57 protein-coding genes, 1 tRNA gene, 1 pseudogene and 1 riboswitch (1 of these 60 running past the window's edge) are annotated in these 57,671 nt (G+C 45.2%); of the genes and pseudogenes, 49 read left to right on the top strand and 10 right to left on the bottom strand.

The genetic code is table 11. The annotated features are described in order from the left end of the window. From D081_RS10580 to D081_RS10570, 3 genes are all read left to right on the top strand, one after another. Nucleotides 1-366, top strand: partial view of a TonB-dependent receptor gene (locus tag D081_RS10580; RefSeq protein ID WP_085024145.1) — the 3' end only. It extends 1,674 nt beyond the left edge of the window; 366 of the gene's 2,040 nt are visible here — the last part of the coding sequence; its start codon lies off the left edge, out of view; it ends in the stop codon at nt 364-366. A gap of 45 nt (nt 367-411) precedes the next feature. Next, on the top strand, nt 412-1,329 hold the full coding sequence (locus D081_RS10575; protein ID WP_085024144.1) for a YitT family protein: 918 nt from the start codon (nt 412-414) through the stop codon (nt 1,327-1,329). Nucleotides 1,330-1,405: 76 nt separating this feature from the next. Then, the gene (locus D081_RS10570; protein ID WP_085024143.1) at nt 1,406-1,816 is read left to right on the top strand and encodes an amino acid-binding protein; all 411 of its coding nucleotides are present in this window, start codon (nt 1,406-1,408) and stop codon (nt 1,814-1,816) included. Nucleotides 1,817-1,890: 74 nt separating this feature from the next. Here the strand turns inward: D081_RS10570 and D081_RS10565 are convergent, their stop codons facing one another. Continuing rightward, complete coding sequence (locus D081_RS10565; protein ID WP_085024142.1) at nt 1,891-2,811, bottom strand: hypothetical protein; 921 nt, start codon at nt 2,809-2,811, stop codon at nt 1,891-1,893. Between the two features lie 209 nt (nt 2,812-3,020). On the opposite strand from D081_RS10565, the gene D081_RS10560 reads away from it, so the two are divergent. Continuing rightward, nucleotides 3,021-4,166 (top strand): glycerate kinase, encoded by a 1,146-nt coding sequence (locus tag D081_RS10560; protein ID WP_085024141.1) that lies wholly within the window; start codon nt 3,021-3,023, stop codon nt 4,164-4,166. A 30-nt stretch (nt 4,167-4,196) separates the two neighbouring features. Beyond that, nucleotides 4,197-5,414 (top strand): MalY/PatB family protein, encoded by a 1,218-nt coding sequence (locus tag D081_RS10555; protein WP_085024140.1) that lies wholly within the window; start codon nt 4,197-4,199, stop codon nt 5,412-5,414. 31 nt (nt 5,415-5,445) lie between these two features. Here the strand turns inward: D081_RS10555 and D081_RS10550 are convergent, their stop codons facing one another. Together D081_RS10550 and D081_RS10545 are read right to left on the bottom strand one after the other, a co-directional pair. Next, a complete protein-coding gene (locus D081_RS10550; protein ID WP_085024139.1) occupies nt 5,446-6,006 on the bottom strand; it encodes a class I SAM-dependent methyltransferase in 561 nt (186 codons plus the stop codon). Nucleotides 6,007-6,068: 62 nt separating this feature from the next. Beyond that, on the bottom strand, nt 6,069-7,103 hold the full coding sequence (locus D081_RS10545) for a 3-deoxy-7-phosphoheptulonate synthase (RefSeq protein ID WP_085024161.1): 1,035 nt from the start codon (nt 7,101-7,103) through the stop codon (nt 6,069-6,071). Nucleotides 7,104-7,331: 228 nt separating this feature from the next. Beyond that, nucleotides 7,332-7,416: riboswitch (ZMP/ZTP riboswitch) on the top strand. Nucleotides 7,417-7,502: 86 nt separating this feature from the next. Between D081_RS10545 and D081_RS10540 the strand changes: the two genes are divergently transcribed. The 3 genes from D081_RS10540 to D081_RS10530 all read left to right on the top strand — a co-directional run bounded on the left by D081_RS10540 (nt 7,503) and on the right by D081_RS10530 (nt 12,540). After that, nucleotides 7,503-8,711 (top strand): OFA family MFS transporter, encoded by a 1,209-nt coding sequence (locus tag D081_RS10540; RefSeq protein ID WP_085024138.1) that lies wholly within the window; start codon nt 7,503-7,505, stop codon nt 8,709-8,711. A gap of 114 nt (nt 8,712-8,825) precedes the next feature. After that, a complete protein-coding gene (locus D081_RS10535) occupies nt 8,826-11,633 on the top strand; it encodes a transporter substrate-binding domain-containing protein (RefSeq protein ID WP_158087653.1) in 2,808 nt (935 codons plus the stop codon). Nucleotides 11,634-11,721: 88 nt separating this feature from the next. Next, nucleotides 11,722-12,540: a dioxygenase gene (locus tag D081_RS10530; RefSeq protein ID WP_085024136.1), complete on the top strand. Its 819-nt coding sequence runs from the start codon at nt 11,722-11,724 to the stop codon at nt 12,538-12,540. Between the two features lie 70 nt (nt 12,541-12,610). Here D081_RS10530 and D081_RS10525 read toward each other — a convergent pair whose 3' ends face one another. After that, nucleotides 12,611-13,366 carry a zinc-ribbon domain-containing protein gene (locus tag D081_RS10525; protein ID WP_085024135.1) on the bottom strand — a complete coding sequence of 252 codons (756 nt, stop codon included), beginning with the start codon at nt 13,364-13,366 and terminating at the stop codon, nt 12,611-12,613. A gap of 351 nt (nt 13,367-13,717) precedes the next feature. On the opposite strand from D081_RS10525, the gene D081_RS10520 reads away from it, so the two are divergent. The 20 genes from D081_RS10520 (at nt 13,718) to D081_RS13040 (ending at nt 31,008) form a co-directional block, all read left to right on the top strand. Further along, nucleotides 13,718-13,990: a hypothetical protein gene (locus tag D081_RS10520; RefSeq protein WP_085024134.1), complete on the top strand. Its 273-nt coding sequence runs from the start codon at nt 13,718-13,720 to the stop codon at nt 13,988-13,990. Further along, entirely contained in the window at nt 13,974-14,252 is a 279-nt protein-coding gene (locus D081_RS13115; protein ID WP_085024133.1) for a DUF4160 domain-containing protein, read from the top strand. Before D081_RS10520 ends, D081_RS13115 begins: the two co-directional genes overlap by 17 nt. 138 nt (nt 14,253-14,390) lie before the next feature. Next, nucleotides 14,391-14,717 carry a cytochrome C biogenesis protein gene (locus tag D081_RS10510; protein ID WP_085024132.1) on the top strand — a complete coding sequence of 109 codons (327 nt, stop codon included), beginning with the start codon at nt 14,391-14,393 and terminating at the stop codon, nt 14,715-14,717. A gap of 1 nt (nt 14,718) precedes the next feature. Next, nucleotides 14,719-14,931, top strand: a complete 213-nt coding sequence (locus D081_RS10505) for a DUF2905 domain-containing protein (protein WP_198941992.1) — start codon at nt 14,719-14,721, stop codon at nt 14,929-14,931. Nucleotides 14,932-15,260: 329 nt separating this feature from the next. After that, nucleotides 15,261-16,331, top strand: a complete 1,071-nt coding sequence (locus D081_RS10500; protein ID WP_085024131.1) for a Crp/Fnr family transcriptional regulator — start codon at nt 15,261-15,263, stop codon at nt 16,329-16,331. A 60-nt stretch (nt 16,332-16,391) separates the two neighbouring features. Then, complete coding sequence (locus D081_RS10495) at nt 16,392-17,297, top strand: YitT family protein (RefSeq protein WP_085024130.1); 906 nt, start codon at nt 16,392-16,394, stop codon at nt 17,295-17,297. A 132-nt stretch (nt 17,298-17,429) separates the two neighbouring features. After that, nucleotides 17,430-17,738, top strand: a complete 309-nt coding sequence (locus tag D081_RS10490; RefSeq protein WP_085024129.1) for a helix-turn-helix transcriptional regulator — start codon at nt 17,430-17,432, stop codon at nt 17,736-17,738. Between the two features lie 3 nt (nt 17,739-17,741). Continuing rightward, entirely contained in the window at nt 17,742-17,945 is a 204-nt protein-coding gene (locus tag D081_RS10485; RefSeq protein ID WP_085024128.1) for a 4Fe-4S binding protein, read from the top strand. Beyond that, complete coding sequence (locus D081_RS10480) at nt 17,942-18,523, top strand: hypothetical protein (RefSeq protein WP_085024127.1); 582 nt, start codon at nt 17,942-17,944, stop codon at nt 18,521-18,523. The genes D081_RS10485 and D081_RS10480 overlap by 4 nt, the downstream gene beginning before the upstream one ends. An 88-nt stretch (nt 18,524-18,611) precedes the next feature. Continuing rightward, nucleotides 18,612-20,297 (top strand): FAD-dependent oxidoreductase, encoded by a 1,686-nt coding sequence (locus D081_RS10475; protein ID WP_085024126.1) that lies wholly within the window; start codon nt 18,612-18,614, stop codon nt 20,295-20,297. Between the two features lie 88 nt (nt 20,298-20,385). Further along, entirely contained in the window at nt 20,386-20,616 is a 231-nt protein-coding gene (locus tag D081_RS10470) for a hypothetical protein (protein ID WP_085024125.1), read from the top strand. A 286-nt stretch (nt 20,617-20,902) separates the two neighbouring features. Beyond that, nucleotides 20,903-22,150, top strand: coding sequence for a hypothetical protein (locus tag D081_RS12970; protein WP_085024124.1), 1,248 nt, complete (start codon nt 20,903-20,905; stop codon nt 22,148-22,150). Between the two features lie 18 nt (nt 22,151-22,168). Beyond that, nucleotides 22,169-22,858, top strand: a complete 690-nt coding sequence (locus tag D081_RS10460; protein WP_085024123.1) for a hypothetical protein — start codon at nt 22,169-22,171, stop codon at nt 22,856-22,858. Between the two features lie 4 nt (nt 22,859-22,862). Next, nucleotides 22,863-25,001: a DEAD/DEAH box helicase family protein gene (locus D081_RS10455; RefSeq protein WP_085024122.1), complete on the top strand. Its 2,139-nt coding sequence runs from the start codon at nt 22,863-22,865 to the stop codon at nt 24,999-25,001. Beyond that, entirely contained in the window at nt 24,998-25,168 is a 171-nt protein-coding gene (locus D081_RS12725) for a hypothetical protein (protein WP_158087651.1), read from the top strand. Before D081_RS10455 ends, D081_RS12725 begins: the two co-directional genes overlap by 4 nt. Further along, nucleotides 25,168-27,165 carry an AAA family ATPase gene (locus D081_RS10450; RefSeq protein ID WP_085024121.1) on the top strand — a complete coding sequence of 666 codons (1,998 nt, stop codon included), beginning with the start codon at nt 25,168-25,170 and terminating at the stop codon, nt 27,163-27,165. The genes D081_RS12725 and D081_RS10450 overlap by 1 nt, the downstream gene beginning before the upstream one ends. Then, nucleotides 27,155-27,610, top strand: a complete 456-nt coding sequence (locus D081_RS10445) for a hypothetical protein (RefSeq protein WP_085024120.1) — start codon at nt 27,155-27,157, stop codon at nt 27,608-27,610. The genes D081_RS10450 and D081_RS10445 overlap by 11 nt, the downstream gene beginning before the upstream one ends. Before the next feature lie 807 nt (nt 27,611-28,417). Beyond that, nucleotides 28,418-29,698, top strand: coding sequence for an ATP/GTP-binding protein (locus tag D081_RS10440; protein WP_085024119.1), 1,281 nt, complete (start codon nt 28,418-28,420; stop codon nt 29,696-29,698). Beyond that, nucleotides 29,689-30,336, top strand: a complete 648-nt coding sequence (locus tag D081_RS10435; RefSeq protein WP_085024118.1) for an RloB family protein — start codon at nt 29,689-29,691, stop codon at nt 30,334-30,336. Before D081_RS10440 ends, D081_RS10435 begins: the two co-directional genes overlap by 10 nt. 540 nt (nt 30,337-30,876) lie before the next feature. Then, nucleotides 30,877-31,008, top strand: coding sequence for a hypothetical protein (locus D081_RS13040; protein WP_255375015.1), 132 nt, complete (start codon nt 30,877-30,879; stop codon nt 31,006-31,008). A 90-nt stretch (nt 31,009-31,098) separates the two neighbouring features. Here D081_RS13040 and D081_RS10430 read toward each other — a convergent pair whose 3' ends face one another. Then, nucleotides 31,099-31,488 carry a pyridoxamine 5'-phosphate oxidase family protein gene (locus tag D081_RS10430; protein ID WP_085024117.1) on the bottom strand — a complete coding sequence of 130 codons (390 nt, stop codon included), beginning with the start codon at nt 31,486-31,488 and terminating at the stop codon, nt 31,099-31,101. Between the two features lie 151 nt (nt 31,489-31,639). Here D081_RS10430 and D081_RS10425 point away from each other — a divergent pair, with 151 nt between their 5' ends. The 4 genes from D081_RS10425 to budA are packed head-to-tail and all read left to right on the top strand — an operon-like array spanning nt 31,640 to nt 34,012. Beyond that, nucleotides 31,640-32,077, top strand: a complete 438-nt coding sequence (locus D081_RS10425) for a hypothetical protein (protein ID WP_085024116.1) — start codon at nt 31,640-31,642, stop codon at nt 32,075-32,077. A 23-nt stretch (nt 32,078-32,100) separates the two neighbouring features. Next, nucleotides 32,101-32,643: a cysteine hydrolase family protein gene (locus D081_RS10420; RefSeq protein ID WP_085024115.1), complete on the top strand. Its 543-nt coding sequence runs from the start codon at nt 32,101-32,103 to the stop codon at nt 32,641-32,643. A 42-nt stretch (nt 32,644-32,685) separates the two neighbouring features. Then, nucleotides 32,686-33,153, top strand: coding sequence for a hypothetical protein (locus tag D081_RS10415; protein WP_085024114.1), 468 nt, complete (start codon nt 32,686-32,688; stop codon nt 33,151-33,153). 34 nt (nt 33,154-33,187) lie between these two features. Continuing rightward, a complete protein-coding gene (gene budA, locus D081_RS10410) occupies nt 33,188-34,012 on the top strand; it encodes an acetolactate decarboxylase (RefSeq protein ID WP_085024113.1) in 825 nt (274 codons plus the stop codon). A 96-nt stretch (nt 34,013-34,108) separates the two neighbouring features. Here budA and D081_RS12840 read toward each other — a convergent pair whose 3' ends face one another. The 4 genes from D081_RS12840 to D081_RS10390 form a co-directional block, all read right to left on the bottom strand. Continuing rightward, nucleotides 34,109-35,242 (bottom strand): hypothetical protein, encoded by a 1,134-nt coding sequence (locus D081_RS12840; protein ID WP_085024112.1) that lies wholly within the window; start codon nt 35,240-35,242, stop codon nt 34,109-34,111. A 93-nt stretch (nt 35,243-35,335) separates the two neighbouring features. Next, entirely contained in the window at nt 35,336-36,823 is a 1,488-nt protein-coding gene (locus D081_RS13065; protein ID WP_085024111.1) for a PTS transporter subunit EIIC, read from the bottom strand. 72 nt (nt 36,824-36,895) lie between these two features. Continuing rightward, on the bottom strand, nt 36,896-38,380 hold the full coding sequence (locus D081_RS10395; protein ID WP_143272196.1) for an FAD-dependent oxidoreductase: 1,485 nt from the start codon (nt 38,378-38,380) through the stop codon (nt 36,896-36,898). Between the two features lie 112 nt (nt 38,381-38,492). Further along, entirely contained in the window at nt 38,493-39,038 is a 546-nt protein-coding gene (locus D081_RS10390) for an ECF transporter S component (RefSeq protein ID WP_085024110.1), read from the bottom strand. Nucleotides 39,039-39,249: 211 nt separating this feature from the next. On the opposite strand from D081_RS10390, the gene D081_RS10385 reads away from it, so the two are divergent. From D081_RS10385 to D081_RS10360, 7 genes are all read left to right on the top strand, one after another. Further along, nucleotides 39,250-39,326: transfer RNA gene (locus D081_RS10385), tRNA-Pro, on the top strand. Nucleotides 39,327-39,516: 190 nt separating this feature from the next. Then, nucleotides 39,517-39,963, top strand: a complete 447-nt coding sequence (locus tag D081_RS10380) for a nitroreductase family protein (protein WP_198941991.1) — start codon at nt 39,517-39,519, stop codon at nt 39,961-39,963. A 151-nt stretch (nt 39,964-40,114) separates the two neighbouring features. Further along, a complete protein-coding gene (locus tag D081_RS10375; protein WP_085024109.1) occupies nt 40,115-41,053 on the top strand; it encodes an alpha/beta hydrolase in 939 nt (312 codons plus the stop codon). A gap of 88 nt (nt 41,054-41,141) precedes the next feature. Continuing rightward, a complete protein-coding gene (locus D081_RS12720) occupies nt 41,142-41,297 on the top strand; it encodes a hypothetical protein (RefSeq protein ID WP_158087650.1) in 156 nt (51 codons plus the stop codon). 477 nt (nt 41,298-41,774) lie between these two features. Then, entirely contained in the window at nt 41,775-42,572 is a 798-nt protein-coding gene (locus D081_RS10370) for a hypothetical protein (protein WP_085024108.1), read from the top strand. Between the two features lie 110 nt (nt 42,573-42,682). Beyond that, on the top strand, nt 42,683-44,326 hold the full coding sequence (locus D081_RS10365; RefSeq protein ID WP_085024107.1) for a bifunctional UDP-sugar hydrolase/5'-nucleotidase: 1,644 nt from the start codon (nt 42,683-42,685) through the stop codon (nt 44,324-44,326). Between the two features lie 18 nt (nt 44,327-44,344). Beyond that, nucleotides 44,345-44,917, top strand: a complete 573-nt coding sequence (locus D081_RS10360; RefSeq protein ID WP_085024106.1) for a cob(I)yrinic acid a,c-diamide adenosyltransferase — start codon at nt 44,345-44,347, stop codon at nt 44,915-44,917. A gap of 90 nt (nt 44,918-45,007) precedes the next feature. Here D081_RS10360 and D081_RS10355 read toward each other — a convergent pair whose 3' ends face one another. Then, the gene (locus D081_RS10355; protein ID WP_198941993.1) at nt 45,008-45,988 is read right to left on the bottom strand and encodes a diaminopimelate dehydrogenase; all 981 of its coding nucleotides are present in this window, start codon (nt 45,986-45,988) and stop codon (nt 45,008-45,010) included. Between the two features lie 221 nt (nt 45,989-46,209). On the opposite strand from D081_RS10355, the pseudogene D081_RS13110 reads away from it, so the two are divergent. The 10 genes and pseudogenes from D081_RS13110 (at nt 46,210) to D081_RS10305 (ending at nt 57,343) form a co-directional block, all read left to right on the top strand. Then, a pseudogene (locus D081_RS13110) lies at nt 46,210-48,803 on the top strand (EAL domain-containing protein). 110 nt (nt 48,804-48,913) lie between these two features. Beyond that, on the top strand, nt 48,914-49,081 hold the full coding sequence (locus tag D081_RS12560) for a helix-turn-helix domain-containing protein (protein WP_143272195.1): 168 nt from the start codon (nt 48,914-48,916) through the stop codon (nt 49,079-49,081). 76 nt (nt 49,082-49,157) lie between these two features. Then, complete coding sequence (locus D081_RS10340; protein WP_085024102.1) at nt 49,158-50,138, top strand: DNA-directed RNA polymerase subunit alpha; 981 nt, start codon at nt 49,158-49,160, stop codon at nt 50,136-50,138. Between the two features lie 159 nt (nt 50,139-50,297). Continuing rightward, on the top strand, nt 50,298-51,230 hold the full coding sequence (locus D081_RS10335) for an exonuclease domain-containing protein (RefSeq protein ID WP_085024101.1): 933 nt from the start codon (nt 50,298-50,300) through the stop codon (nt 51,228-51,230). Between the two features lie 20 nt (nt 51,231-51,250). Further along, nucleotides 51,251-51,907 carry an SIMPL domain-containing protein gene (locus tag D081_RS10330; protein ID WP_085024100.1) on the top strand — a complete coding sequence of 219 codons (657 nt, stop codon included), beginning with the start codon at nt 51,251-51,253 and terminating at the stop codon, nt 51,905-51,907. Between the two features lie 121 nt (nt 51,908-52,028). Then, complete coding sequence (locus D081_RS10325; RefSeq protein ID WP_085024099.1) at nt 52,029-53,120, top strand: hypothetical protein; 1,092 nt, start codon at nt 52,029-52,031, stop codon at nt 53,118-53,120. Between the two features lie 203 nt (nt 53,121-53,323). Continuing rightward, on the top strand, nt 53,324-55,156 hold the full coding sequence (iorA, locus tag D081_RS10320; RefSeq protein ID WP_085024098.1) for an indolepyruvate ferredoxin oxidoreductase subunit alpha: 1,833 nt from the start codon (nt 53,324-53,326) through the stop codon (nt 55,154-55,156). Further along, nucleotides 55,149-55,721, top strand: a complete 573-nt coding sequence (locus tag D081_RS10315) for an indolepyruvate oxidoreductase subunit beta (RefSeq protein WP_085024097.1) — start codon at nt 55,149-55,151, stop codon at nt 55,719-55,721. Before iorA ends, D081_RS10315 begins: the two co-directional genes overlap by 8 nt. Before the next feature lie 179 nt (nt 55,722-55,900). Beyond that, nucleotides 55,901-57,136: a phenylacetate--CoA ligase family protein gene (locus D081_RS10310; RefSeq protein WP_085024096.1), complete on the top strand. Its 1,236-nt coding sequence runs from the start codon at nt 55,901-55,903 to the stop codon at nt 57,134-57,136. Between the two features lie 9 nt (nt 57,137-57,145). Continuing rightward, nucleotides 57,146-57,343, top strand: a complete 198-nt coding sequence (locus tag D081_RS10305) for a hypothetical protein (RefSeq protein ID WP_085024095.1) — start codon at nt 57,146-57,148, stop codon at nt 57,341-57,343. Nucleotides 57,344-57,671: the final 328 nt, after the last annotated feature.

The following is a 57,671-nucleotide window of genomic DNA, read 5'->3' as shown; positions in this document are numbered from 1 at the left end:
ACTTCAAAGGATGGGACCAAGAACTATGATAAGGTAGCTTTATCTGACGAGCTGGATTATCGTCCTCGCCACATGCTGTCTTTGGGCTATCAGTTCAAGCGCGACAGCTGGACTGTTCGGTATGATATGAATTATGTGGGCAGCCAGAAGGCCATGTACGGTTATCCGTCAGCAGCTCCAATGGAAACCAAAATTGTGGAGCTGGGAGGCTATGCTGTACACAATATTTCTTTAACAAAAGAGTTTGATAAGCAGACAAGTGCCAACCTGTCGGTGTATAATTTATTCGATAAGGATTATTGCGAAATTTATGGCTACCCAATGCAGGGCCGCACCTACGCCCTGAGCTGTACCTATAATTTCTAAACGGGTAGCTGCAAACGGGGTTTCTACTGGGAGGACAATAACAACATGAGTAACTTTATAAGGAAGCATCACATCAAACGACATATTGGTCGCTATGCTTTGATTATATTGGGGTGCCTGATCGCCAGCGTGGGCATTAATTCGTGTTATGTTCCGGCACATCTGCTGACCGGCGGTGTGACTGGTATTTCCATGATTATGTTGTTTACCTTCGGTTTTCCTCTGGGTGTACAGACCTTTATCTATAACATCCCGCTGCTGGTGGCAGCCTACATTTTCCTGGGTAAACGCTATCTCATGGATGTTATAGTGGGTACCATTGTATTTTCCGCATGCCTGGATCTGACCAAATTCATGAATGACTTTCATCTGGTACCGGATCACATGCTGTCGGCCATTTTTGGCGGTGTGCTGTGTGGTATCGGCTATGGTATTGTGTTCAGAAACAACGGCAGCACCGGCGGCTTTGATATTATCGGTGCCATCGTCAAGAAATTCTATTCCTTCGATATGGGAGCAGTTATTTTTTCCTTTAACTGCCTGCTGATGGTGGGGGGCGGGGCCCTCTTCGGAGTGACCCAGGCCATGTTTACCCTCATAGGCATGTTTGTGTCCGCCAATGTGACGGACAAGGTTATTGCGGGTATCAACCACAGAAAGGCTGTGCTTATTGTTTCCAAAAAGGCCGAGGAAATTGCGGATGGTATTATCTATGAGGTAGGCCGTGGCGTAACCTTTATTCACGGCAAGGGGGCCTATAGCAATGTGGAGCGGGAAATTGTCTTTGTAGTAGTCAAGACCACCCAGATTGCCAAGATTAAGGCCATTGTTGACACCGTGGACCGGGCGGCCTTCATGCTGATTATGTCTGCCAACGAGGTTCTGGGCCGGGGCTTTACCCTGCCGGGTGTGGAATTGGATAAGCTCCGTCAGGGCAGAACACCTGTGGACACTGATGATTAATTGTTTATAATCCGGTTTACAACTTTACCCATTTTTGCTATAGTTATGGATAGAGTTTGTTACGGGAGGTTTTATAATGCTACAACAGATTTCTCTTTTTACCGAGAACAAGGCCGGTGGCCTGTACAAGATTACCTCAGTCCTGGCCAAGTCCAATATAAACATTTATACCATGCTGGCCAATGACAGCGCGGAGTTTGGTATTATCCGCCTGATAGTGGACCAGCCTGACAAGGCCATCAAGGTGCTGCAGGAGGCCGGCTACCAGTGCCGTCTGGACAAGGTTATTGCAGTGACCATGGAGGATGTGCCGGGTTATCTGGATAAGATTTTGGCGGCCGTTGACGGGGCCAACATCGACATCTGCTATCTGTACATTTCCTTTGAGCGTCATTCCGGCAAGCCGGTGGCCGTGTTCAAGACCAACGAGCCGGAGACAGCAACCTTCCTTTTGGGCAAGGGCTTTAAGCTCATTGAAACCTTTTAATACCTATATAAATCCGTTCAAAAACGTCCGACGGGAGAATCTCCTGTCGGACGTTCTTTTTTCCATACTTTATTTTATCGTGAACTGATGGCATCATTCAGCCACTGGCTCATTACCTCACCGGCCAGAATGGAGCTGTCCTTAAAGCTGGCCTTGAAAAGCAATACTGTCCCGTTGGAATGAACCTCACGGACGTAATTCTCCTGCCCCTTTGCCGTGAAGAAGTTAAGGCTTACCATGTCTGCAGGGAAGTCCAATATTACGAAGTCTCCTGTCGGTGTTTCCGCCAAATCCACCATATCGTATTTGACATTGCGGATTAGCTTTTCAACGTATGGGGCGGCGTTAACTTTCTCCGGCTTCACCGGCCGATACTCCGTGGAGCTGATGGTATAATACTCATCCGGTCTGTAGGCGGTCTGGGCCAGATAAATGGCCACGTCGCTGTTATCATATGTCACCGGCGTCAGCCCATTGTTATCCCTGATGAATTCCGTAGGAACCTTGGTATATGACCATTTGGTCAGCTCTTCCCACTGATGGAAGTCCCGCTCCATGGCCTTGTTATCCTCCCGCATATACCGCACGTCGGTAGGATGGCACATGATAAAATAATTGTCCTTCTCGTCCTTGGCAAATACATCTATGCCGGACATATCGTGGCACAGGGAATCCTCCAGCTGGGTCTTGCTTATTTTGGCAATGTCAAACAGCCAGCCGGCCCCTTCGTATTCCTGATGCTGAGCCTTGGCAGCCTCCAAAGAAGCCTTTTCAGACACGGAAAACAGGCTTTCATTTCTATGAGGCTTTGTACTTACTAAAAGCTGATTTTTGAATTCATAAGGAACCATCAGCTTCAGTCCGTCCCGCTGGTAGGTTTTGTCCGCAGTTTTGGCTGCCACCGGCTTCTCCATGCCTGCCATGCACGCGGTCATCATTATTGCCACAAATACTGCCATTGCCGCAGCCCAAAGACGTTTATGTCCTGATTTCATACACATACCTCCATTCTTGCCTACAGTATACTACATAACCAAAATAAAATATCTATTTTTTCGTAACAGAAAAATATATGTCATTAACCCTGGCTTTGACTAAGAAATTACTAGTATAAGCTATTAAAACACCTTTAAGAATGATAAAATATTATCAGTTGAGGTAATTTTTTAATTTAAAAAATGCGGAATGATAGGTGGTGCAGGATATGAATTCAGTAATAGCCATAGATTCCTTTAAAGGAAGTCTGTCATCCTTTGAGGCCGGGAATATTGCGGCCCAGGAGCTACAGAAGCTGTTTCCCGACGGCAGGGTTAGCGTATTTCCCTTGGCTGATGGTGGAGAGGGGACAGTAGATGCCCTGGTGGAAGGGCTGGGAGGCTCTATTGTTGAAACCAAGGTAACGGGGCCTTTGGGAGATAAGGTTTCCAGCCGTTTTGGATATCTGGGGGATAAATCCATGGCCATTATTGAAATGGCTGATGCTGCAGGACTTCCCATGGTACCGAAGGACCGCCGCAATCCTTTATACACAACCACCTACGGCTTGGGAGAGCTGATACAGCAGGCGCTGGACAAGGGCTGCCGGGAATTTATTATCGGTATTGGGGGCAGTGCCACCAATGACGCCGGTCTTGGTATGCTGACAGCTTTGGGAGCCAAGTTTTTCACCGATGGTGGTTCTCCTGCGGGAATTATGGGCAAAGACCTGGCCACTATTGCATCCATGGATTTAAGGGGCCTGGACAAACGCCTTTTTGAAGCCAATATTATGGTAGCCTGTGATGTCAATAATCCCCTTTGCGGAGAAAAAGGCTGCTCCTTTGTATATGGCCCTCAGAAGGGTGCCGATCCCGATACAGTAAAGGCAATGGATAAGGCCATAGAGTGGTTCTCCCAGCTGGCGGAGCAGCAATGTCAGATAAAAGGAGCCACGTTGCCGGGAGCCGGAGCGGCCGGCGGTCTGGGCTACGCTTTTCATGGATTTTTAAAGGCCCACCTAAAGCCTGGAATTCAGCTGGTTCTGGATTCCCTTAATATTAGAGAGGCCCTAAAGGACGCGGATTTGCTTATAACCGGCGAGGGCCGCATGGACTTTCAGACCTCCATGGGCAAGGCCCCATGCGGTGTAGCAGAATTTGCCAAGTCCATAAAACCATCTATTTTGGCTGTAGCCGTCTGCGGCGGAGCCACCAAAGAGGCCGAGGCCGTAAACAACGCCGGCATCGATGCCTATTTTCCAATAATCCACCTGCCTATGACTGTGGAAGAAGCCATGGAGCAGGAAACTGCCCGGACCAATTTGCGGCAGACCATTGCCCAGATAGGCCGGCTTATTAGACATAAAATATAGGGGAAATCAAGGGAGAAGGGGTGTTTCGTGATGAAATATGATTTTAATGAAATCGTGGACCGGCAGGGGACCAATGCCCTTAATACGGATGGCTTCAGGGGATATATATTCCATGCGGGTCCGGAGAAGGTCTTTCCATACAAGGACGAGGAATTTGTCCGGATGTGGGTTGCGGACATGGAATTTGCCACGCCACAGCCTATTATCGACGCTATAAAGGAACGCCTGGACCGGCGAATTTTCGGCTATACTATGATGTTCAATGACGATTACTATAACTCCTTTGCGGGCTGGTGCAGAAAGATGTATGACTGGTCCTTCCCCAAGGAGGAGCTGACCTTTTCCGCTGGCGTTATTCCTGCCCTTTATCAACTGGTGGAGCTGTTGGTGGGGAAGGATGAGAAGCTGATTATCCACACGCCGGCCTATGGCTATTTTCAGCATACTGCCGAATACAATGATGTGGAATATGTAAGGGCGCCTCTTATCAAGGAAAAGGGCAATTTTAAAATAGATTATCCTGAACTGGAGAAAATAGCCGCTGACCCAAAGGTAAAGCTGCTGATTTGGTGCAATCCCCATAATCCATCCGGGCGGGTATGGACTGAGGATGAATTAAAGCAGGTGGCTGAGATAGTGGAGAAAAATGATTTGTGGATCATCTCTGACGAAATCCACTGCGACCTGCTGCGCACCGGTGTAAAGCATATTCCCATGGGGAAGGTTATGCCGGACTATAAGAAGCTCATTACCTGCATGTCTGCCAGCAAGACCTTTAATATGGCGGGTTTGATGTTCTCAGATATCATCATCCGTGACAGAAAGCTGCGCACAGCCTTTAAGGGGCGGGACAAAAATATTGGCATGCTGAATCCATTGTCCATTGCGGCCCATAAAGCGGCCTACGATCATTGCGGTGAATGGCTCACTGAGCTGAAAGCATATCTGGACGATAATTTTGCTTATGTAGATAAATTCCTGAAGGAAAAGCTGCCGGAGGCGGTGTTTACTATTCCCGATGCGACTTATCTGGCCTGGGTGGATATGGGCAAGTGCCTGCCGGGAGTAGACAATCTGCCGGATTTCTTCGCCAACAAGGCCGGGGTGCTTTTGGAAGGTGGGGATGACCTGTTTGTGGGCAACGCCAAGGGATATGTCCGCCTTAATTTGGCTATGCCACGGGCAATTCTGGCAAAGGGGCTGGACAGAATGTATGAGGCCATAAAAAGAGAAAAAGCGGCTGTATAAGCCGCTTTAATTTTTTATGTTACTTTTTCTTTTATTTCACTTTTTCAATTAAATACAGATATGGGGCGGTGGAATCGTGGTTGGTCAGCTGGCATTTTACCACGGAATATTCCTCCTTTGGCAGTTCCTCCAGTAAAATCAGGAGTCGGACGCCTTCCTCCTTGCCAGTAGGGTGGCCAGGGTAAACCATAATGGAAATAACCCCATTTACGGCCAGCTGCTTCATGGCATTTTCCACGGCTTTAATAGTCACCTTTGGCACGGTGGTAATGGAATGGTCTCCTCCTGGGAGATAGCCCAGATTGAATACCACCAGATCCAGCTTGTCCTCAACCACCTGCTCGATATTTTCGTGGGAGTCAAGAACGTAGGTGATTTTGTCCTTGTATGCTTCAGTGGTTTTCTTGGTCTTTAGCATAGCTGTTGGTTGCACGTCAAAGGCATATATATGCGCCTCTGGCTTCATGTGCTGGGCCAGATACAGGGTGTCCTTGCCCGCACCGGACGTGGCATCCACGATTACTTTGGCTGTTTCCAAGGATTTGACCCAGGCCCCCTGGGCAATGGTCAACATATTTACCGCAGTCTGCATAGAATTTACCTCCCCAAATTAAGTATAAATCCTTACTCTAAAGTCACATCATATCTATATAATTACAGCATATCCGCCAAGTCAAGAAGCAGGCGCTCGGTCTTTTCCCAGCCCAGGCAAGGGTCGGTAATGGACTTGCCGTATACGCCGCCGTCCACCTTCTGACAGCCGTCCTCAATATAGCTTTCAATCATGAGGCCCTTGACGATATGGTTGATGTCAGGGTTGAGCTTGCGGGAATGAATAATATCCTTGGCAATACGGATCTGCTCCAGATACTTTTTGCCGGAGTTGGCGTGATTGGTATCCACCACGATGGCCGGATTCTCCAGTCCCCGTTCCTCGTACATTTTGATAACCTGGTTAAGGGTTTCATAGTGGTAGTTTGGCAGGCTGTTGCCGGCGGCATCCACGTAGCCACGTAAAATGGAGTGGGCAAAGGCATTGCCCTTGGTGCGGACCTCCCAGCCACGGAACAGGAATTTCTGGGAATGCTGGGCGGCGGCCACGGAGTTCAGCATAACGGACAGATCACCGCTGGTCGGATTTTTCAGACCTACTGGGATGCCTACACCGCTGGCAATCATGCGGTGAAGCTGGTCCTCACTGGAACGGGCACCTACAGCCGCATAGCAGAGGAGATCGGAGAGATAGCGGAATACCTCAGGATAGAGGATTTCCTCGGCACCGGTGAGGCCGGTTTCCTCAATGACCCGGACATTCAGCTTGCGGATGGCGATAATACCCTCCAGCATATCCTCCTCACCCTCAGGAGATGGCTGGTGGAGCATACCCTTGTAGCCTACACCGATGGTGCGGGGCTTGTTGGTATAAAGCCGTGGCACGATGAAAATCTTGTCCTTTATCTTTTCCTGAAGCTTGGCCAGGCGGGACACATAGTCAACCACAGCATCCTCGTTGTCACTGGAGCAAGGGCCGATAATAAGGGCCAGACGGTTGTCCTCACCGGAAAAAATATTGCGGATGGTAGCGTCACGCTCCAGCTTGATTTCCTTGTATTTTGGCTTTATAGGGTAATCCTCCATCAGACTCTGTGGGGAAGGCAGTACCCGAATGAATTCCATTTCCATGCTCATTATCATCACTCTTTCTCTTGATAATTTATATTGGTTATTTTATTGAATACTTGTTATACACAGTCAATCCGCTTTCTATTGTATCATAATCCCGTGTAAAATGACTAACATATTACAAATTAACAAAAAATATGGAAAATGGCAAATAATAAGGAGCTTTTGTAACAAAAATAATATTTATTGACATGACAATGGCCAGTTGCTATACTGAGCGTGTTGAAAAGTAAATAGGCCGTGCAGGGCTGACGGAATAATGTGGAATTGACCACGTGTACTGCAGGGTTAAGAAGAGCCGACCGTCTGGGCAGAGAGATTTTGTCCGGACGGTTTTTTTATTTGGAAAGGGCCGCCGGGGGGAATCTCTTTTCTGGTTTGTTTTACAGAAAGGATGGTTTAAAGATGCGTAATCGTTGGTTAATCGCCCTGGCTGCTGTGGGAATCCATATTTCCATCGGCAGCGTGTATGCCTGGAGCGTTCTCACCCGGCCTATTATGGAGGCTATGGGCTTCAGTCTGTCAGCAACTACCTGGATTTTCTCCATTGCGATTCTTTTCCTTGGCACCTCGGCAGGCTTTTTGGGCCGGTTTGTGGAAAAGCACGGTCCCAGAAAGAGCGGCTTGATGTCCATGCTGTTTTTTGGCACGGGAATGCTGGGCTCGGCCCTGGCCCTTTATCTCCACAGTCTGCCGCTTTTGTACCTTTTCTATGGAGTGATTGGCGGTATCGGCCTTGGGGTGGGATATATTACTCCGGTGTCAACGCTGGTTAAATATTTCCCGAATCATCGCGGCTTTGCCACCGGCCTGGCCATTATGGGCTTCGGCTTTGCGGCACTTATCGCCGGTCCTACCATGCAGCGGCTGACGGTGGAGTACGGTCTGGTGGAAACCTTCCTGATTCTCGGTGTAGTTTATATGGTAATCATGGGTGCTTCCGCCTTATATCTTAAGCCACCGGTGGCTGAGGAAGGAAGCCGGGAAGCGGTTATGCTGCATCAGGGGGCAACAGCTGCTGAGGCCTTGAAGACCTGGCAGTTCGGTGCCCTGTGGTGGGTGTTCTTTGTGAACATCACCTGCGGTATTGGCCTTTTGGCTGTAGCATCTCCTATGGCCCAGCAGGTTGTGGGCATGGATGCGTCCGGGGCGGCGGCCATGGTGGGCATTATTGGCCTCTTAAACGGTGGCGGACGTATTATTTGGTCCACAATATCTGACTATTTGGGACGGGGCCTTACCTATATGCTGTTCTTTTTCATTGAAGTTGCTGCCTTTTGGATGCTGGCCGGTACCCGTGATGAATTCATGTTCCAGATATTGGTATTTTTGATAATCAGCTGCTATGGCGGTGGGTTTTCCTGCATGCCGGCCTATTTGTCCGATATTTTTGGCACGAGAGAGCTGAGTGCAATCCACGGTCGGGTGCTGACTGCCTGGGGATTGGCCGGAGTAGTGGGGCCTACTATCGTTTCATGGTTCTGGGAGCACACCCACAGCTATACGGATACCCTCATGTTTTTTGCGGGCTGTTTTGTCCTGAACTTCTTTATTGCCGCAGTGCTGAAATTAAAGGGCACCAGGGAGTACACCACGGCTGTACAGGCAGATTAATTATATGTATTAATAATGGGATATAAAAAAGGATTAACTGGGCAAATGTCGAATTAGTACCTATATATTATTTTAGATTTTTTTATGCAACGTCCATAAGGGAGGATGCATATTATGATAAAAAATCGGTCTACGCTGATGCGTCTTATAATGGTGATAGTCATTTGCCTGGTAATGCTTCCGGCCCGGGGGATTCATGCTGATGAAGCTCCGATCAAACGGCAGCCGGTGGATGTGGGTATTGTGGTGCAGCCCGGCATTGCCATGCCTACAGATACAGGGGTGTATTACGGCTTTGATGCAGAATTTATGTACAAGATTGCCCAATATGCCAATCTGAAGGTTATTTATCACCCATATAAAAATAATGTTGAAATGTTTCAGGCCCTGAGGGATGGAGAAATTCAGATGGCATTGGGAATTTCCCCTAATCCGGAGCGCCTGCAGCAGTTTTTGTTTGCCAACAATGGCTTTTTCACCGGCCAGGCCAGTATCCGGGTGCGCAAGGACGATGCGCGGTTCAGTTATGGCAACCCGGCTGAATTTGACGGGAAGCGTATTGGTGTAGTTAAATTATCCATTATGTATGACCGTGCCAAGGAGTGGGCGGAAAAGAGCAACATTCATCCGGAGTTTGTAATATTTGACAGTGACCAGGACATGTATGATGCCATGGACAGCGGTGCGGTGGATGCCATTGTGGCTACAGGCACCAAGTATGCCAACAGCTATCGTGCGTCCTTTAATATTGCCACCAACACCTATTATCCTATTTTTAACAGGAATGAGGTTGCGTTGAAAAATAAAGTGGATGCGGCCATGAACCGTATTCTTTATGAAGACGCCCTGTATCCTGAGAAGCTGTTTGACAAGTATCGTCACTTCCAGGTTCGGGAAGGCCTGCCTCTGTCTGTTGAGGAAAAACAGTATATTGCGGATCATCCCGTTCTCAGGGTAGGTCTGTTGGAAAATCAGCCACCATTTTCGTATATTGACAATGATGGCAATTTCCGTGGAATAACACCGGATTTATATCGCAAAATCGGTCAGGAGCTGAACTGGCAGGTGGAGTTCGTTCCTTTTAAAAATCGGGCGGATATATTAATTGCCATCCACTCAAAGGATATAGATTTGTATGGCGTCACTACCCAGGATATTATTGCCAGCGAGTCCAAGGGGCTGGCCCTGACCAAGACATATTTTACCCTTAACATGGTTTATTTAAGACGCTCTGATGCTGAGACTGTTCACTCGGCGGCATATATCGGCAAAGTGCCGGCCAATGTAGAGAAGATGCTGAAGGAATCCTTCCCGGAGGTAGACTTCCATGGCTACAGCACTTTGGAGGAATGCTATGATGCCATGATGGCCCATCAGGTGGATGCGGTATTCTGCAATATGGCCCAGCTTAACTGGCTGACCATCAAGCGGGGCTCCGGCAGCTTTTTGGTGGAAGGGGTGGACAACCTCTATACAGAGTGCAGCGGTCAGCTGCTGCCGGAAAATTATCTCCTGAATTCTATACTCAGTAAAACTGTAAGTGGAAGCAATATCGATGTTACCAGTATCATCAGCCACAATATTTACACCGGCCAGACCACCATGGATTATCTGCGTTCCATACCAACCAGGCTGGTAGTAATCTTCTTTACGGTGATTCTGTTTATTACCATCATCGTAAGCTATTCCATGTATACAACCCATAAACAAAGGGTACAGGCTGAGCTCAGTGTCAAGCAGGCGGCCCTGGATGCATCAGAACAGGCCCGTCAGGCGGAGAGCAGCTTCCTGTCCACCATGAGCCATGATATGCGTACACCGCTGAATGGCATTTTGGGATACACCAGACTGGCCCGTGGCACCCAAAATCTGGATGAAATCCAGCAGTACCTTGAACGTATTGACAGCTCCAGCAAGCTGATGCTGGCCCTGGTAAACGATGTCCTTGATCTGTCCAAGCTGTCCAGCGGCAAGATGGAGCTTCGTGAGGACAGAATAGTGCCTCGTGAGCTGTTTAACATTATCAAGGATGCCATCACCATGAATGCCAACAATCATCATATTGACTTTAAGGCTGAGATTCATGTGGATGATGATGTGGTGGTTTATGCTGACCGGCTTCGTCTGCAGCAGCTGGCCATGAATCTCCTCAGCAACGCCGTGAAATACACTCAGGCCGGGGGCCATGTGGTATGGGATGTTCATGTGAATGCTGATGGGGATAAGTCTACCCTTGTGGAAATTGTTCAGGATGATGGTATCGGCATGAGCGAGGAATTCCAGCGTCGCATGTTTGATGTATTCAGCCAGGAAAATCGTGAAGAAACTGTAAATACCCGGGGCACCGGTCTGGGGCTTTCACTGGTGCACAAGTTCATTACCATGATGGGCGGTTCCATAGAGGTAGAAAGTAAAGTGGATGAAGGTACTACCTTTATCTTCACTGTTCCGATAAAGACTGTACGGGAGGATGCCAAGGCATTGGCTTTGGAAGGCAAGTACGGAGCAGATTCCGGGGAGGAAATTTCCAAGGAGCTGCTGAAGGATGTGCCTATCCTGCTGGTAGAGGATAATGAAATTAATGCTGAGCTGGCCCAGCTGATGCTGGCTGACTATGGTGCAAATATTATTGACTGGGCCCACGATGGCCAGCAGGCCGTGGATTTCTACAGTGCCAGTGAAAGATCTCATTACAAACTGATTCTTATGGATTTGCGGATGCCGGTTATGGATGGCCTTACAGCCACCAGGACAATCCGTATGCTTCATCGTCCTGACGCAGGCATTGTGCCGATAATTGCCATGTCTGCAGATGCCTATGAGGCGGATATCCGCAACTGCATGGAAGCCGGTATGCAGTGCCACATCAGCAAGCCGGTGGATATCAATAAGCTGATGAAGGCAATAAAAGATGTCCTTTGATTTTTATATAAGAAATTAGCAAATTTTGTGATATTTTAGTGATATAATAAAAGGTAAGCTGAATATATGATTTTCAAGGAGACTTTTTATGGATGATATAAGGATGCCGGTCATTTTTGCAGGACATGGAAGCCCCATGACGGCGCTGGAAATGAATGACATTACCGCAGGGATGCGGGCAGTGGGCGAATCTGTAATCAATATTTTTGGCAAGCCAAAGGCAATACTTTCTATTTCTGCACATTGGTTCACTGAGGGGACCTATGTCCAGAGTGCAGCCCAGCCAAAGCAGGAATACGATTTTCAGGACTTTCCGGAGGAATATTATCAGGTGTCCTATCCTGTTAACGGGTGTGCTGATCTGACCAGCCGGGTGCAGGAGCTTTTGGGGGACAAGGTTTCGATAAATGATGATTGGGGTATCGACCATGGAACCTGGTCTGTTTTGGTGCATATGTTTCCGGCGGCGGATATTCCCGTGGTGCAGCTGTCTGTCAACAAGAGCTTAATTGCCCAGGAATGCTATGATTTAGGTAAGTCCTTGGCACAGCTCAGAAGTGAGGGCTACCTCATTTTGGGCAGCGGCAACGTGGCATACGATCCGGAGAAGGTGGGCTATACTTCTGACAAGATGGCCCGCAGGAACAGAGAGGGCACCCAGGAGGCCATCTCCTTTAACAATTATATTTGCAGGGCTGTGGAATATCACCATGAGGACAGGGCCCTTAATTGGGAAATCGGACCAAATTCCGAATTTGCCGTGCCAACTGTGGACCATTATTGGCCGCTGCTTTATACCATCGGCGCCGCAGACGGTGATGATGGCGTGGCAGTAAACAGGGTATTTTCCATGGGCTCCGTGGCCATGACCATGTTCGCTTTTGGTATGTTCCCAAAACAGGGATAATCCAGATATTATAAAAGGCAGGACCGCCTTATTGGCGGGTCCTGCCTTGTTTTTGTGTTACTTTTTCTTTTTACTCCTGGAAGCCGGTTACTTTGCCATTGGTGGTGTAAATAATGACGTGGCGATATCCTGGATATTCGTAAACATATTGCTTGACCTCGATTCCGTTGGAGACTGCCCGTCCCACACGATATGGGGTGCCAAATACCTTTTGGATTTTCTCTTCCGGGTCACCAATGTAAATGTTATTGGCCCGTTCAGCTTCTTCAGCAGCCTTTCTGGCAGCAGCGGCTTCAGCAGCCCGGCGCTTGGCTTCAGCCTTGCGGGCCAGCATAGCCTTATAGGACTTGTCTACAACCTCCCGGTCCTGACGGATTTCTTTTTCCATGGCACCCAAGTATTCAGGGTCAATCTGGTCAAAGTAATCATGGGCTGTTTCCAGGGATTCATCACTGGCATGGCCATCCTGATATAAATCCATGGCCTTGGCGTACAGCATGAGGATATCGCACTCATGACAGCGGTTTTCCAGTGCATCCAGCTCATCGTAGGCTTTACTCCACTTTTTGTCAGTTATATCATCCAGGGCCTGACTATGAACCTCCCAATGATGCTCTTCCAGCTGGCGCTGGGCCTCCATTTCGGTGTAGGCACTGTAGCCAAAGATGCCCAGTACCAGGACAACCACCAAAGCTATGGAAATCATGAGAATCTTCTTGCCATTATCCTTCTGGGGCGGAATAGGGTCATTTCCTATATAAGTGCCACAGGAAACACAAAAACGGCTTCCCTCCGGCATTTCAGCTCCACATTTGTTACAACGCATATACTTTCACTCCTTGCCTTGTTTTGCGCTTATACAAATGTACCATTATTTTAAGGGTTATGCAATATATATGGAACCTGTGTATTAAAAAAGTATTAAAAAAATGTTATAGGTCTTATGCTTGGCGGGTAAAACAACGATTATATAGTCAAATAAAGCACATACAAGTAGTTATGCTTTACAAAGGGATTGTATAATTACTTCAGTGCGAAACGCGGAGCAGTAATCCCCTTAGAAGATGTTGGGCAGGAAGCAGCATCTTCTAGGGGGATTACCAATTATAGCAATATTAATGTATTGCTGATTATGATATAATTACATTGAAAATATTGCGTGAAAGCAGGTGAGAATATGATTTATCCATTTATGACATTGGAAGATGATACTGAGATTACCCATTCCGAAATGCTTGCCAATGGTGAAGTAAAGGTATATGTTGAGACTCCTGATGAAAAAGATTGTTTTCATAGTATGGTATGTTATCTTCCTGCTTATAGGGTTGAGGATGTAAAGGGCTATTCTGAAGAAGAGGTTGCGAAGCACGTTGACTTTATACGCAAGGCTGCAAATCTTATACTTGAGTTTTCTCAGGAAGGTGGATTTAATAATGCCACAGCTGTTTAAGATTGGTTGTTATTGGGTGTATTTTTGGTCGGATGAAAGTAAACCACTGGAACCGGTTCATGTGCACGTATCTGAAGGCAGGCCGTCGGCTAATGCCACAAAAATATGGATTACCATGTCGGGTAAATGCCTAAAGTGCCACAATAAATCTCATATTACGGATGGTACCTTACGAAACATCATGCGTATGATAGAATTACGTGTAGACTACATTGTTAAGTGTTGGCAAGAAAGATTTGGTGAAGTATCCTTCTATTGCTAGGGGTAAGATAACCGTGTACCAAAAAATAATTCCACTGCAATTTTGCGGTGGAATTCATTATTTAAAATATGCGAAGCATTACTATTTTTATAGAAATTTGCGGAAGTGTTGATACATTTGATACGGTGAGGGATATTGATGGATTGGCTTAAACTGGAGATATTTATACCGGAATCTCACTTGTCGGTGCTGCAGGCTGCGTTGCAGGAGGCGGATGCCGGACATATTGGAAATTATGACAGCTGCCTGTCATATTCCCGTGTAAGGAGCACCTGGAGACCACTTAGTGGTGCGAATCCTTATATCGGAAATGTAGGTGCGGTTAGTGAGGAAGCTGAGCTTAAGGTGGAAGTAAATGTACTGAAAAGCAAGCTGCAGAGCACGCTACGGGCCATCAGACGGGTGCATCCATATGAGGAGCCGGTTATAAATGTTATTCCGCTATATTCGGAAAATGAGGTGTAGTATGAACGATATGGGAAAAATGCTGATATATTTGGGGGTAATTCTTGTTGTAGTGGGTTGTGTAATCCATTTTGGCGGGAAATTTATCCCTTTTGGGAAATTACCGGGCGATATTAATATTGTAGACGAAAACAGCTCCTTTCACTTTCCTGTCGTCACCTGCATTATCATCAGCATACTTTTAAGTGTGATAGCAAACTTGTTTTTTAGGTGAGGCAGCGGGCTGGAGAGACTACTGCTGTTCCGGTATTGTAACTTAAAAACACGAAATCCACTGCTGTTTAGCGGTGGATTTTTTATTTAACTGATGCTTTTAAAATAGGAAAAAGGGGTAAAGGAAAAATATACCGAAATATGCCGAATTATGTTAGAATTATATAGAAAATGTATATGAAAAAAATGGCTTAAAGGCAAAAATACAAGTATTTTAAGGGCGGCTTTGATAATATGGTTAATATACTTACAAATACTAATGTGTTATGCAGGAGAATCCGATAAAATTGTAAAGGAAAGGATTCAATTTTAGAGAAGGAGTCTCTTGCTATGGATATTATTACACCTCCTTCCAAGACGCGGTTCCGAGTGGGCAACGTAAGCAGTACCATGATGGACGAGCTCAGGAAGATATACGGCAATAATATAAAGGATATTGTTACTTTGGATGAGGAGGAGCTGAAGGTCCTGAACGAAAAGGGGCAGCACTCCAGAGCCGCTGTGCAGGCCATTTTCCGGGTTGGCGGGAGAATTGCGCCTGTATCCTATTTGGGCTATCTGCGTGATGAGGTTATGAGCGACTCCTATCTGAGGACCAATTATTATTTTGGCAATGGCAAGCTGTGGCGGATTATTTTGAATTCCAATACCATCCAGCCTGTGTTCAGGGCGGCTGAGGCATTGGGGCCAAATGATCTTATGGACACCATGCACCGCATTGCAGAGGCGGATCGCCGCCGTCCTTTTGACTTGCGTCGGGGCAAGCTCCTGAGGATTTACATTTTCCGCATCAGCAACGAGGAATATATTTTCCTGCTGAGCTGGCCGCTTTTAATAGATAAGCATTGGACCCCTCATAATCTGTTCCACCATCCTATGATAACCTACAGCATAATGGAGGAATTCAGCGTTGCGGAGACGGTTACCATGGAAGGCAACGAGCTGGATTACAATGTGGGGCTGCTTAGCGAAACACCATTGCTCCTTAGCCTGAATAAGACTCAGATCAGGTCACTTCTGGATTCCTGCTGGGTTTCCTCTTATCAGAAGAATGACGTTATCTTGAATGAAAACGTAAATCAGACCGCTTTGCTGGTACTGCTTACAGGCAGGGTCGCCCGGTACAGCAAGGGGGATGATGAGTGGATGAAGCCTCTGGACGAGGTGGAGGAGGGGCAGCTGCTTAATCCTCAGGCCGTCCTAGGTGTGCCGTCCTCATTTTTGCTGGAGGCGTCGGAGGAATGCCAGATTCTGCACATTCCAAGAATGCAGTTCAAGCATCTTTTGCAGAACCACAATGACGTGGGCTGGCAGGCCTTTAAGGCCGTAACCAGGGAGCTGGACCACTATCAGAAGAGCTGGACCAAGGTGCCTGAAGAAGTTAAAAATGAAATAGAATAGCATTAAATCGGGAACTACGAGATGACACTAACTACGCAAAATAAAAATTTTAAATGGGCCATGAAAAACGTCGTGCGTTTATTTCAGATATTATTGGGCTGCCTTGTTGCCGCACTGGGCTTCAATCTGTTCCTTATTCCCGGCCATTTACTGACTGGCGGCATCAGCGGTGTGTCCTTGATTGTTTACTATATAACCGCCTTACCGGTAGGTATCCAGAATCTGGTGTATAATCTGCCAATTTTGTTTCTGGCCTACCGAATTTTTGGCAAGCGTTACTTTATGGATACCATTATCGGTACCGTGGCCTTTTCCATTATTTTGGATATGACGGCCTTCGTTATTGGCTGGAAGGTATGCGCTAATCCCATACTTAACGCCGTTTTTGGTGGTGTGCTGAGCGGCATCGGCTTTGGGCTGGTGTTTAGGGCCAATGCCAATACCGGTGGGCTGGACGTGCTGGGGGCCATTATAAAAAAGTATTATTCCGTGGATATGGGTACGGCGGTGGCAGTGCTGAATTTTGCCATTGTCATGGCCTCGGCCTTCATGTTCGAGCTGGAGGAGGCCCTGTTGTCCATTGTGGGAATATATGCCACGGCGGAGCTTACCAATCGCGTGGCTGCCGGTTTTAACCGGGAGAAATCCATTATCATTATTTCTCCAAAAGCCAAGGAAATATGCGGGGATATTATGTCCCAGGTCCATCGGGGCGTGACATACATAGATGGCCGGGGCGGCATGTCCGAGGCACGCTGTGATGTGCTGTTTACTGTGGTGCGTCTTACCCAGGTGGCCCAGGTGAAGGAAATTGTCGACCAGCATGATCCCCTGGCCTTTATGATTGTATCCGATACCTCGGAGGTAAGCGGTCGGGGCTTTACCATTGAGTGTGAAAGCTACGAGGCGGCCTGCAAAAGGTTGTCATATCCACCGCCTTTGATACAGGCTCCGGAGGAGCAATAATTTAAGTAGAAATGAGCTGAATAAAGCATTTAAAGCCAGATTCCGTGGGGAATCTGGTTTTTCTTTTTGGGAGTATTGACAAACTATATTCAAATATCGTAATATACAAATACAATGTTGGAGGTGGTCAAAATGATTGAAGATATAAAATTATTGGAGGAGCGGGCAGAGCTTTTGAAGGTGATTGCCCATCCTATCCGTTTATGTATTGTGCGGGGCCTTTGGCGCAGTGGCGGCTGCAATGTAACCCACATGCAGTGCTGTCTGGAGGTTCCCCAGTCTACGGTTTCCCAGCATTTAGGAAAGCTCCGTCAGGCCGGGATCATTGAAGGAGAGCGAAACGGTCTGGAGATTTCCTACAGGCTGAAGAATGACCATATAAAGGCGATTTTGGAATGTCTTTTTGGAGACAGCAAGCTGTCCAAAGAGAAGGAGGCTTAAGGAATGGCAAAATTATCACCCCGTCACGCGGTGGTGGACAGGGATATGTGTGTGGCCTGCGGCACCTGCGTGGATGTATGTCCTATGGGGGCAATGAAAATTATACAGGGGGTATATGCCAGTCCTGTGGAGGATAAGTGTGTGGGCTGCGGCATGTGTGCCAAGGAATGTCCCGCCTCGGCCATCAAGGTGGAGGTGAGGTCATGAAGCAGCAGCGTCATTGGTACCATTACCTTTGGATTTGGTCCATCATCTATTTTTCACTGGGTTTTGTTAACATTCTCTTTGCCTGGCTGGGACTTATCAGCTTCTGCCTGCCTCTGATATTTGCTATTGGTGGAGGCAATAAGCTATTTTGCAACCGCTACTGTGATCGGGGGCAGTTCCTGCGGGTAATGGGCAGCCAGGTGGGACTGTCAATGCGACGGGAGATGCCGGACTGGATGAAGGGCAAGGCCTTTCGGTATGGCTTCATGGCATTTTTCTTCGCCATGTTCTTCAATATAATTTACACCTCTTATCTGGTGGGCAGTGAAATCCAGAATCTGCAGGATGTGGTTACCCTCCTTTGGACCTTCCAGCTTCCATGGAATTGGACCTACACTGCCGGTGTCAGCCCTTGGGTGGCCCAGTTTGCCTTTGGGCTTTACAGCCTGATGCTGACCTCCGAGGTCATTGCCATTGTGGCTATGCTGATTTATAAGCCGAGATCCTGGTGCGTATTCTGCCCGATGGGGACTTTGACACAAACCATCTGTAGGGCAAAGGCTTCACCAGAGAGTTAATCATTCTATCGTGATAATTTAAAGTTAATATGGGGTTTAAATAATGTTAAAATAATAGTGTTTTAGTGTTTAAAGGAAGTGCAAGACAATGAGCAAGTATTTAATCGTTGGGGGCGTGGCCGGCGGTGCAACTGCAGCTGCAAGACTTCGCCGTTTGGATGAGCAGGCTGAAATTATAATGTTTGAGCGGGGCGGAGATGTTTCCTTTGCCAACTGCGGTTTGCCTTATTACGTGGGTGGAACCATTGAGTACAGGGATGATCTGCTGGTCATGGACCCAAAGAGCTTTAAAAGTCTTTTCAATGTAGATGTGCGGATTTATAGCGAGGTTGTGTCTGTAAATCCTGAGGCAAAGACGGTGCAGGTTCGTTTCGGGGATACCCAGTATGAGGAAACCTATGATGCCTTGTTGCTGGCTCCCGGCGCCAAGCCATTAACTCCGCCGATTCCGGGAATAGAGCATCGAAATATTGTAACTCTCCGCAATGTGCCGGATGCAGATAATCTGCACAGGCTGAGCCGTGAATATCCTAATGGCAAGGCAGTTGTTGTGGGCGGCGGCTTCGTGGGCATTGAGTCTGCCGAGAATTTAAGGCAGCAGGGGCTGGAGGTAACTGTGGTGGAGGCGGCTCCCCATATCTTGGCTCCTTTTGATACAGATATGGTGTCCTTGGCAGAAAACGAGCTTAAGTCCAAAGGGGTTAAGCTGGTGCTGGGAGATGGGGTCAAGGAATTCCATCATGGGGCAGACAATGGCCTAAGGGTTGAGCTGACCTCAGGTGAACAGCTGGATGCCGATTTTGTGGTGCTGTCCATTGGTGTAAGGCCAGATACGGCTTTCCTGCAGGATAGCGGCATTGAACTCAATGAACGGGGATATATTGTAGTAAACGAATCCATGCAGACCAATTATCCGTCAATATACGCCGTAGGTGATGCGGTACAGACCTACAACGGCCAGACCAGCGAGGCTGGTTCCCTGGCCCTGGCGGGTCCTGCCAATAGTCAGGGGCGGCTGGCAGCCGACAATATGAATGGTGCCCAGCGAAAATATCGTGGCTTTGTGGGCAGCTCCGTGCTGAAGGTCTTTGATTTGACGGCGGCCTCCACCGGGCTGAATGAAAGGGCCCTGCAGCGGATGGGCATGGTATATGGCGAGGATTATCGTTTTACCGTTACCTTCCCAAATCATCACGCGTCCTATTATCCGGGGGCCAAAACCATTACCCTGAAAATGATCTTCAGCATGAAGGATGGCAAGGTGCTGGGAGCCCAGGCCATTGGCCAGGAAGGCGTGGACAAGCGTATTGATGTAATCGCCTCTGTTATTCGCTTTGGCGGCACTGTACAGGATTTGATGGATCTGGAGCTGGCCTATGCTCCGCCGTTTTCCTCTGCCAAGGACCCTGTAAATATGGCAGGCTACTACGCAGACAATATTATGCAGGGACTGACGGACCCGTTGCTGCCACAGGAGCTGGCGGCTGAGCTGGAAAAGGGAGCCGTGCTTATTGATGTGCGCAGTCCATCCATGTTCGAGGCGGGACACATCAAGGGCGCCATCAATATTCCGGCACCAAAGCTCCGCCAGCAGCTGAGTCAGCTGGACAAGGAACGGCCAATTATCGTCAGCTGCCGGGTGGGCATCAACGGCTACTATATGGAACGGATGCTGAACCAGCATGGCTTCAAGGCCCGCAACCTTATGGGCGGCTTCTCCTACGCCAGATTGTTTGATCTGGATATGGTGCATGGTCTGAAGCTGGTTAAATAAATATCAAGGCTGAGATTGTACAGAGCTCTCCAGTATAGTAGACTATATTAATAATAAGCCTAATGATGATGGAAAGAGGGCGTTGTATATGACGTATAATCAAACCTTGATGGAAATTGAAGAACAGGGCAAAAATGCTGGAAGAATAGAAGGCAGAAAAGAAGGAAGAATCGAGGGTAGAAAAGAAGGAAGACGAGAGGGTAGAATAGAAACGGTTTTGTCCTTATTTAAAAAATCCAAACTCACTGCAGAGGAAGCGGCTGAGGAAGCCGGTATCACAGTAGAAGAATTTAAAAAGATAGTTGCTGATATGTCATAAGTTTTCACGATGATAAAATGTATGTGTTATTTTAAGGTATACTGCTCTCTATGAGAGCAGTTTTTTATTTATATTTTTAGGAATAATCTCTTGATGGAGTGGCATAAATATAATTTAATGGATTCTATTTAAAGTAATCTTTAATTTTGCAGGAAAAATAAATTTAATAAAGAATATATTAGTTTAGAAGGAAAGGCTGAGAACAAAAGGTATTCTCAGCTTTTAGTATGTTATCCATCATGACATAAATTATGTTTATATGAAAAACTCATTATAGAGGTGAAAGATGTCAATCGCTATTATCGATGCTGATTTACTTGGTAGGACTAATCACAGATTTCCTAATCTTGTCTGTATGAAGCTTTCTGCTTATTGGAAAGAACAAGGAAAAGAAGTTGAGTTGAAGACGGATTATGATAATCTGTCCAAGTATGAAAGGGTTTATATTGCTAAGGTTTTTACTGATACATACTGTCCTATTACGTTGGATAATGTTAAAGAATATGATAACGTTGAAATCGGTGGTACGGGTTTTTGGTTTGATAAAGCGCCGAATCTTCCAGATGAAATTGAACATCATATGCCAGACTATCATCTTTATGATAAGTGGATTGAGCTAAAAGTTAAAGATGCCAAAGAATCTGCCATCAAGGCCGCAGAAATCAAAACAAGATCATTAAAGGAGCAGGCAGTAAAAGATGGATTAGACCCTGAATTAGTTGAAAATGTTAAGGTTAGTTTTAACGAGGACCGATTTAGGGTTCAGTTTAAAGAATACACAGATTATAGTATTGGGTTCTTAACAAGAGGGTGTTTTAGGAAATGCCCATTTTGTGTGAATCAAAAGTATAATCGTGTATTTGAACATAGTAAATTAGAGGAATTTTATGATGAATCTCGCAAGAAAATATGCCTGCTTGATGATAACTTCTTTGGGTACCATAGGGGATATAAACCTTTGCTAGAAAAGTTAAGAGCAACTGGCAAACCGTTTAAATTTAAGCAAGGTATGGATGAACGCGTCCTTGATGACGAACAATGTGAGTTGCTTTTTAGTTCGAAATATGATGGCGATTTTACTTTTGCCTTTGATAATGTTAGTGATTATGAATTGATTCATCGTCAGTTGAAACGTATTAGTAAGTATCGAAGCAAGCGTAAGGGGATTATGTTTTATGTACTGGTTGGCTTTGAAAGTACTGATGCAAAAGATATAGAAAATGCATTTATTCGTATTGACTTATTACTTAGATATGGCTGCCTTCCTTATATTATGAGATATCGTAGTAAAAATGATACTCCGTGGAAAAATTCCAAGTATCGTAGCATGTATGTTACCATTGCCCGATGGTGCAACCAACCAAGTATCATAAAGAAAATGAGTTTTCGTGATTTTTGCAATGCTAATCAGGCATTACATAAAACAAAAGGTACTTTATGCTCTTCGATGAAAGCATTAACGGATTTTGAAAAAGAATATCCTGAGATAGCTGCTAAATATTTTGATGTAAGATTTATTCCGCCATCTAAATGAAGCGCAGAGGTGTATATCATGGATGATTATATTAATATTCTTTTAAGCGGTTGCTATTCTAAGGATGATGTTTTTAAAGCTTTTTTTTTCAATTATCCTGAGAAAGCCGGAAAAAATTTTTCTGAGAATGATAGAATACTAGCTGACACAATGCTTGTAGAATTATTGGAGAGTAGTTCTGTTGATGAAATTGTAAGTATTCTAAATCTCGATACTACGTATGAGGAAAAAATAGAATCAAGCAATGTTCCTCAGTATAGTTCATTAGATAGCATTGAAGGTATTATTAATATTGTCGATGCTAATCCTGGTGGAACTTATGTTGATATTGGGTATTATTTTAATAAGGATGGAAATCATACTTCATGGTCAAAATATGGAGAAAACCATTATAAGTTAACTGCACATTTAGGGTTAGTAACGTCTTCTGGCGATAAAGCTGTTACTCATTTGGGGCAGATATTTATGAAATTGCCTGATAGAACAAAGGCTGATATTAAGACTAAGCTTTTTCTTAGGGTGCCTATCGTAAGATTGGTTATGAATTACGGAAAACAAAAACACATTAATGTTACAGATATAATGATGAGGTGTTTATCTGAGAGTACTACGCAGCGGAGACTGCCAAATGTCAAGAGGATGATTCTTATGCTTATCGAAAAGTCTAACTATAAAGGGAATTATTTGAAAAACATTGCTTGGAAGTGATTTTATGATCAATGATTTCAGTGAGCTAAATTTAAATCCATCCTATGATTCGGGAGTAGATAACATCTTATGGGATTTCTATATTCCTGTTTTGTCCAAAGCTAATCAGTATGATAGGATTGCGGGTTTTTTCTCTTCGGGGGCATTAGCTGTTGCTGCAAAGGGGATAGAGCGGTTTATACTTAATGGTGGTAAAATGCGGCTTGTAACATGTCCTAGGCTGCAAGGCAAGGACATTAAGGTATTAAATGATTCTCTTGATGATCTTGATAATGTTATTTATCGTGATTTCATAAAATCTTATGACGAAATTGAGGATAAATTTGAAAAAGACCATATTAAAGCTTTAGGTTGGATGATAGCAAATGGCTTATTGGAAATAAAAATTGCTATTGTTTGTAAAAATAACATGCTTTGTTCAGAGTATGAAGTAAACGAACTGGGTATAATGCACCAAAAAGTTGGTATTTTTTATGATCAGGCTGGGAATATTATAAGTTTTAGCGGTTCAAATAATGAATCTGCAAGTGGTTGGCTTGATAATACCGAGGAATTTAAGGTTTTTAGAAGCTGGAAAGGTGATGGCGCTTGGATTACGGGCGATGTTCGTAAATTTAATAGTTTTTGGAAAAAAGAGCGTAAAGATGTTATAGTTAAGGACTTGCCGGTTGCAATTAAAGAGAAATTGATTGAAGAAAGCAAAGATTTTGAGCCGTCATATATTGCAAACAAGAAGTATCCGCCTAAATCGACTATTCCTGTTGTCACACCTAAGATTAAAGAAAAACTGGAGTTATTTTATTATCAGGAAGAAGCCGTTGAAAAGTGGAAGAATAACGGTAGGAAGCTTTTATTGCAGTTAGCTACTGGAACGGGAAAAACAAGGACAGCTATAGGTTGTATAAAAATAGTTCTTTTGGATAACAGAAAACCTCTTATAGTGGTAGCTTGTCCTCAGGTAACACTATCTGGTCAGTGGAAGGCTGATATTGACAAATTGGATATTCCTGTTGATAAATCTTTAGTTATTAATGGAAATGTGCATGGCTGGCCCAACACATTGCAAAAAGAGCTGTTAAAGTTGTCTGTAGGTCTGTATAAAAATATTATTATATATACTACCCATCAAGTATGTTCTTCTACAAAGTTTTTGGGTGTTATTGAATCTTCAAAATTTACGAGAATAAAAAAATTCTTTATTGGAGACGAGGTGCATGGTATGGGGGCAGCGAAGACCCGTAACGGGCTTATAGATGGGTATGACTATCGTTTAGGACTTAGCGCTACACCTCAAAGATGGTTTGATGATGCTGGAAGCAACCTTATATTTGAATATTTCGGCAATGATTCTTATGAATTTACCATAAGAGATGCGTTAAATAATATCAACCCAGTTACTGGTAGGACATTTCTGGTAAATTATTATTATCATCCTTGCTTCATCTCTCTTACAGAAACGGAGTTGCAAGAGTATAAGAAACTCACGGATAAAATAATTAAGATTGGAAGGTATGCTTCGGATAATGATGACTTTTTACAGATGTTAAGGTTTCAGCGTGCCAATATTGAAAAAAATGCCGAGAACAAATATGAGAAACTTGAAAATATTTTAGGTGAACTTGGCAACGAAATCACGGATACTATTATATTTGTTTCGGATGCACAAATTGATGAAGTAATAAGATTATTAGGTAAACATCATATTGCCTGCACAAAATTTACACAAGAGCAAGGCACTATTCCTATGGACAAGTATGACGGATTGTCAGAACGCGATTATATCATAAAGTTGTTCAAAGAAAGAAAGTATCAGGTTTTAGTGGCAATTAAGTGTCTTGACGAGGGTATTGATATTCCTTCTGCAGATACAGCTATTATTATGGCAAGCAGTACTAATCCAAGAGAATATGTCCAACGGATTGGCCGAATAATAAGACAAGCGCCAGGTAAGAGGCAGGCTAATATTTATGACATGATACTTAAACCGGATTTATCGGTTTTTAAGGACGAAAGATTGATTGAATGTGAGACTCGTATTTTTGACAAGGAAATTTTAAGGGCTGAGGACTTGTCTGAAAATGCTTTAAATAATGTAAGCATATATAATCTTTTACAGAAAATAAGAGCGGAGGTTTTGAGATGATATCCAATCCTGCAATAAATGATAAAATTGAAGAAAAGGCTGGTAGTAATATAATATTAAAAGATTTTTTATATGCTATTATCAGTCATGAAAATGAAAGTGTACAGTTTTCCAAGCAATATAAGAAGCTTATTGAAAAAGCTGTAGATGAGAAGGTGAAAAACTAATGCGTCTGATTTCAATTTTATGTCATAATTATCGGCAATATAAAAATCTTTGTCTTGAATTTCCTAAGACTAATTCATGTGATATGTATGTAATAGTTGCCTCTAATGGTGTGGGAAAGACTAATTTTCTTAATGCTATCAATTGGTGCCTTTATGGAGATGAACCCCATGTTTCCGGTATAATTGATAAAAGGGGGGATGATCAGGATTCTGTTGATCGGCTTCCTTTATATAATATTGAGGCTGTGGCAGATGCAGAAGAAACAGGACAGACTGAATTTTGTGTTTATGTTACTGTCAAGTTGGAAGATTTAGGGACTACCTATGAGATTACTAGAGAACATAAATATAAGACATCCAGTAGGAGCCAGATAGGAAGAGATAAACTTACATGTAAAATGACTGATGAGAGTGGAAACACTTCTTTTCCAGCACAGAATGAAATTGCCGAAATAATAGAGAGATTTCTGCCGAAAAGTATAAGGGAGTATTTCTATTTTGACGGTGAACAACTTCTTACATATTTTAGTATTGTAAAGAGGAAAAACATCAAGGATAGTGTTTCTGTAATTGCTCAGATTAATATTATCAACAATGTAAGTGATCATCTTGGTAAGGTCATGAAAGAATATAGCGATAAAATTAATGCTAATTCCCCTCAATTGAAGATGAAGGAAGAGGAATATGAGAAAGTCAAAACTGACCGGGAGAACAAGGAAAAAGAAATATCTGATATTGAAACCCAGATAAGTGAAGCCGAAAAAATGATTGTTGAATGTGATAACAAGATTAATGGTAAAGAATTCCTTGCAGATAAAAATAAACAATATGAGGAATATAAAAGATTATTGGAGAATTTAGCAGAAGATAAAGGCAAGCTTGAAAATCAGCTGATTGATATAGTCAAGAAATATTTTGTTCTGATCCTTATGTATAAGACTAATAAAGCTACTTCTGATTATATTGCCGAGCGTAAAAAGAGTGGTAGCCTCTATCCGGATTTTAGTTCTGACGAGATACAGGAAAGTATCAGGTCTTGTGAATGTAGGCTTTGTGGGGGCCATCTTGATAGTTCTAAAATTGATAAGCTTAAAGAGTTGCTTTTTAAAATAAATGATAATATTTCTGCACAGAAAATCAGCGATATTGCTAAAGATGTTATGAGGGCTATAGATATTAATGGATACGAGTCTGAAAAGCAGAACAAACTTGATGAAATAAATTCTAAAGTCAAGGCCATTGAGGACATAGAAGAAAAAGCTAAACAGATTTGGAAATCTATTGGTGCTTATGGCAGAGAGTCTATTGATGATGTATCGACTGCTATCGAGCAGAAAAGGAAAAATGAAGAACTAAAATTTAAGAATCAGGAAAAGAAAGGCAAATATTATGAACAATTAGATCAGCTTAAGGATAAGGAGAATAGGCTAAAAAAGGAATACGAAGATGCTGTTGAGGTAAATAATACGAATGAGCAGTTAAGTAGATATTATAATTTTACCAAAGAGGCGAAGTGCATGGTTGATGAAATCAGAAATGAACTAGCCGGAGAGGTAAGGACTAATATAGCTAGTGTTACAACATCTGTCTTTGACAGACTTATCTGGAAAGAGGACACTTATGGTAATGTGGAGCTTGATGAAAGTTATAATATCAAGTTGTATCATAAGTATACTGGTGAATCTTGTTTAAACAGTTGCTCTGCCTCAGAAAGGGAGTTACTTGCACTAGCATTTACGCTTGCTATTCACAAGGTATCTGGTTATAACAGCTTTCTATTCATTGATACTCCCGTGGGTAGGGTATCGGATGTTAACAGGAAAAATTTTGCAGATGTATTACTAGATGTAAGCGAGAACAAGCAGATAGTACTTGCGTTTACCCCCTCAGAGTTTTCTGAAGAAATTAGTGAGGTCTTTAATAAAAATGTGATTTCCAGCTATACAGAACTTAAAATGAAGGACAATGTGACAGAGGTAAATAGCTATGGCAGATAAGACATTTAATTGTGATGATAGTTTAAAAGAAAAAGTTATCAGAGGAAAAATTGAAAAGAAAAATATTCTTCATCTAGGAGATGGTAGTAATTCTGATATCTATGTTTTTGCCATGAGCTTAGGTGTGAGCAGAAATAAGAAAGTTTCCTCTGAGAAGTCAAATAGTTATCTTCGTTTTAGTGCAATAGAGAATTCTAAGGAAATGTCCTACATTTATTCTGTTGCTTTGAACGAATTGAGAGCTGAAGGAAAAGAGAATCAGATTAATGATGATGATGTGGTGCGTAAGATTGTCGAAGAGTATGTAAATGGCGGGTTGACGATTCTTGACGAGATGATAGGTGATATTGATAACTTCGATGAAGAACGGTTCCTTTATGATATTATTAATGAGATTGATACAGTTTATTATGATATTTGTGATGGATATGCTCTATCTGAATAAATGCATAATGCTGTTTGAGAAGGGTATAGTTTATGTAATCTTGAAGCTATATTGAAGTAAAGAGCCACTAATGCTCACCTAATAGTGAGCCACGTAAACATTATTTTTGAGCTAAAAAAAGACTGCTGCACATCAGGTGTGGGCAGTCTTTTTCTTTGCAAGGAAAGAGGTATGCAGCTTGAAGTGAAATTGAAGCGAGTTTGAAGTTATCTTGAAGTAATTCACGATAAGGAGGTATGCATAAGCAATTCAAGCTATTTGCGTCGCAAGGTGCTTAAAAATCTGGTGGAGCAGGGATATTTGTTGGTTAGTAGGCATTCTCGTACCTATTATTACCGGACGAATATTGATTTGGTAGAAAAAACAGTAAAAACGCAGAAAGCAAAACGATAATTACCACTTTTCAAATGGGAAGTGTTTCACCTTGGCTCCTAGTGCAGAACATAAGGAGATTTCTGCACGAATATTAAAGGACGTGGATGAAGTTCATACCTATTAAACAGTATTAAAAGAGTATATGCATAGTAAGGAAAAAGACCTTACAAGATTATTGAAGTATGATTGTGTATTCAATCTGAGGTATGAAATATGCGGATGTTATGATTGGATTATATCGACAGGCCAGTTAAAAGTGAAAATTGGCAAATATGTTGTCCTTAGTTTTAGGGGAGTGGTATAACTACTACTTTAAACTTAACAATAAAATGCACATTATTGTCAGATTTGGTCAAAAAACAGCATTTTACTGTTGAAAAATGAAATGAAACTGGTATAATGGTAACACAGGTCTAAAAAGGGGGAACAACTATGTTGCAACAATTTTCAGTGGAGAATTTTAGGTCTTTTAAAAATAAGGCTGTACTCTCTATGGAAGCATCAGCTGACAAAAACCTTTTAGATAATATCGTTCAAATGAAGAAAGATAGAGTATTAAAGGTTGCTGCTATATTTGGTGCAAATGCAGCTGGCAAAAGCAATTTGTTTTTTGCTCTAACAGCAGCCATTTTAATGGTAAGGTTTTCAAATTTTAGACAGATTGGTGAGCCCTTAACGCAAATTACCCCATTTTTATTTGACAAGGAATCGGGTTCGAAGCCTACTTCCTTTGAATTTGTTTTTACGGTTAATGAAAAAAAATATGTTTATGGATTTTCTGCGACTACAAAAAAAATTTGCACGGAGTATCTTTATGTTTATAATTCATCTAAACCGGCTACTATATTTGTGCGTGATGAATCTGAAAAAGAACCATATAGATTTACGGATCATGCGATACAAAAAAAGCTAAAGCCTCTTACGGAAAGAAATACAGATAATAAACTTTTCCTTGCAACCGCATCTAGTTGGAACGCGGAAGAAACCAAAGAACCAATGCTGTGGTTCATGCAAGGGATTAATACTTATGAACCACGATATGAAGAGAAAGCTCTTAATCTTGCGGGAAATCTCTATGAAAATGATGAAGATAAATCTTTGCGTAATTTTACAATCAACCTTTTAAAAGAGGCGGATATAAACATTTCCGACTATAATTTCACAAGCAAAGAAATACCTTTTGTACATCCAGGTCAATTTGCTCCAAAGCAGGAAGTGGGTACAGATCAGCAAATTCAGGGTAAGGTGTATGAGATTACAGCATTTCATACAATAGGCGATGATAACGGACACAATGAAAAATATTCATTGGGGATGCACAGTGAATCTCAAGGAACAAGAAATCTTTTTTTTATGGCTCCAATTATTAAACGGGCTTTTGATACCGGTGAAACGGTGTGCATAGATGAATTTGATACAAGTCTTCATCCAATGTTACTTGTATATGTAGTGGGACTATTCAATAATCCTAATATTAATAAAAGGAATGCTCAACTGATTATTTCCTCTCATACAATGTCGCTTCTTGACCTCAATGAAATGCGAAGAGATCAGATTTATTTTGTTGAAAAGAATCAGCAGACCGGCATCTCTGATCTTTATTCGCTTGATGAATTTTCTCCAAGGACTAGAGAAGATATACGCAAGGCGTATTTACTCGGCAGATATGGTTCCATTCCTGAAGTTGGCGCAGGGGGTAGCTTATGGGGGTAAGAAAAACTGGATACGAGTCGAAGAAGAGGAATTCAAATAGCCGGATAAGAAAGCGCATTATTGTTATTTCTGCAGAAGGAAAGAATAAAACTGAAACAAACTACTTTAGAAAATTTAACAGTGATAAAGTAAAAATTCATTTTGCTCCTGGGAATGCAACAGATCCGGTAAAAATGGTTGAGGAATTATTACAAGAGTGCGAAGAAAAAGATATAAAAAGAGATTCGGGTGATCGGGCATTTTGTCTCGTTGATTCAGATGTAAATGCCCAAAAAAATAAGCAGATTATGGTTGCAGATAAGATAGCTGCCACGAATAAAGAGTATGGTATGGAAGTCATTGTTTCTGCCCCATGTTTTGAAGAATGGTTTATTTGTCATTATATTTATTCAACAAAGCAATACAACTCTAATGAAGAATTATTGGAGGCGGTTGAAAAAATAATTCCTGAGTATTCTAAAGGTCGTGAAGACTTATATGAATTGCTTGCTGATTATCAGGAACAAGCTATTCAGAACGCCAAAAGACTCGAGAAACATTGTGTTGATAGTGGTCGAAAAATTCATACGGCAGATTTTCAGCCAAGTACAGAAGTATATAAGATTATAGAGGCAATTCGGGCTATAGAATATGGTTGAGGATTGTAGACTTTAACAGCTAAAAATGCTAATCTAAAAGTGAGCTGCTGGGAGTGCGGACAAAATCCTTGGCTTTAAAAAGGAATTGTTTGCATGAAATGCACCTATGCTAACTGAATAATGATGTCAATATATGATGATGCAGCCTTCGGGCTGCTTTTTATTTTTGCTGTTGGGACATAGTATATTTTAGTGCTTACCTTTTTCGCTGTGAGGTAAAGGCATTTTTATCTTGGATTGAGTTTGAAGTTACCGTGAAGTTGACTTTGAAGTTATCTTGAAGTAAACTTCAAAGTCACTTCAAAGTCGTTCAGGCAACGAAGAAATCTATCAGCAATATACAGCCCGCTCCCTGTTATCGTAAAAGCCTCTTTATTTATGCTTTATGGTCGGTGATGATGGCATCAATCAAGTATCATTATAATTTGATTAAAAGCTCGCCATTTGGCCCGGAGTTTCCGATATACCTGGTAAGAGATGATAAAAAGTGATGGTTGGAACGTGTATTATTTGGCAACCAGACCAAAGGAGGGATTTTACATGGCAGAAGGTGGAGCTCTTGTTTTAATCTCGGTGTTGTTTATCGGCCTGGCAGGTGCGTTGGGTATTATGGGCGGAAAGATGCTGTATTACATTTTTGTAGGGTTATATGAGGAACTTAATCAATGTTAAGGTTGCATAATTTGGGGCTGCTTCGGCAGTCCCTTTTATGCATCATGCCCAAAATAAAACGCCCTGCACCGAAAATGCAGGGCGTAACTATTACAAGATTACAGGCTCAGCTCCAAATGAATATATACCACCGCTGGCTTCCTTGATTTCCAATACTTCAAAGATGCCATCCCCAACATGGTACATTCCTTTTAGCTCTGGGTATTCCTCCAGCATGGCAGCGCGAATGTCGTCACTGTCTATAGGTTCAACCTTGGCCGTAAGACGCAACCAGCTATGATCTGGATAGGTGGCGGATATCTCCACTTTAGGGTTGGCTTTCATCTGGGCAAAGCATGGCTTGGCGTTGCCTGTGCAAAGGTACGGCTTGCCATCATATTCCAGCACAGCACCAAAAGGACGAACTCTTGGCTGATCACCATCCTCGGTGGCAATAAAGAAGGTACCGGCCTTTTTCAATGCTTCAACGATTTTGTTCATAGTATAAATCCCCCTTTGAACTATTATTTTTACTTACTTTGATAATAGCATAAATGACACTCTTGTTATTTTCTGCGTCGGCAGGAAAAAGTCCTGCCAATATTGAAATTACATAATGCAGTTTAAATAAGTAACCCGAGGGGGAGAGGTAATGAATAAAAGACATTTTATGGGCGGTGTTAAGGGATGGTTCATTGCCGTTCTGGTGCTGGCAGCAACTTTTGGCTGTTCTGATTATTGCCATGCAGCTGAATGGGAATGGATTATTTCAAATGACACATATAACTGGGAAATAGACAAATCTTCCGCAAAGCTGGTGGATTTTAAATTTGCCGGCCGAAATGCAGTGTGCTGGATAAAGGCTTCACAAACAGACGGCTCTTACTCCATCGGGCAGTGGGCATTCAGAAATTCCCGGCAGGGACAAAAGGAAGCTCTTGTTATGTCATCTACGGATTATGACAGCCGGGGAAATGTGATAGGGCGTCATATAGTAACCAATGAGCCTTTTGATTTTCAATATAATCCCATTGTGCCGGACAGCATAGCGGAGCTTTTATTTGATACGGCTTTTTCGTATGCAAAATAAATGGACACCGATTTCAAAAGAGCATGACTTATAGGAGGTACATAGTAGTGAAGAGTATTGTTGTAGTGGATATGCAGAATGATTTTATTGATGGCAGCCTTGGGACCAAGGAAGCCCAGGAGATGCTGCCACGGCTTAAGGAGAAGCTGCAAAATGTAGTGGAAAAGGGCTCGGCGGAGCTTATCTTTACCATGGATACCCATGGGGAGGATTATCTGAACACCCAGGAAGGGAAGAAGCTGCCTGTTGAGCATTGCATAAAGGGGACACAGGGCTGGAAAATAACAGATGAGCTCAGTGAATTTTTGGATAAGGCCAAAGCGGTGGTAGAAAAGCCTACCTTTGGTTCCATGGAGCTTATAAAGCATTTGCAGAATACTGATGAGGTTGAGCTGGTGGGGCTGTGTACAGATATATGTGTAATCAGCAACGCCCTGCTTATTAAGGCGGCCTACCCTGAAGTGAAGGTAAGTGTGGACGAACAGTGCTGTGCCGGGGTGACACCGGAGAGCCACACCAATGCCTTGGAAGCCATGAAAATGTGCCAGATAGAAATTGTAGGATAGAAGTTAACTGCCGATATTTTATAGAGATAGGGGGCAATCTCCTTGAAAAATAACCGTCTCTACAATGTTCTGTTTCCTGCATGGTTATTTTATCTTTTTCCTACGGGGGTATGGCTTCTTATACTGCCGGGGAATTTCCTTATTGACAGTATTGTGATATATTGTGCCGCGAGATTCTTTAATATCAGTGAATGTGTCAGCCTTTGGAAGAAAAGCATTTTAAAGGTATGGATCATTGGATTTATCAGCGACATTATAGGGGCTCTGCTGATTTTGGCTATTTATCTTCTGTCAGATAAATTCTGCCCCGGGTGGAATACCTTTAATTTTCCGGGGGCTACTATAATCGCCATTCCCGGCGTACTGCTGTCAGCGGTGTGCATATTTTTTATTAACAGGCGATTTGCGTTTTCGCAGTGTGGCCTTGATGATACGACTATTACCAGATTGAGCCGCACCCTTGCATTGTTGACCGCACCCTATGCCATGCTGATACCGTTATACGGGTAGTTACCCATAATTCTGTTGAGGAGGCGTATTGAATATGTCAAAGTCAAAAAAATTGGTTGCATCAATTCTTGCTGGTTTGCTTATTGGCAGCACCGGGTATGCGGCAGCTGTTGACAGAGAAAATCTTTCCCAGGTGGCGTTGTTACATTCTCTGGCCCAGGGTTATTTTGGTGGTACGGTTACTGTCAAGGATCTGCGCACCATGGGTGACATCGGTATCGGCACCTTTGAAGGGCTGAACGGGGAAATGATCGTCTTGGATGGTACGGTTTATCAGGCTCTGGGAGATGGCAGGGTGGTGGTGGCCCCCGATAAGGAAATCATTCCTTTTGCCAATGTAACCTTTTTTGATAATGATGTTTCCATCAAGCTATCCAATGTGGCGGATAAGGCAGCCTTTGAGAAGATATTGAACCAGGCGGTGGAGGAACATGGGGAAAACAGCTTTTACATGGTGAAGCTGCACACTGAATTTCCGTCTATTCTGTTCCGCAGCGAATATGGAAGCAGCAAGCCGTATCCTACTTTAGTGGAGGCACTGAAGGGCAAGCAGACGGAATTTACACATAAAAATATTAAGGGAACACTGGTGGGACTGTACTGTCCTAACTATATGGGTGAGCTGAACTCTGTGGGGTGGCATTTCCACTTTATTTCCGATGACAGGAAGCACGGTGGTCATATTCTGGAGCTGGCTATCAAGGACGGCGAGGTTCAGCTGGACAAAACCGATAAGTTCTCCATGGTTCTGCATAAGGACAAGCATTTCCACGAGCTGAATCTGGCCAAGGACATGTCCGCTGACATCCGCAGTGCCGAGCAGGACACCCAGAGCGCCATGAACAACAATGCAAAGTGATTTATAAAAACTGATTTAAGATACAGAAAGGACCAGAGAAATTTGCTTCTCTGGTCCTTTTTCGTGGGTTGTTTAGTCTGTTGTCGTATTGAATAACTACTGTAAAATATCCAAGCTGGTGGTGACCGTCAGCTCCCCACCCTCAAAGGAATTGTTGTAGATGTTGATTATATCCATCAGAGCGGTGTCATTTACGGCATGCTTGAATTTATAGCCGTTGGTGTGATTGGCTTCTTCGGAATTGTAGCCCTCCGGCATTTCCTTGTAGGCCTTGTCATGGGTAAATTCATCCCAGACATTTTGAATGGCCCGCATCTTGAACAGGAGCTTTTCGATAATATCCGTCACAGGGTCATTGGAGCTGCTGCCAGTTGCCGGTGGGGCGGCTGCTTCCTCATTGCCCTTGACTCCGTCGGCCTGATTATTGTCATTTTCCCCTGATTCATCAGCCTGGGATACTTCAGACATCAGGTTATTAATTTCCTGTAAAACATTGGATAACATTTGCTGAACGGCGTTTTCCTCTGCCAGCCGCTCCTTGGCTTCAACGGCCTGGTTAACCTCAGCAGCTTCACCGCTTTCATCAGCATTTACCGTACCAGCATCGGTGCTAACATTGGCACTAATATTGGCCGTTGCCGGGGCAGCCGCTCCTTCAGCTGCCAGAACACCGTCACCACTTATATCCGCTCCAGCAGCAACGCCCTCTGCTGACATATCGCCCATATCGCCCATATCTCCGTCAAAGGATGCCGCTTGGGCTCCACCGGCCACACCGCCGAATCCGCCACCGATGCCACCGGCTCCTCCCGCTCCCTTGACAGCTGCCAATTCTGCCATGGCCTCATTGGAGGCACGCAGCTGGGCACGCATAAGCGCCTGTCTGGCTTCTGCCTTGGTATGGCATTGGGACAAATCCCGTTCCAGTTCTTCACGGGCCTCCTGGGCCCCCTTGGCCTTGCGGTACAGGTCAGGATCCTTTTCCCGCAAATAGTTCATTTCCTCGGAAGTCAGCTTCCGGCCACCCTTGAGCTTGGATTTTATGCTGGCTGTTCTGAGGGAATTAGTGTCCTTGGAGCTCTGATTTTTATTAATCTGTTTTAGGGCACTTTCCAGCTTTTCCGTTTTGCTGGGAATTAAACTGTTGCCTGTTTTAATGCGATACTTGGCCGCAGTTTTTAAATTTTTCTGCTGTACATAGGCACCGATACGCCCGATTCCTTCAAGCATAAAAACACCTCCCTGTGCATTCGCCTTCACTACATACATCGGCGTTGGGGAGGTGTTTGTTAATAAATTTAATTGGATTTTATGATAATTATTTTAACGGCTTGTCAGCTCCCGCAGGGCATCGGCAACCTTTTGCACCTTCATGCCGATAACGACCTGAATGCTGCTATTGTCAAGGCTGATGACGCCTTTGGCCCCGGCCGTCTTTAATTTCTTTTCATCCACCAGACTGGTATCCTTCAGCTCCAGCCGCAGCCTTGTGGCGCAGTTATCCAGGGTGATGATATTGTCCTTTCCACCCAAGGCCTCAAGAATGGAGGCAATATCCATGCCCTCTACCATATTATTGCCCACAGCTTTTTCTTCCCGGGTTTCTTCAGCTTCATCCACAGCTTCTGATTCGTTGCCCGGGGTAGGCAGATTAAACTTGAGGATTAATACCCGGAAAACCAGATAGAAAATCACAAAGGCCGCAAATCCCAAAGGCAAAATCATCCAGGTGTTTTGGGCAGCCGGCAAGGAAGCGGAAAACAGCAGGTCAGTAGCTCCGGCTGAAAAGGAGAAGCCAGCCCGAAAACCCACCAGTGCAGTTACATAGCTGAAGATGCCATACAGGGCGGCATAGGCCACATACAGCATTGGGGCGCAGAACATAAAGGCGAATTCAAAGGGCTCTGTAATGCCGCAGACGAAGGAACACAATGCCGCTGATGCCAGTATGCCCACAACGTATTTTCTACGTTTGTTATTGGAGCAATGAATAATAGCCAGTGCCGCACCGGGAACGCCGAACATCATGCACGGGAAGAAGCCGGACATGTAGATTCCCAGAGACCAGGGCACATCGGCATCGGTGTGGCCTGCCCAAAAGTGGGTAAGGTCACCAAGACCGATGGTGTCAAACCAGAATACATTGTTGAGGGCGTGATGCAGCCCCAGTGGAATGAGCAGACGGTTGAGGAAGGCATAGATACCGGCTCCCACAGCTCCCATATCTGCAATACCCCGTCCCAGGCTTACCAAGGCTCCAAATAAGATCGGCCAGACAAAGAACAGAACCGCTGCCACTAAAATGGAGATTAAACCGGATATAATAACTGTACTTCTCTTTCGGCTGAAAAATGCCAGCCATTCCGGCAGGTCAGTATTCTTGAAACGGTTATAGCTTTGGGCACCGATTATGCCCGCCAAAATTCCAATAAAAGGATTTTCTATCTTATGGAAGGCCAGCAGGGCTGCCGGCTGGTCCGCAATGCTCGGCAAAAGCAGCTTGACAAAATCAGCCTGCAACAGAGTGGTAATAATCAGCCATGAAACCAGTGCCGTAATGCCAGCAGTTCCATTTTGGTCATCAGCCATTCCTACGCCCACACCCACGGCAAACAGCAGGGCAATGTGGTCAATCAGGGCGCCGCCGGCTTTCACCAGAAACATTCCGATGGTGGGAACCATGCCGGTTATTTCTCCCCCCTGCATGGAGGCAGGACATAACAGATACCCAATACCCATGAGTATACCGCACAAGGGCAGACATGCCACGGGCAGCATAAGGGATTTTCCGATTTTTTGCAAAAATTTCATCTTACGAGAACCTCTTTTGTTACTTTTTTAAAGTCTTTATCTACTTGAAATCTTTTATCTACGTTAAATTCTTTATCTGCTAACATAACTTCTAAGATTTTCAGGAATTTCTTCCCAACGGATGCTGTTGGCTGGAATCCTGTTTTTTATGCCCCAGGCAGCGGCAATGCCGGCGGCTTCGCCGATACTCATGCAGGTGAGCTGGATACGCATGGATGCCTGCAGAATGAAGCTGGCACTTATGCAGCGGCCGGCCACAATGAGATTTGGCACCTCATTGGTAATAAGGGCACGGTATGGGATTTCATAATAGGCCCCCTTTGGCAGCTTTTCGCTGACCTTTTCCCCGTGGGCGTCGATAAACCAGGCTGTGCGGGCCACGGCATCAGGAAAACGGGACTGGTTATGATAGTCATCCTCGGTCATATAGAATTTGCCCTTTATGCGCCAGGATTCTCTGGCTCCCAGCATGGAGGCTTCCTTGGCCAGATAGGCATTTTCAAAGCCCGGCATGTGCTTGATGAAGTATTGGCTGAGGCGGTGAATCATCTGGCGTCCAGCCCGTACCCCCCGGCTGTAGGTGAGGGGATCGGAGGCACTGAATTCCAGTGGCAGCTCCGGACAGTTCATGGAAACGTGGCCCGGCTTTCCCACAATGGTAAAGGCCTGCATATATTCAGCATCGGCCTCCGTCAGCTCCCCGGATTTTATGCCATCCACCATAAATTGCTCCAGAATATATTGCTTGGTCCGATGTCTTGCCTCGGCAAATTCATAATGGGGCGGCTTGGTGGGGCAGAAATCATCACCCAGCTCAAGGGTCACGTACTGATATACCCTATCAATATCAATACCACCCATTTCAAAGCGGAAGCTCATGGGCTGGTTTTTCCCGGTTTTTTCAAAGCCGCATTCACAAGGAATCTTGGCACTGCGGGCCAGTATGGCATCCCCGGAGCAGTCAATAAAGGTCTTGGCCTTGACTGCCATCAACCCGGCAATAGTCTGGACGATACACACGGAAATGGAATCGTCCTTCATAATGGTGTCCACAAGAGTTGTATTGTAAAGGATTTCCACCTTGGCTTCCTGACAGAGCTCATCGTAAATCAGGCTCATGACCTCAGGATTGGTCCAGATGCCCACCTCGCTTTTTTCGTTGTGGTCATCGTAAGCAATACCATATTGCCCCAGGCGTTTCTTGACTTCCCGGACATAATCCGTATCACTGTCCGGGGCCCAGGTGGTCATGCATGGTATAACATTGCCCATGGTCTGCAGGCCTCCAAGGGTGATGCCCTTTTCAATGATTACAGCAGAAGCACCCTTTTTTCCTGCAGTATAAGCTGCAGCAACGCCTGCCGGCCCGCCGCCTACCACACATATATCGGCTTCATATAGAAGGGGAATCTGCCGTCCGGCATAATTGACTGCCCCTTTGGCATGGGCCACAGGTGTATGGTTATTGTTAGTATCTGCTATATTGGACAGCATCAGTCCGGCTGCTGCGGCACCGGAGATTTTCATAAATTCACGACGGGAAATTTTCAGTTTCATAATACCCCTCCTGTTAAATTAACTGTTAGTCTAATAATAACAAAAACCGACCTCCAATAACAGTTTAATTCTGCTATGGGAGGCCGGTTGGTTATATGGAGAATATGAACAGTTATGAGTTCAGATTAATGGCTTTTCTGAGGGATGGCAGGGCCAGCAGGGCGGCAATGGTGTTGATGAGGCTCTTTACCAGCAGGCCGTAGCCGGAGGCCAGACCAGCTTCAAGGCTGTCATAGAGCAGGGCACCAAAGGCCACATAGCCGAAGGTCATCCAAAGAGAAGCTACAACAAAGGCTGCAGCAGCCCGGAGAAGGGTGGTATTTTCACCATCCGGTCGGGCAATTATATATACAATGTAGGCCATAATGAATTTTATGAAAATGGTTGGCATAATCCAAAGATAAAAGCCGCCGATAAGATCTGCCATTGCAGATCCAATGCAGGCCGCCAACAGAGCCGGACGCTTTGGTGCCAGTAAAACTATCAGAAAAATTGCGGCATCACCAACATGGGCATAGCCAAGCGGAATAGGAATCTTCGGCACAAAGGTCATCAGGAATACAATGGTACTCATAATGGCGCAGAGGCATAATTCTCTGACGGTGAATTTGGCACCGAAAAGAGTTTTGTTAGGGTGTTCTTTCAATAAACCTGACATTACTATCACTTCTTTCTTGCTTTGTACAAATGTCATATTCCCCATTGCAGTACAGTATAACATACTAAAGCGATAGGTGGAAGAGGTTTTATTAAAAATTTTTGATTTTTGTTGTTTGCCCGATGGCTGCTGTGTAGTATTTTAGGGAAAAATATGAGAAATTAAGGAAAAAATGCTCCAACTGTGTTATAATAATCTGCGGAAAAGCTATCGGGATGTGGCACAGTTTGGTAGCGCGCATCGTTCGGGACGATGAGGCCGCAGGTTCGAATCCTGTCATCCCGACCATTTGCAATTTAAGCCGACTTCAAATGGAGTCGGCTTTTCCTTTTATTTTTCATTTTTCTGGTATAATATAACTACGAGTGTAGTAGGAGAATAATCCTATACAGATAAGTTTATTGCTCGGCAAGAGGAGGGCATATTATGAACGCAATTTTTTCCCGTACCAGTATTCGCAGCTATGAGGACCGTCCCGTTGAGGAGGCAAAAAATCGAGAAGATTTTACGGGCGGCTATGGCAGCACCATCGGCCATGAACCAGCAGCCATGGGAGTTTTATGTGGTGACAGACAAGAAGGCTTTGCAGGAGCTGTCCGAGGCCAGCCCTTATGCCGGCATGACTGCCGGTGCACCGGCGGCTTTTGTTCTGTGCAGCCGCAAGTCTGATGTAAGAGTGCCGGAGCTGGTGGATGTGGATATGTCCCTGGCAACGGAAAATATTTTGCTGGAAATTGAAGAACAGGGCTTAGGCGGTGTAATGCTGGGCATTGCTCCATTTGCAGACCGTATGGAAAAGGTGGCCAAGGCAGTGAATGCTCCTGACAGCCTGTCAGTATTCACGGTTATTCCATTTGGCTATCCGTTGAAAAAGAATCCGCAGCAGGACCGCTATGATGCAGCCCGTGTCCATTATGTAAAATAAAAAATACTCCCCCGTAATGAAGGGAAATATAGAAGGCTCCACGAATTATATCCATTGATGGTAGTTTGTGGGGCTTTTTTATATTAGCTTGAATAGTTAAGGCAAAGGTAAGATATAAATTGGGGCATCCGTATGATATGGGGGCATTGTTATGAATAGAAAGAAATGGGCGGCGGTACTTCTGACCGTGATATTGGCAGTTGTGGCCATGGGCTATGCAGTGGGGGCGTATTTTGTGGATTTTGCCCTAAAGAGGGGCAATGATACCGATCCTTTGGCACCGCCTGCTGCCTGTGCAGATATTCAGGATAAAAGCCGGATGGTTCCTCCGGAACCTGCAGTATCAAAAGAAACGTGGAGTGCCGTATCCTCTGATGGTAGGCATTTGGCAGCCACCCATTTTTCTCCGGCACATCCGGGAAAACGCTGGGCTATTTTAATACATGGTTATGGAAGGGACCAGCACTATGCCGGGGATTATGCCGAGGTTTATCTGAAGCACGGGTACCAGGTTCTGACGCCGGATCTTTGTGCATCGGGGGAAACTGAGGGCCAGTATATTACCATGGGGGGCAAGGAAAGCGAGGAAATCGCTGTTTGGACGAGAAAAATAAAGGAGCAATATCCGGATGCTGAAATTGTACTGCATGGTGTGTCCATGGGCGCCGCCACAGCACTGATGGCCGCTGCCAGGGATGACATAGCGGGAGTAGTGGCTGTAATAGAGGATTGCGGCTATACCAGTGCCTATGAAATGTTTTCCAACCAGCTTGGAGTTATCTTCGGCCTGCCGGAGTTTCCCATCATGAATTGCGTTGATGTGGTCAGTGGCATAAAAACCGGCGTAAAGGTATCTGATGCTGCCCCTATAAAGGTAGTGGACAAAATAAAGGTTCCGGTGCTGTTCATACACGGTGAGGCCGACAAGCTGATTCCACCTGTTATGATGGAGCAGCTTTACGATGCCTGCAAGGCCAAAAAGGAAAAATTCACCGTACCAGGAGCCGGCCACGGTGATTCCATGCCAACAGACAGCAGGAAATACTGGTCGGAAGTTTTTGATTTCTTGGCACGGGCTGCAGACAAATAAGTATTATAAGACATGTTAAAAAAGATCTTTATGGCAACATCCTGTCGAAAACATTAGTATAAGACTGCTGAAAAAGGAGTGAGTAAGGATGAGCGAGATTATTGAAAGAAACAGAGCTGAAGCTAAGGCTGAAGTGGTAGTTGAAATGCTTAAAGAAAAATTGTCAATAGATATGATTGCCCGTGTTACTAAGCTCACTGTTGAACAAATCACAGAAATTGGCAAAAAGGATGCATTGGTTTGATTATGCGATAATTGACAAGGATACTAGTTTTGTTATAATGAACATAAGAAAGGTGCTACCGATAGACGGTCAGCCCCAATTTGTAGTGATTTTAGAAAAACCGCCAAAGTTGGTAGCTTGCTGGCGGTTTTTCCTATTTATGCCTTAATTGCGATAATACAAATTGTGACAAGAAATATGATTGTGAGACAGTCATATAATGTCATAGGCAACACCCCCGTTTCAGGGGCCAGGATTGACCGCCTACCGTTATGGTAGCACCAAAATGATTATAACACATATGTTTGCTTGGTACAACGAACTGTCTAAGCCAGTTCGTTTTTTTATAGAAAAAGTCGTATTTTAAATTTTTAAAAAAGTCCTGAAGTTCTATTGTACGTACCCACGCAATTCTTATATAATGTTCGTACAAAAAGCCGGGGGCAGGGGGCCCGCAGGCTTTGCCGTGTGAAAACTGAACATTGAGGAGGGATTGTCGTGAAAAGTAGAGGGCTTATCAGGTATGTGTTTGTCCTGGTGCTGGCAGCTTGTTTTGTGCTGGGGGGTGGCAAGACGCCATTTGCTTCGGCAGCCGTTGATATGAGCAGTATCGACACCAGTATTCAGGGGATTATCGGTACCTGGAGTGAGGGCGATGTGATGGATGCCAGAACCTTGAAGGTAAATCCTGATTACACCTATGAATTGTCCTATAAGGGGGGCGGAACTTCCTTTGGTACTATCAGGGTGATTGCAGAGGAGCATCCGGATGGATCCTATTCGCCATGGTTCGTTTTTGATGAAAATGATGGGACTAACTGGACCTGCTTTGCCAAGACTGATGAGGATGGCATCCTGCAGGAGGAGCTTTGGTCCGGACAGGATGGTGCCTTCCACTTTATCCGTTGTGGCACTTATGACTATAAGCACTTCAGCGAAAGCATAGCTCCGAAGGATTATCTGGGTGTATGGGCCTGCGGACGCTGCAACATCGTTATTGACAAGAAGGGCAATGCCTATGTTGTAGATATTACATGGGCCAACAGTGCAGCTGAGCACAGATACTGGACCTATAGCTGTCGCTATGACAAGGATAATGCCGTTATCGTGTGCCCTGGCAATGGTATCTGCAATGATTGCATCGTATATGAAAACGGTAAGGAAAGTGACACCAATGTTTATTCTGACGGCAGCTGTGTGCTGATTTTGCGCAATGGTGTGCTGAAATGGGTTGACAGAAAAGACAACGCCGGTGCAGACATGGAATTTCTCAAGGTACAGGCACTTGGCAAGTAAGGTAATGTCAAATTAAAAAGAGGAAATAATAAAAGCCCCGCGAATATTATCCATCGGGATAATTTTGCAGGGCTTTTTCTTGTCCTGAAGCGTAAGGAGGTAGTTAATTAATGGGTTTTGGCAGGGAAAAAATATTTAAACGGTCGCTGTATGGATTTTTAGTGACCTTCATATTGCTGTGCCAGACGGCCTTTGCGGCTGATTTCAGCAAGCTGGTGATTCTGCATACCAATGACAGTCACGGCTATGACCAGAGTGATGCTGAGCATATTGGCATGCCGGTAATTGCCCAGATAAAGAAGGATTTTCAGTCCAAGGGCTATCATGTGCTGATGCTGGACGCCGGGGATATCATTCAGGGCAATGAGCTCGCCCAGTTTGATAAGGGCCAGTCGGCCATAAAATTTCTGAATTCAGTGGGCTACGATGCGGCTACTCTTGGAAACCATGAATTTGATTATGGCCTGGAGGTGCTGCAGCAGCGGATGAAGGAAGCCAAATTTCCCTTTGTATCCTGCAATATAGTGGAAAAGAACACGGGCAAGACCTTTATCAAGCCTTATGTGATTCTGGAGAAGCCTTATGGCAGTATTGGCATTATCGGGCTTACTACGCCGTCCACTTCGACTATTGCCAATCATGATTACGTATCAGGCCTGCATTTTCTCGATAAGGAGCTGCTGTATGCCAGCACCCAGATGTGTGTCAACAAACTGATAGCAGCCAAGTGCGATTTGATTATTGCCCTGGGACACATGGGAAGCAACGCGGATTGTGAGGGCAGCCGTTCCGAGGATATTCTGAAAAATGTCAACGGCATTGATATTTTTATTGATGGCCATGATCACAATGTAAAAAACGATGTTATTGGCAATACCCTGCGGGCTGAAACCGGCTGCTATACCCAGAATGTGGGCTGCATCCTTTATGAGGATGGCCGGTGGCAGGAGAAAATGATTCCTTATGGTCAGTACACCAAGCAGGACAAGGGCCTGGAAAAGATGGTCAATAAAGCACTGCAGGATATTGAAAAACAGTTTGGTACTGTAATTGGCAAGGCGGATATAGCCCTTGATGGAAACGCCAAGCCAGGGGTACGGACCCAGGAAATGCCTCTGGGAGACTTTTGTGCCGATGCCATTTTGTGGCAGGCCAATGAGAAGCTGGCCGAAAATAATAAGGCTCAGGCCAGTATCTATAACGGTGGATCCATCCGAACCAGTATCAAGGCTGGCCCAATTACCGTAAAGGATATGCAGGATGTGAGTCCTTTTGCCAATGAGCTGTCGGTTATTACCATTAAGGGCTCCAAGCTGCTGGAAATTCTGGAAGCAAATACCCAGGAGACACCGGAGAGCATGGGAGGCTTTCCACAGGTGGCGGGGATAGAATACACCCTTAATATTGATGTACCATACAAGAAGGGACCGCAATATCCTGAGTCCATATTTTATGCGCCGGCGGAGCCGGGCAGCAGGGTTGTCATAACAAAGGTGGCTGGTCAGCCATTTAATCCGGAGGCAGAGTATAGAATAGTAGTAAGCAGCTTTATCGCTGGTGGCGGTGACAGCTACAGCGGCCTGCGGGCAGACGGGGCAATCATTGCGGCTGAGCCGGTGGGGGTTACTGATACTGCGGCCCTGCAGAATTATCTGACAGTGAAGCTGAACAGGGAAATAACCTCAGAATATGCTGCTACCAAGGGTAGAATCACTATGAATCAAGAAAGTTTGATGACAAATCTTGCAGCATAAATTAGGAAGTGATATAGGATGCTTCAAGTTTATACGGGCAAGGGCAAGGGGAAAACCACTGCTGCCATAGGATTGGCCATCAGGAGCCTGGGGGCCGGACACAGGGTGTTCTTTTTGCAGTTTATGAAAAGCCTTGCCTACAGTGAACAGTCGGTATTGAAGAAGTTTGCCCCCCAGCTGGTGCTGAGAACCACGGGAAAGCCATTTTTTGTGGCGGCTGAGGGCATGCTGTCTGAGGCAGAAAAGGCCCAATGGGGTGATAATGTGGTTATATTTCCGCCTGGACAGCCCCCGGTGGATTATGTGGCCATGATAGATGAAGAATTCAAAGTGGCCGAGGAGGAAATCCTGGCATCACCGCCAGAGCTGCTGGTCCTTGATGAAGTAAATGTGGCCCTGTTTTTTGGTTTAATTAAGCAGGAAGCAATCGAAGGCCTGCTGCAGGCCCTTCCCGAAACCACGGAGGTGGTGTGCACCGGCCGCAATGCTCCTCAGTGGCTGCTGGATAGGGCGGATTTAGTTACGGAAATGAAGGAAATCCGCCATTACTACACCAAAGGAATTGAAGCCCGCAAGGGAATAGAAAACTAATATAAATAGGCCGGACTGCCATCAATTATTAAGTGATGGCAATTCGGCCTTATTTTTGAAAGAAATCTTAAATATTAAGGTATATGAATATTAAAGCATATGGGCTCTCAGCTCTTCACCGGAAAGTGGGCTCAGATAAGCCGGAGCGATGTCAAATACGGTCTTGCAGCCGATATTTCCTTCCTGATGGAGGCGGTCGATGGCACGGGCATAAGCCACGATTACGGAGGCAGTGAACTCAGGGTTGGAGTCCAGCTTCAGGCTGTATTCAATAACGTGCTTGTTTTCGTTGTTCCAGCCGGTGGAGCCAGTGCGGAATACGAAGCCGCCATGTGGAATGCCGCTGTGGTTGGCCTGCAGCTCTTCTTCGGTAATGAAGTGAACTGTGGTGTCATAATCTGCGAAGTAGTTTGGCATTTCCTTGATTTCCTTTTCGATGGCTGCCTTGTCTGCACCCTCCTCAGCTACCACGAAGCACTCACGGATATGCTTTTCACGGGTGGTCAGCTCTGGATTTTTGCCGGCGCGGACAGCCTCAAGGGCACTGTCTACAGGAATGGTGTACTGCTTGCCGTTCTTTACACCCTTAACCCGGCGGATGGCATCGGAGTGGCCCTGGCTTACGCCCTTGCCCCAGAAGGTGTAGTCATTGCCGTTTGGCAGGATGGCATTGGCATACAGACGGTTCAGGGAGAACATGCCTGGATCCCAGCCGGCGGAAATGAGTGCAATGTGGCCAGTGGACTTGGCAGCAGAATTTACGTTATCAAAATGCTCCGGAATACGGGCATGGGTATCAAAGCTGTCGATCACATTGAAATGCTTTGCCAGGGCAGGAGTCATTTCAGGCAAATCGGTGGCACTGCCGCCACAGATAATCATTACATCGATTTTCTCGGCGTATTTTTCCACGTCAGCAGCGGAAGCAACCTCAACACCAGGGGTCTGAATCTTTACAGTGGAAGGGTCGCGGCGGGTAAATACAGCCACCAGTTCCATATCTTCACTGTTCTTTACTGCGCATTCGATGCCACGGCCCAGATTGCCGTAACCATAAATACCAACCTTCATTTTCATCACCTTCGCGGAATGTACCGCGTCCTTTCTATGAATAATTAAATATTATTATCGATGTATACCTGGTTAGTATAACATTTTCAGCATTTATGTAGCAAGAGTTATATTATGTATACATAATTTTTTATGGGAGAAAAATGACTCAATAATTCGTCCTATATCTTATAGTCAGATTAACGTTGTTTATGGTAGAATGACCTAAAGGGGTGTCAGATATGAACGAAAATGACAATATTCAGCAGAATTCTGCCGAAACAGAGAAGGGCACATTGAATATTGACCAGCTTACGGGCTTGCCACTGATGCGCTCTTATTGGAATCTGGTAGAAACACAGATTAAATCTGACCCGGTTCCCAGTGTTATGATGTCCGTCAATATACTGAATTTCCAGTATTTCAATAAATGGTACGGGCGGGATAAGGGGGATGCTCTCCTGGCGGAGCTGGGCAAGTATTTCCAGCAGCTTAGTCATGACCATAATTTGATCGCCGGTTATATGGGAAGTGACTATTTTTCTTTGTTTTTTAAGGAAGATCCCGAGCTGGTGGAGGCTCTTATTGAAAGTGTAAAGCTTATTGTGGGCAGATATATGACGGATCCGTTGTTCCGTCCGGTTTGGGGTGCCTACAAATTTACGGAAAATGACACTACTGATGCCGTAGATATGTATGATTACACCATTATGGCCATTGGCAAGTGTTATTGCTATTCCTATGCTGATATTAACTGGTTCAGTGAGACCATGGCCAGGGAGCTGGCTACCACTGTTGATTTGATGCCACGTATTCAGCGGGCTATGGCAAATAATGAATTTACCATTTTCCTGCAGCCAAAATGCCAGATTGTGGATGGCAGAATTGTGGGAGCGGAGGCTCTGGTGCGTTGGATTACCCCGGATGGGGAAGTCATTATGCCGGGGAAGTTCGTTTCCTTCTTGGAAAAGAATGGCTATATTACCCAGCTTGACCAGCATATATGGGAGATTACCTGCCGTACCATCCGCCGCTGGATGGATACGGGTCTTCCTGTGCTGCCTGTTTCCATTAACGTTTCCCGCATTGATATCCAAAACATGGACGTTGTGCGGGTTCTCACGGAGCTGGTGCACAAGTATCAGATCCCCTGTGTGCCTTGGAGGTAGAGATTACTGAAAGTGCCTATGTGGAAAACGAAAGCGTTGTCAAGGAAGCAGAGGAAGCCCTGAAGCGCAATGGCTTTAAGATTATCATTGACGATTTCGGCAGTGGCTATTCTTCACTGAATATGCTTAAGGATGTGGACGCCGACGTTCTTAAGCTGGACATGAGATTCCTTGATTTCTCCAGTGGAAACCGTGGTCGGGGCATCAACATTATTTATTCCATTATTGATATGGCCCGCCAGATAGATTTGCCTATTATTGTGGAGGGCATTGAGACCCTTGAGCAGATAGAGCTTCTTTCCATGATGGGCTGCGAGTATGTGCAGGGCTACTATTTCTACCAGCCTATGTCCATCGAGAATTTTGAGGCTATTATTTCTGATGCGAATAATGTTACTACATCTAATATACACAAGCGTAAAATGACCCGTTCCTACCTCCAGGATATTACTGCATATTTCTGGAAGGTGGCGGAGGTTAATCCTTGGACCGGTGAGTATCATTTTATCAAGAAGTCTGAGGACAAGGATGGGGTTATGGGCCCACGTCCTATTACTATTGAAGATTATACCAAGCGATATGTGGAAAGCGGCATGGTGCACAGCAGCGATAAGGAGCGTTTCCTTAGTGAGACCTCCATGGTGGCTACCCAGCTGCAGATTACCAAAAAGCAGCATCGGCGCCGTGTTCATCTGCGCTGCATGAAAGATGGCCGTTATGTTTGGGTTACCTTTGAGTGCATAGTGCCAAATGTGTTCTCCAAGAACAATCCGTGGGTGCTTTTCACATGGAAGCTGGCTGATAATGATGTGGCGGCCCGTCAGGACACCATGAATATTATTGACAAGACCTTTAAGACTATCATGAAGGTTGATGGTTTGAGCGGGACCTGCGAGATTATCCAGATGGACAAGGATGAGGAGATTTTCGGCTATCATATTTCCAAGCATTTTTCCACCTGGAACGGCAATATTATTGACAACAATCTAATCCACCCTGATGAGCTGGAGAATTACAAGAAGTTTACTGATCTCAGAAATTTGACTACCCGGCTGGCTTTGTCGGATAAGCCATTGAGATTCCAGTATCGCCGTCGCGTGGGAGATATTTACCATTGGGTGTGCATGACTGTTTCCAGGAGCCTTGAATATTCCGATGAATATCCTGCATTGATGGTCATGGTACAGTATATCAATTATCTCTATGAGCCTGATGTGCAGGCCCAGTTTACTACTGCGGATTCTCTCAAGAGCCTCATGAGCTCACTGGTGTTCGTGCTTCATCTTGACATTACCGAGGAGAAGTTTGTTTCGGCCCAGGATCTGGCAACGGTGGAAACTGAGACGGGTATAGTCAGTGATGACAGATATATGGTAGGCGTAAGACACCTTGTGGAGCGGTCAGTGCTTCCTGAATACAAGGATGTTTATTTGGCCTTTATGAACCAGGCCTGGCTTATGGAAAAATTCGGTGAAGGGAACACAACCCTTTCCTTTGAGTATGAGCGTCTGATTAATGGCAAGCCTGCTTGGGAGCTGATCCTGATGCTCCTGTACAGGGACAAGGCCACAGGCCATCTCATGGGCACCGAATATGTATACAACATAGATAAGCAGAAGCGTATAGAGATGGATTTGAAGGCCTCGCTGGCAGCGGATAAAAATTAGTTTAAAATTCACTTTACAAATCCCGGACCATATAATAAAATGTCATTCGTTTGGAAACCGACAGTCAAAAATTGCGGTTACAGTTTATGACAAAGGGGATTTAATATAAAGTGGTTTTAGAAAAATTGAAGGCTGCTCGCCAGGCAAAAGGATATAGCATTCACATGGTAGCGGAGCTTCTTAATATTACAGTGGACAGTTACTTGGAACTGGAGTATTCCGTCAGGGAGGCCAGCGATCAGGAAATGAAGATGCTGGACAGTATTTTTAGCGAGTAGCTTGATTTTTGATTATATTCGTGTTAAGATATATGGTATGCGATAATGGACTAAAATACCTGAGGGGAGTTTTGATATGCTGGATGTCAATACAACTAAAATTCGTTGTTCTGGAGATGTGACCGATAAAACTCATGGTCAGTTTGTATGCGGACCTCTTGACCGTGGTTATGGTACCACAATTGGTAATAGTCTCAAGAGAATTCTCCTGTCATCCATTCAGGGTGCAGCAGTTACAGCTGTTAAGATTACCGGTGCAACTGCCATTGACAGCAAGCTGTCCAACACCCATGAAGATGCAATTGATATAGTTTTGAATTTGAAGAGCCTTTGCATTGAGCCTGTTGAGAACGAGCTGGTGGCTCATATTGATGTTAAGGCCGAGGGCGAGGATTTGGAGGTTACTGCTGCTGATATTACTTCTGACAGCGAGCTCAAGATTATCAACCCTGAGCTTCACCTTGCCACTGTTAAGGCCGGCAAGAAGCTTGCCATGGATTTAAAGATTATGAGCGGCTGCGGCTATGTTTCTGCCGACAAGAACACTTCCGCCGACAAGGGCATGTTCCCTATTGATGCGCTCTTTTCTCCAATTGACCGCGTAGATTATGTGGTTAAGAACACCCGTGTTGGTAACATCACCAACTATGACAGCCTGACTCTGGATATCTTCACCAATGGTTCTGTTATGCCTGCTGATGCCTTGAAGCTGGCAGCCAACATCATGATTGAGGGCCTGAACCCATTCCTGGCTCTGTGCGAGGATACCGTGGTTGATGAGCCAAATCCTGAGAGCTACAGCCTGTCCTCCGATGATGGGGATAACAGCCGTGAGGCTATGGAGGAGCTCATGAATGCTCCTATCAGCGAGCTGGAGTTGAGCCAGCGTTCTACTCACTGCATGCAGCGCAACAGCATCTTCACTATCGGTGATCTTGTGGCCAAGACCACTGAGGAGATTATGGGCTTCAGAAATCTTGGTGCCAAGTCCTTCAAGGAAATCTGCGACAGACTGGCTGAGCGTGGCCTGTCCCTGAAGTCCGGCTCCATTGACTAAGAGTCATTTGTTTTCAGATGAAAAGTGTAAATACACCGTTCATTTTGGGCGGTGTATTTTTTATTTGCAGGAAAAATGTAACTGTATGTAGTATATTATACTTATGGTGAATTTAATTCTTATTTCACCTTATGATTATTATTGAGAGAAGGTTCGGATATGCATATCGCTTGCCTGGATACTGAGTCCACCAGTACAGGAGTCAGCAATGAGATTTTGGAGTTGTCAATTTTTAATGAACAGGGGGCTCTTATTCACAATCAATTGTACAAGCCTAAGAAGGTTAATAAGTGGCATTATGCCGAAAGGGTACATGGTATAACCCCTGAGATGGTGGCAGACAAGCCTTATTTTGTAAAGCATATACCCAAGGTTCAGAAAATCTTCGATAAAAGCGAGATGATTTTGGGCTTTGCTGTAGATAATGATATAAGGGTGCTGGAGAAGTACGGTTTCCAGAATTTACCGGAGAAGGCCATGGATGTCCGTGACCTCTATTGGGCTGTGTTCCATGAGGAAAAGGACTTTGATTATTATCATGTGCCACGTCTGGTGGTGTGTGCCGAGGAATGCGGCTATGCATGGCGGGCTGGTTCTGCCCATTCGGCAGCTGCGGATGCGGAGGCCACCCTTTTCTGTTTTAATTACCTCGTAAGAAAGTTTGCGGAAAAGTATAATCTTTTTGAGGTAGAGGACAAGCCTCATCTGAGTACGGAGGAAATAAACAAGGTGTGGGAGCATCTGCGTTATTTGCTTCGTGAGGAACGTCACAGCAAGGCAGTGGAAAAGGCCAAGGGGATGCTGTATCTGGTGGATACTCCCCAGGGCTATGCCATTTATGCCCGGAAGCGGCCTCTGACCGAGGAGGACAAGGCACGATTCAAGGAAAAGAAGCGCAAGATTGTCAGCATTATTGAGCTGGCGGATTCCCAGAAGGGCTATGAGGACCTGCTGGCCCGTTTTGCCCCAAAGATGATCGGCGGGGAAAATTACTACAAGGCATTTTATCAGCTGAATAAGCAGGATATAGAGCTGTTTAAGGGCTATACCAACGAATTTATTGACGAGGCCTATCTGGCCGAACAGGGCTGAGGCTTCTGGGGGGACAAACCATGGACAGGGTTATTAAGGTTACTGGCCGGGGCAGTGTTACTGTGGAGCCGGATATTGTATGTCTGCACGCGAAAATTTCTGATTTTGCGCCCACTTATGATGCGGCGGTAAAGATGTCCACGGCCATGACGGAGCTGTTGCGGGTCAGCATTCAGCGGCTGGAGTTCAACAAGGATGACCTGAAAACGGAATTTTTTGAGGTGGATACTGTTTATGAGGATGAAACCGATGAAGATGGCGGGGTAAGGTCTGTGTTAAAGGGCTACCGCTATAATCACGGCCTGATACTGGAAATTCCCCTGGATACCAAGCTGGTGACCGCCTGCCTCACGGAGTTTACCAAATGTGCGGCCCATCCTGAGTTTCGTATAGCCTACACTGTAAAGGCCAAGGAAGCGGTGAAGGACATGGTGTTGGCCAGGGCGGTCAGCAGTGCCCGGGGGAAGGCAGAGATTTTGGCCCAGGCCGCCGGAGTCACCCTTGGTCCTATACAGACCATAGAGTATTCCTGGAACGACGAACGCATAGCCTCAGCCACCGAGCCGGTTCTGACGGTCCCAGGCTCCCCGGAAACAGGCACTGGCATGAAGCTGAACATAACCCCAAAAAGCATCCAGATGCACGATGTGGTGACGGTTATCTGGAGTATGGTGTAAAAATGATATGTACAAGAACCTTCTTTGGTATAGGACTGAAGAAGGTTCTTTATTTGGTTTGGTTGACAACAGGGCTTCTTTGTGGTTAATTAGACAACGAGGGATAGAGGACGGAGGATTTATGACATTAAAAAGGAAAATTATGTGGACGACCATATCTGTTGTTGTGCTTCTGTGCCTGTACGTGTGCTACGTGGGAAAACCAGTGGATGTGGGGACGGATACTGAGGTAGACGGCATAAACAGTGAGGTAGAGCAGATACTGTATTATGCCGGGCTGGCTCCAAGCTCCCATAATGCGCAGATGTGGGAAGTGAAGGTTTATCCCGCGGAAGGGAAGCTGGTTATTTCCCCGGATAATACCAGACTGCTGACGGCTGTGGATCAGGATAACCGGGAAACCTATATTTCCATGGGGGCCTATGCCCGCAGCTGTATGTTGGCCTTTGAGGCTTACGGCTATAATGCCAGCCTCCATATCAGTGACAACGGCCAAAGTATTACTATTATTTATGCCAATAGCGGCATGTCCCGGGATGAGGGGCTGCTTACCCTGATGAGGCGGCGCCACACCGATAAGCGGGATTATACCAAGGCCAGCATTCCGGAATTTTTCCAGGACGGTTTGAAGGGAATCCGGGGGGCGGTATTTGTTCCGGATACTACCGAGGTCTTTACGCTGGTGAAGGACCAGACTCTGGCGGCAGCTGCCGAGCAACGGGATAATCAGGATATTCGTGATGAGCTGGCAGACTGGCTGCGTTTTTCCAATGGAGAGGTGGAAAAGAAGAAGGACGGCCTCACAGCTGAGCAAAATGGTATTACGGGCCTGGGCAAGGCCATATACTATACCTTTGGCTCTCACTGGTTTGCCAAGGGAGACACCTTCGCCCAGACTGGCTATGAAATGGCCCAGCGTCAGGCGGAAAACTGTGCCGGCTACATTCTGATTACAGCCAATGATACCAATGTGGGCTATATCGAGGCTGGTATGCATTTGACAGAGGCATGGCTTTATGCCGTGCGCAATGATATTGAGGTTCAGCCTATGAGCTTCGCCATGGAAAGCAAGGCCCGCCGCTTTGCTATTCAAAATACCATGAAGCTGCCGTATACACCGCAGATGGTTCTGCGGGTGGGCTATGTGGACGGTGCTTATGGTGCCAATGCCTTGATACGCCGTGATTTAAGGGATTATATTCAGGTTCAGTAATATGGCGATTTATGCCGCAATATAGACTTTTTGACCGTCGCAGATGATATAAAGCATCATCTGTGGCGGTTTTTTGTTACTAACATCCTTTAAAAAGTTAAAGGAATTCCTTTGCTTTATTGTCCACCTGTGGTAGAATAATGATGTTGTCGTGTAAGTATGTGTATCGACTGAATAAATAAATGTCGTTGGGAGAGATACAGATGCATCAGGAGTTTTTAATGGGCAATGAAGCCATTGCCATGGGTGCCATCGCGGCTGGAGTCAATCTGGTGGCGGGGTATCCGGGGACACCTTCCACAGAGGTGCTGGAGACTGTGGCCAAGCATCGGCCTCAGGACACCTATGTGGAGTGGTCAATTAATGAAAAAACAGCCATGGAGGTAGGGGCCGGAGCCGCCTATACCGGTGCCAGAGTTATGGTTACCATGAAGCAGGTGGGGCTTAACGTGGCCACGGATCCTCTTATGAGCCTGGAATATATTGGTGTCAAGGGTGGTATGGTGGTTCTGGTTGCGGATGACCCGGGCCCTATTTCCTCCCAGACGGAGCAGGATACCCGTCATTTTTCCCGCTTTTCCAAGCTGCCATGCTTTGACCCGTCCACGGTGCAGGAAGCATACGAGATGGTTCAGGACGCCTTTGAATATTCGGAGAAGTACAGGACACCTGTCTTTTTGAGGTCTACAACCCGCGTATCACATGGATATGCCTCCATAAGCGTCAAGGACGAAGCAGAATATAAGCATAACAAGCCTGAAGGCTTTATTAAGGATACCAAGCGCTGGGTTATTTTCCCAAAGCTGTCCTATCAGGCTCACATAAATATTGAGGCCCGCAATGTGGAGCTGTCCAAGGTATTTTCTTCCTACAGCAAAAATCTGCTGTTACATGAGGACAGCAAGGTTTTTCCTAAGAAGGGCATTGCCACTGGCGGCTTTAACTATACCTACGTTTCTGAGGCCTTAAAAGCTTTAGGTGATGTTAAGCTTTTAAAGGTATCTACTCCCCATCCATTCCCAGAGGATCTGGCGGTTAAATTCCTTAAGGGCTTGGATGAGGTTATTTGTATTGAGGAGCTGGACCCGGTTATTGAGCGTGAGCTTATCTATATTGCAGGAAAGTACCAGCTGCCTGTAAAAATTTATGGCAAGCTGACTCTGGATGTGAAAAATTCCGGGGAAAACAGTCTTGATTCAGTTATGGCAAACCTCACCAAATTCCTGGGAGTACAGCCTCCTGAAACTGCGGCCCTTACGGAAGAGGATAAGGCACAGATGCCGGAGCTGCCGGTTCGTCCGCCGGTGCTGTGTGCTGGTTGTCCACATAGGGCCTCCTTCTATGCGGTTAAGCAGGCCATGAAGGGCAAGAAAACATTATTTGCGGGAGATATTGGCTGTTATACCATGGGTAATGCCATGCCGCTGGATATGGTAGACACCTGTCTTTGTATGGGGGCTGGCCTTGGTATAGCCCAGGGTGTGGACCACATTGAGCCCGATACCAGCTGCTTTGCCTTTGTAGGTGATTCCACCTTCTTTGCGGCGGCTATTCCGGGAGTAATAAATGCGGTTTATAATCAGGCAAATATGACTCTGGTGGTTCTGGATAATTCCACCACCGCCATGACTGGGCACCAGCCACATCCGGGAACTGGCCAGACCATGATGGGAGATGTGGTGAACAAGGTCAGCATTGAAGCCATTTTGAAGGGTATTGGCCTGGAATTTGTGGAAACAGTGAACCCACTTGACTATAAAAAGTCCGTGGAAACAGTAAAGGCGGCAGCGGCCCTTCCGGGGGTTAAGGCTATTATTTTCAAGTCTCCATGTATTGCCATTGTAAAATCAGATAAATGCCTGTCTGTAAATCAGGATAAGTGTATAAATTGCCGCAAGTGCATTCGGGAAATTGGCTGTCCTGCCTTGATTATCCGCGATGAACGGGTGGTTATTGATTATTCCCTCTGTACTGGCTGCGGTCTTTGCAGTCAGATATGCCCAGTGGGCGCAATAGGAGGTGAGGCCAATGAGTAAAAACATTATTCTTTGCGGTGTCGGCGGCCAGGGGACTATTTTGGCCTCCAAGCTCATCAGCAGTGCGGCCATGAATAAGGGAATTCCTGTCAAGAGTGCGGAAACCATTGGCATGGCCCAGCGGGGTGGCAGTGTATTCAGCCATATCAGATTGGGTGATGATGTGGACTGCCCGATGATAGCCAGTGGCAGTGCGGATATTATTATTGGCTTTGAGCCGGGGGAGACAGTGCGTATGCTGCCTTATCTGAAAAAAGGCGGACAGGTTATTGTCAGCAGCCGGCCGGTAATGCCGGTTACAGCTGCCTTGGCAGGCTCAAATTACAATGGCACTGAGATGCTGGATTATATCCGGAACAAGGTTGAAAAGCTCATTGTTGTAGATACTGAACAGGCCTGCAGGGAGTTGGGCAGCGCCAAAATTGTCAATTTGCTGCTGTTGGGGGCGGCAGTAAACAGCGGAGCTCTTGGGCTGACGGAGGAGGATATTCGTCAGGTGATACTTACCCGTATTCCGCCAAAGTTCCATGAGCTTAATTTTAAAGCCCTGCAGTATGTTCAATGAGACTTATTCAGTGGGAAATGTATGCACCCACTGAATTTAGTCGAATTAATCCAGAGCTTATGGGGGCTTGTCTCCAACCTAAGAGAAAAGGAGACTTAGCGCCCATTAGCGTGGGACTAAATCTTGCAAGTAATACACAACATAAAAAAATAAAGTAATTGATAGGGGAGCAATTCATTATGAAGATAACCGAAGAACAGCTTAAGTTAGTAAATGACCGCATTGATGCACTGGAGGCGGCCAACAGCTTCTATGGGAAGAAGCTGGAGGAGGCAGGCATAAACCATGTGTCCAGTCCGGAGGAATTTGAGAAGCTGCCTTTTTCCGAGAAAAATGATCTGCGGGAGGCATATCCTTTAGGATTGATGACTGTTCCCCAGGAGCAGGTAGTCCGCATCCATTCATCCTCCGGTACTACGGGGACCCCAGTAATTATTCCTTATACCAAAAAGGATGTAGAGGATTGGGCCACCATGTTTGCCCGTTGCTACGAGATGGCGGGAATTACTGACAAGGATGTTATTCAGATTACTCCGGGCTATGGTCTTTGGACAGCCGGCATCGGCTTCCAGGCAGGCTGTGAAAAGCTGGGAGCCATGTGTGTTCCTATGGGGCCTGGTAACACTGACAAGCAGCTTAAGATGATGGAGGATATGGGCAGTACTGTATTGTGTGCTACTTCCTCCTACGCCTTGCTGCTGGCAGAGGAAATTGAAAAGCGGGGTATCAAGGATAAGATCAGGCTGAAGAAGGGCGTCATCGGCTCCGAGCGCTGGGGTCAGAAAATGCGTGACCGCATTTCCACGGAGCTGGGCATTGAGCTTTACGATATTTACGGACTTACAGAAATTTATGGTCCTGGTATCGGAGTAAACTGCAAGCATGAAACGGGCATGCATTATTGGGATGATTATATTTATCTGGAAATCATTGACCCGCAGACCTTAAAGCCGGTTCCGGACGGAGAGTGGGGCGAAATTGTTATTACAACCCTGGTTAAGGAAGGCGCTCCTCTGATTCGTTATCGGACCCATGATCTGTCCAGAATTATTCCAGGGGAGTGCCCATGCGGCAGCAGGTTCCCTCGTCTTGATGTTATCGGCGGACGTACCGATGATATGATGAAGATCAAGGGTGTTAATGTATTCCCTAAGCAGATTGAGGAAATTCTGCAGGAATTCCCAGAGCTGTCCAGTGAGTATCAGATCAGAATATCACATCTCGATGGCAAGGATACCATGCGTATTTATGTGGAAACCAACGGCAGTGTGGACTTTTTGGATATGGCCAAGCGGGTGGCAACCAGGGTCAAGAGCCGCATAGGCTTTACTCCACTGGTAAAGGTGGTAGAAATTGGTCTGCTGCCTAGAAGTGAGAAGAAGACCAAGCGTGTAATTGATGAACGTTATGAATAAGGTGTAATTATGGGAAAACCTCCAGAGATTGCCAATTCTACGGCTTTGGAACGTGAACAGTATATAAGGGACAATTTTTACTGTCGGGGCAACTGTGATATTTGTGGTATGTGCAAGGTGTATCACGGAAAATCCCCGGAAACGGTTTATGCAGACTATATTGCCGGGAAAAGGAGCTTTCAGGAGATAACCGAGGAATACAGATAATGATTTACAGACTGCAACACAGGAATAGCTTCCTGCTGTTGCAGTCTTTTTGCAATTGTGCAGAAAAAATGTAAAAAGCTGTTGACAAAATCCTCATATGGCGTTATCATAATCAACGTTGTCGCAACAGGAGATTATGAAACGAATCTCAGCGACATGAAAAAATATCAAAAAGTGCTTGACATTACAGTGGCTTCGAGATATTATATAGAAGCTGACTCACGAAGCAGAAGCTTCTGAGAAAGTGAGTGTTCTTTGAAAACTAAACAATGCAATAAGGAATCATGCACACATGATTCAAGCCAGATGATGGTACTACTTTTACAAA

The sequence above is a fragment of the Anaerovibrio sp. JC8 genome, assembly GCF_002100115.1.
Classification (GTDB): Bacteria; Bacillota; Negativicutes; order Selenomonadales; family Selenomonadaceae; genus Anaerovibrio.
The sequence above is the reverse complement of the archived record's forward strand: the minus strand, read 5'-3'. Positions and strand labels throughout refer to the sequence as shown.

Excerpts from the sequence above, each read along its gene's own strand:
- D081_RS13040 (WP_255375015.1), top strand. The coding sequence starts at position 30,877 with ATGGCAGAAGGTGGAGCTCTTGTTTTAATCTCGGTGTTGTTTATCGGC.
- D081_RS10445 (WP_085024120.1), top strand. The coding sequence starts at position 27,155 with ATGGCAGATAAGACATTTAATTGTGATGATAGTTTAAAAGAAAAAGTT.
- D081_RS10325 (WP_085024099.1), top strand. The coding sequence starts at position 52,029 with ATGACATTAAAAAGGAAAATTATGTGGACGACCATATCTGTTGTTGTG.
- D081_RS10430 (WP_085024117.1), bottom strand. The coding sequence starts at position 31,488 with ATGAACAAAATCGTTGAAGCATTGAAAAAGGCCGGTACCTTCTTTATT.
- D081_RS10310 (WP_085024096.1), top strand. The coding sequence starts at position 55,901 with ATGAAGATAACCGAAGAACAGCTTAAGTTAGTAAATGACCGCATTGAT.
- D081_RS10375 (WP_085024109.1), top strand. The coding sequence starts at position 40,115 with ATGAATAGAAAGAAATGGGCGGCGGTACTTCTGACCGTGATATTGGCA.
- D081_RS10545 (WP_085024161.1), bottom strand. The coding sequence starts at position 7,103 with ATGAGCATGGAAATGGAATTCATTCGGGTACTGCCTTCCCCACAGAGT.
- D081_RS10390 (WP_085024110.1), bottom strand. The coding sequence starts at position 39,038 with ATGTCAGGTTTATTGAAAGAACACCCTAACAAAACTCTTTTCGGTGCC.
- D081_RS12720 (WP_158087650.1), top strand. The coding sequence starts at position 41,142 with ATGAGCGAGATTATTGAAAGAAACAGAGCTGAAGCTAAGGCTGAAGTG.
- D081_RS10435 (WP_085024118.1), top strand. The coding sequence starts at position 29,689 with ATGGGGGTAAGAAAAACTGGATACGAGTCGAAGAAGAGGAATTCAAAT.
- D081_RS10530 (WP_085024136.1), top strand. The coding sequence starts at position 11,722 with ATGGATGATATAAGGATGCCGGTCATTTTTGCAGGACATGGAAGCCCC.
- D081_RS10540 (WP_085024138.1), top strand. The coding sequence starts at position 7,503 with ATGCGTAATCGTTGGTTAATCGCCCTGGCTGCTGTGGGAATCCATATT.
- D081_RS10480 (WP_085024127.1), top strand. The coding sequence starts at position 17,942 with ATGAAGCAGCAGCGTCATTGGTACCATTACCTTTGGATTTGGTCCATC.
- D081_RS10525 (WP_085024135.1), bottom strand. The coding sequence starts at position 13,366 with ATGCGTTGTAACAAATGTGGAGCTGAAATGCCGGAGGGAAGCCGTTTT.
- D081_RS10500 (WP_085024131.1), top strand. The coding sequence starts at position 15,261 with ATGGATATTATTACACCTCCTTCCAAGACGCGGTTCCGAGTGGGCAAC.
- D081_RS10315 (WP_085024097.1), top strand. The coding sequence starts at position 55,149 with ATGAGTAAAAACATTATTCTTTGCGGTGTCGGCGGCCAGGGGACTATT.
- D081_RS10460 (WP_085024123.1), top strand. The coding sequence starts at position 22,169 with ATGGATGATTATATTAATATTCTTTTAAGCGGTTGCTATTCTAAGGAT.
- D081_RS10330 (WP_085024100.1), top strand. The coding sequence starts at position 51,251 with ATGGACAGGGTTATTAAGGTTACTGGCCGGGGCAGTGTTACTGTGGAG.
- D081_RS10485 (WP_085024128.1), top strand. The coding sequence starts at position 17,742 with ATGGCAAAATTATCACCCCGTCACGCGGTGGTGGACAGGGATATGTGT.
- D081_RS10395 (WP_143272196.1), bottom strand. The coding sequence starts at position 38,380 with ATGAAACTGAAAATTTCCCGTCGTGAATTTATGAAAATCTCCGGTGCC.
- D081_RS10570 (WP_085024143.1), top strand. The coding sequence starts at position 1,406 with ATGCTACAACAGATTTCTCTTTTTACCGAGAACAAGGCCGGTGGCCTG.
- D081_RS10575 (WP_085024144.1), top strand. The coding sequence starts at position 412 with ATGAGTAACTTTATAAGGAAGCATCACATCAAACGACATATTGGTCGC.
- D081_RS12840 (WP_085024112.1), bottom strand. The coding sequence starts at position 35,242 with ATGCTTGAAGGAATCGGGCGTATCGGTGCCTATGTACAGCAGAAAAAT.
- D081_RS10455 (WP_085024122.1), top strand. The coding sequence starts at position 22,863 with ATGATCAATGATTTCAGTGAGCTAAATTTAAATCCATCCTATGATTCG.
- D081_RS10505 (WP_198941992.1), top strand. The coding sequence starts at position 14,719 with ATGAACGATATGGGAAAAATGCTGATATATTTGGGGGTAATTCTTGTT.
- D081_RS10355 (WP_198941993.1), bottom strand. The coding sequence starts at position 45,988 with ATGAAGGTTGGTATTTATGGTTACGGCAATCTGGGCCGTGGCATCGAA.
- D081_RS10475 (WP_085024126.1), top strand. The coding sequence starts at position 18,612 with ATGAGCAAGTATTTAATCGTTGGGGGCGTGGCCGGCGGTGCAACTGCA.
- D081_RS10450 (WP_085024121.1), top strand. The coding sequence starts at position 25,168 with ATGCGTCTGATTTCAATTTTATGTCATAATTATCGGCAATATAAAAAT.
- D081_RS10425 (WP_085024116.1), top strand. The coding sequence starts at position 31,640 with ATGAATAAAAGACATTTTATGGGCGGTGTTAAGGGATGGTTCATTGCC.
- D081_RS10495 (WP_085024130.1), top strand. The coding sequence starts at position 16,392 with ATGAAAAACGTCGTGCGTTTATTTCAGATATTATTGGGCTGCCTTGTT.
- D081_RS10420 (WP_085024115.1), top strand. The coding sequence starts at position 32,101 with ATGACTTATAGGAGGTACATAGTAGTGAAGAGTATTGTTGTAGTGGAT.
- D081_RS12970 (WP_085024124.1), top strand. The coding sequence starts at position 20,903 with ATGTCAATCGCTATTATCGATGCTGATTTACTTGGTAGGACTAATCAC.
- D081_RS10305 (WP_085024095.1), top strand. The coding sequence starts at position 57,146 with ATGGGAAAACCTCCAGAGATTGCCAATTCTACGGCTTTGGAACGTGAA.
- D081_RS10365 (WP_085024107.1), top strand. The coding sequence starts at position 42,683 with ATGGGTTTTGGCAGGGAAAAAATATTTAAACGGTCGCTGTATGGATTT.
- D081_RS10470 (WP_085024125.1), top strand. The coding sequence starts at position 20,386 with ATGACGTATAATCAAACCTTGATGGAAATTGAAGAACAGGGCAAAAAT.
- D081_RS10490 (WP_085024129.1), top strand. The coding sequence starts at position 17,430 with ATGATTGAAGATATAAAATTATTGGAGGAGCGGGCAGAGCTTTTGAAG.
- D081_RS13065 (WP_085024111.1), bottom strand. The coding sequence starts at position 36,823 with ATGAAATTTTTGCAAAAAATCGGAAAATCCCTTATGCTGCCCGTGGCA.
- D081_RS10555 (WP_085024140.1), top strand. The coding sequence starts at position 4,197 with ATGAAATATGATTTTAATGAAATCGTGGACCGGCAGGGGACCAATGCC.
- D081_RS10360 (WP_085024106.1), top strand. The coding sequence starts at position 44,345 with ATGCTTCAAGTTTATACGGGCAAGGGCAAGGGGAAAACCACTGCTGCC.
- D081_RS10520 (WP_085024134.1), top strand. The coding sequence starts at position 13,718 with ATGATTTATCCATTTATGACATTGGAAGATGATACTGAGATTACCCAT.
- D081_RS10535 (WP_158087653.1), top strand. The coding sequence starts at position 8,826 with ATGATAAAAAATCGGTCTACGCTGATGCGTCTTATAATGGTGATAGTC.
- D081_RS10550 (WP_085024139.1), bottom strand. The coding sequence starts at position 6,006 with ATGCAGACTGCGGTAAATATGTTGACCATTGCCCAGGGGGCCTGGGTC.
- D081_RS10440 (WP_085024119.1), top strand. The coding sequence starts at position 28,418 with ATGTTGCAACAATTTTCAGTGGAGAATTTTAGGTCTTTTAAAAATAAG.
- D081_RS10340 (WP_085024102.1), top strand. The coding sequence starts at position 49,158 with ATGCTGGATGTCAATACAACTAAAATTCGTTGTTCTGGAGATGTGACC.
- D081_RS10335 (WP_085024101.1), top strand. The coding sequence starts at position 50,298 with ATGCATATCGCTTGCCTGGATACTGAGTCCACCAGTACAGGAGTCAGC.
- D081_RS10510 (WP_085024132.1), top strand. The coding sequence starts at position 14,391 with ATGGATTGGCTTAAACTGGAGATATTTATACCGGAATCTCACTTGTCG.
- iorA (WP_085024098.1), top strand. The coding sequence starts at position 53,324 with ATGCATCAGGAGTTTTTAATGGGCAATGAAGCCATTGCCATGGGTGCC.
- D081_RS10560 (WP_085024141.1), top strand. The coding sequence starts at position 3,021 with ATGAATTCAGTAATAGCCATAGATTCCTTTAAAGGAAGTCTGTCATCC.
- D081_RS13115 (WP_085024133.1), top strand. The coding sequence starts at position 13,974 with ATGCCACAGCTGTTTAAGATTGGTTGTTATTGGGTGTATTTTTGGTCG.
- D081_RS12725 (WP_158087651.1), top strand. The coding sequence starts at position 24,998 with ATGATATCCAATCCTGCAATAAATGATAAAATTGAAGAAAAGGCTGGT.
- D081_RS10565 (WP_085024142.1), bottom strand. The coding sequence starts at position 2,811 with ATGAAATCAGGACATAAACGTCTTTGGGCTGCGGCAATGGCAGTATTT.
- budA (WP_085024113.1), top strand. The coding sequence starts at position 33,188 with ATGTCAAAGTCAAAAAAATTGGTTGCATCAATTCTTGCTGGTTTGCTT.